Annotated in this window: 36 protein-coding genes and 3 pseudogenes; 28 read left to right on the forward strand and 11 right to left on the reverse strand. The window is 66.6% G+C overall.

Translation table 11 applies throughout. From position 1 onward, the window contains the following. Positions 1–545: 545 nt before the first annotated feature. The 3 genes from ACGF4F_RS25845 to ACGF4F_RS25855 form a co-directional block, all read right to left on the reverse strand. Positions 546–2585 carry an ATP-binding protein gene (locus tag ACGF4F_RS25845; RefSeq protein ID WP_393080985.1) on the reverse strand — a complete coding sequence of 680 codons (2040 nt, stop codon included), beginning with the start codon at positions 2583–2585 and terminating at the stop codon, positions 546–548. A gap of 1002 nt (positions 2586–3587) precedes the next feature. Continuing rightward, complete coding sequence (locus ACGF4F_RS25850; protein WP_393080988.1) at positions 3588–3899, reverse strand: tetratricopeptide repeat protein; 312 nt, start codon at positions 3897–3899, stop codon at positions 3588–3590. Then, on the reverse strand, positions 3890–4027 hold the full coding sequence (locus tag ACGF4F_RS25855) for a hypothetical protein (protein WP_393080991.1): 138 nt from the start codon (positions 4025–4027) through the stop codon (positions 3890–3892). The genes ACGF4F_RS25850 and ACGF4F_RS25855 overlap by 10 nt, the downstream gene beginning before the upstream one ends. Between ACGF4F_RS25855 and ACGF4F_RS25860 the strand changes: the two genes are divergently transcribed. Beyond that, a complete protein-coding gene (locus ACGF4F_RS25860; RefSeq protein ID WP_393080994.1) occupies positions 4020–4301 on the forward strand; it encodes a hypothetical protein in 282 nt (93 codons plus the stop codon). The two genes, ACGF4F_RS25855 and ACGF4F_RS25860, sit on opposite strands and share 8 nt — an antisense overlap. Before the next feature lie 59 nt (positions 4302–4360). Continuing rightward, positions 4361–4684 (forward strand): hypothetical protein, encoded by a 324-nt coding sequence (locus ACGF4F_RS25865; protein ID WP_393080997.1) that lies wholly within the window; start codon positions 4361–4363, stop codon positions 4682–4684. A gap of 1 nt (position 4685) precedes the next feature. Here the strand turns inward: ACGF4F_RS25865 and ACGF4F_RS25870 are convergent. Together ACGF4F_RS25870 and ACGF4F_RS25875 are read right to left on the reverse strand one after the other, a co-directional pair. Further along, positions 4686–5805: pseudogene (locus tag ACGF4F_RS25870) on the reverse strand (IS630 family transposase). A gap of 86 nt (positions 5806–5891) precedes the next feature. After that, positions 5892–6689 carry a DUF4268 domain-containing protein gene (locus ACGF4F_RS25875; RefSeq protein WP_393081000.1) on the reverse strand — a complete coding sequence of 266 codons (798 nt, stop codon included), beginning with the start codon at positions 6687–6689 and terminating at the stop codon, positions 5892–5894. A gap of 93 nt (positions 6690–6782) precedes the next feature. Here ACGF4F_RS25875 and ACGF4F_RS25880 point away from each other — a divergent pair. Next, positions 6783–7602, forward strand: a pseudogene (locus tag ACGF4F_RS25880) (IS5 family transposase). A 237-nt stretch (positions 7603–7839) separates the two neighbouring features. Here ACGF4F_RS25880 and ACGF4F_RS25885 read toward each other — a convergent pair. Further along, on the reverse strand, positions 7840–8520 hold the full coding sequence (locus tag ACGF4F_RS25885; RefSeq protein ID WP_393081003.1) for a hypothetical protein: 681 nt from the start codon (positions 8518–8520) through the stop codon (positions 7840–7842). Positions 8521–8811: 291 nt separating this feature from the next. On the opposite strand from ACGF4F_RS25885, the gene ACGF4F_RS25890 reads away from it, so the two are divergent. Together ACGF4F_RS25890 and ACGF4F_RS25895 are read left to right on the forward strand one after the other, a co-directional pair. Continuing rightward, positions 8812–10164, forward strand: coding sequence for an HNH endonuclease (locus tag ACGF4F_RS25890; protein WP_393081006.1), 1353 nt, complete (start codon positions 8812–8814; stop codon positions 10162–10164). A gap of 287 nt (positions 10165–10451) precedes the next feature. Beyond that, positions 10452–11108, forward strand: coding sequence for an HAD family hydrolase (locus ACGF4F_RS25895; protein WP_393081009.1), 657 nt, complete (start codon positions 10452–10454; stop codon positions 11106–11108). Here ACGF4F_RS25895 and ACGF4F_RS25900 read toward each other — a convergent pair. Beyond that, positions 11105–12340, reverse strand: coding sequence for an XRE family transcriptional regulator (locus tag ACGF4F_RS25900; RefSeq protein ID WP_393081012.1), 1236 nt, complete (start codon positions 12338–12340; stop codon positions 11105–11107). The genes ACGF4F_RS25895 and ACGF4F_RS25900 overlap by 4 nt on opposite strands. Positions 12341–12980: 640 nt before the next feature. On the opposite strand from ACGF4F_RS25900, the gene ACGF4F_RS25905 reads away from it, so the two are divergent. The 9 genes from ACGF4F_RS25905 to fxlM all read left to right on the forward strand — a co-directional run bounded on the left by ACGF4F_RS25905 (position 12981) and on the right by fxlM (position 21573). Continuing rightward, on the forward strand, positions 12981–13718 hold the full coding sequence (locus tag ACGF4F_RS25905) for a hypothetical protein (RefSeq protein ID WP_393081015.1): 738 nt from the start codon (positions 12981–12983) through the stop codon (positions 13716–13718). Between the two features lie 129 nt (positions 13719–13847). Further along, a complete protein-coding gene (locus tag ACGF4F_RS25910) occupies positions 13848–14216 on the forward strand; it encodes a hypothetical protein (RefSeq protein WP_393081018.1) in 369 nt (122 codons plus the stop codon). Positions 14217–14222: 6 nt separating this feature from the next. Next, positions 14223–14912, forward strand: a complete 690-nt coding sequence (locus tag ACGF4F_RS25915; RefSeq protein ID WP_393081021.1) for a class I SAM-dependent methyltransferase — start codon at positions 14223–14225, stop codon at positions 14910–14912. A 167-nt stretch (positions 14913–15079) separates the two neighbouring features. Next, positions 15080–16486: an APC family permease gene (locus ACGF4F_RS25920; RefSeq protein ID WP_393081024.1), complete on the forward strand. Its 1407-nt coding sequence runs from the start codon at positions 15080–15082 to the stop codon at positions 16484–16486. A gap of 65 nt (positions 16487–16551) precedes the next feature. Continuing rightward, positions 16552–17496 carry an acetamidase/formamidase family protein gene (locus ACGF4F_RS25925; protein WP_393081419.1) on the forward strand — a complete coding sequence of 315 codons (945 nt, stop codon included), beginning with the start codon at positions 16552–16554 and terminating at the stop codon, positions 17494–17496. 10 nt (positions 17497–17506) lie between these two features. Continuing rightward, on the forward strand, positions 17507–18181 hold the full coding sequence (locus tag ACGF4F_RS25930) for a GPP34 family phosphoprotein (RefSeq protein ID WP_393081027.1): 675 nt from the start codon (positions 17507–17509) through the stop codon (positions 18179–18181). 34 nt (positions 18182–18215) lie between these two features. Next, positions 18216–18857 (forward strand): GNAT family N-acetyltransferase, encoded by a 642-nt coding sequence (locus ACGF4F_RS25935; protein ID WP_393081030.1) that lies wholly within the window; start codon positions 18216–18218, stop codon positions 18855–18857. A 436-nt stretch (positions 18858–19293) separates the two neighbouring features. Continuing rightward, positions 19294–20055: a hypothetical protein gene (locus tag ACGF4F_RS25940; protein ID WP_393081033.1), complete on the forward strand. Its 762-nt coding sequence runs from the start codon at positions 19294–19296 to the stop codon at positions 20053–20055. A 309-nt stretch (positions 20056–20364) separates the two neighbouring features. After that, complete coding sequence (gene fxlM / locus ACGF4F_RS25945; RefSeq protein ID WP_393081036.1) at positions 20365–21573, forward strand: methyltransferase, FxLD system; 1209 nt, start codon at positions 20365–20367, stop codon at positions 21571–21573. Between the two features lie 144 nt (positions 21574–21717). Here fxlM and ACGF4F_RS25950 read toward each other — a convergent pair whose 3' ends face one another. Next, entirely contained in the window at positions 21718–22656 is a 939-nt protein-coding gene (locus tag ACGF4F_RS25950; RefSeq protein ID WP_393081039.1) for a hypothetical protein, read from the reverse strand. A gap of 273 nt (positions 22657–22929) precedes the next feature. On the opposite strand from ACGF4F_RS25950, the gene ACGF4F_RS25955 reads away from it, so the two are divergent. After that, the gene (locus ACGF4F_RS25955; RefSeq protein WP_393081042.1) at positions 22930–23529 is read left to right on the forward strand and encodes a hypothetical protein; all 600 of its coding nucleotides are present in this window, start codon (positions 22930–22932) and stop codon (positions 23527–23529) included. A 4-nt stretch (positions 23530–23533) separates the two neighbouring features. Next, positions 23534–23686, forward strand: a complete 153-nt coding sequence (locus tag ACGF4F_RS25960; RefSeq protein ID WP_393081045.1) for a hypothetical protein — start codon at positions 23534–23536, stop codon at positions 23684–23686. 581 nt (positions 23687–24267) lie between these two features. Here ACGF4F_RS25960 and ACGF4F_RS25965 read toward each other — a convergent pair. Further along, positions 24268–25773: a hypothetical protein gene (locus ACGF4F_RS25965; protein ID WP_393081048.1), complete on the reverse strand. Its 1506-nt coding sequence runs from the start codon at positions 25771–25773 to the stop codon at positions 24268–24270. A gap of 309 nt (positions 25774–26082) precedes the next feature. Between ACGF4F_RS25965 and ACGF4F_RS25970 the strand changes: the two genes are divergently transcribed. Beyond that, positions 26083–26250 (forward strand): hypothetical protein, encoded by a 168-nt coding sequence (locus ACGF4F_RS25970; protein WP_393081051.1) that lies wholly within the window; start codon positions 26083–26085, stop codon positions 26248–26250. A gap of 211 nt (positions 26251–26461) precedes the next feature. On the opposite strand, the gene ACGF4F_RS25975 is transcribed toward ACGF4F_RS25970, so the two are convergent. After that, positions 26462–27322 carry a GNAT family N-acetyltransferase gene (locus ACGF4F_RS25975; RefSeq protein ID WP_393081054.1) on the reverse strand — a complete coding sequence of 287 codons (861 nt, stop codon included), beginning with the start codon at positions 27320–27322 and terminating at the stop codon, positions 26462–26464. A gap of 875 nt (positions 27323–28197) precedes the next feature. Between ACGF4F_RS25975 and ACGF4F_RS25980 the strand changes: the two genes are divergently transcribed. From ACGF4F_RS25980 to ACGF4F_RS26010, 7 genes are all read left to right on the forward strand, one after another. After that, positions 28198–28932 carry a hypothetical protein gene (locus tag ACGF4F_RS25980; protein ID WP_393081057.1) on the forward strand — a complete coding sequence of 245 codons (735 nt, stop codon included), beginning with the start codon at positions 28198–28200 and terminating at the stop codon, positions 28930–28932. Between the two features lie 685 nt (positions 28933–29617). Beyond that, complete coding sequence (locus tag ACGF4F_RS25985) at positions 29618–30685, forward strand: serine/threonine-protein kinase (protein ID WP_393081060.1); 1068 nt, start codon at positions 29618–29620, stop codon at positions 30683–30685. A 43-nt stretch (positions 30686–30728) separates the two neighbouring features. Further along, positions 30729–33542 carry a DEAD/DEAH box helicase gene (locus tag ACGF4F_RS25990; protein ID WP_393081063.1) on the forward strand — a complete coding sequence of 938 codons (2814 nt, stop codon included), beginning with the start codon at positions 30729–30731 and terminating at the stop codon, positions 33540–33542. Then, positions 33539–38617 carry an Eco57I restriction-modification methylase domain-containing protein gene (locus tag ACGF4F_RS25995; protein ID WP_393081066.1) on the forward strand — a complete coding sequence of 1693 codons (5079 nt, stop codon included), beginning with the start codon at positions 33539–33541 and terminating at the stop codon, positions 38615–38617. The genes ACGF4F_RS25990 and ACGF4F_RS25995 overlap by 4 nt, the downstream gene beginning before the upstream one ends. Further along, on the forward strand, positions 38605–45087 hold the full coding sequence (locus ACGF4F_RS26000) for a DEAD/DEAH box helicase (RefSeq protein WP_393081069.1): 6483 nt from the start codon (positions 38605–38607) through the stop codon (positions 45085–45087). The genes ACGF4F_RS25995 and ACGF4F_RS26000 overlap by 13 nt, the downstream gene beginning before the upstream one ends. After that, the gene (locus tag ACGF4F_RS26005; protein WP_393081072.1) at positions 45084–47294 is read left to right on the forward strand and encodes a UvrD-helicase domain-containing protein; all 2211 of its coding nucleotides are present in this window, start codon (positions 45084–45086) and stop codon (positions 47292–47294) included. Before ACGF4F_RS26000 ends, ACGF4F_RS26005 begins: the two co-directional genes overlap by 4 nt. A 152-nt stretch (positions 47295–47446) precedes the next feature. Continuing rightward, positions 47447–48001 carry a hypothetical protein gene (locus ACGF4F_RS26010; protein ID WP_393081075.1) on the forward strand — a complete coding sequence of 185 codons (555 nt, stop codon included), beginning with the start codon at positions 47447–47449 and terminating at the stop codon, positions 47999–48001. A gap of 437 nt (positions 48002–48438) precedes the next feature. Here the strand turns inward: ACGF4F_RS26010 and ACGF4F_RS26015 are convergent. Beyond that, positions 48439–48585 (reverse strand): annotated as a pseudogene (locus ACGF4F_RS26015) (IS3 family transposase); the annotation flags it as partial. A gap of 254 nt (positions 48586–48839) precedes the next feature. On the opposite strand from ACGF4F_RS26015, the gene ACGF4F_RS26020 reads away from it, so the two are divergent. From ACGF4F_RS26020 to ACGF4F_RS26035, 4 genes are read left to right on the forward strand one after another with little or no spacing between them, the layout of a single operon-like run. Continuing rightward, the gene (locus tag ACGF4F_RS26020; protein ID WP_393081077.1) at positions 48840–50426 is read left to right on the forward strand and encodes a TIGR02677 family protein; all 1587 of its coding nucleotides are present in this window, start codon (positions 48840–48842) and stop codon (positions 50424–50426) included. A gap of 1 nt (position 50427) precedes the next feature. Further along, positions 50428–51666 (forward strand): TIGR02678 family protein, encoded by a 1239-nt coding sequence (locus ACGF4F_RS26025; protein WP_393081080.1) that lies wholly within the window; start codon positions 50428–50430, stop codon positions 51664–51666. Beyond that, the gene (locus ACGF4F_RS26030; protein WP_393081083.1) at positions 51663–55868 is read left to right on the forward strand and encodes a TIGR02680 family protein; all 4206 of its coding nucleotides are present in this window, start codon (positions 51663–51665) and stop codon (positions 55866–55868) included. Before ACGF4F_RS26025 ends, ACGF4F_RS26030 begins: the two co-directional genes overlap by 4 nt. After that, positions 55865–57178, forward strand: a complete 1314-nt coding sequence (locus ACGF4F_RS26035) for a TIGR02679 family protein (RefSeq protein WP_393081086.1) — start codon at positions 55865–55867, stop codon at positions 57176–57178. The genes ACGF4F_RS26030 and ACGF4F_RS26035 overlap by 4 nt, the downstream gene beginning before the upstream one ends. Positions 57179–57671: the final 493 nt, after the last annotated feature.

The following is a 57671-nucleotide window of genomic DNA, read 5'->3' on the forward strand; positions in this document are numbered from 1 at the left end:
CACACAACCGTCCATGATCGACGGTGGCTGCCCTCGTTCCCGCGCCGCATCACGCCACAGCTCAGCCAAGGTCAACATCCCCGGCTGGAGTACTAAAAACCATCGGTTCCCCTCGACGGAATCGTGATCTGCACGCGAGGTCGACTGTAGCGGAGAGATGCAATTGAGAGATAGCGATGGAAGTGCTGTTGGGCCGGTTGTTCCTCTCGGCCTTGACCGCCTAGGGCTTAGTCAGGCACGTTTTGCGTCATTGTGTGCCCGATCGGCTACGTCCTCACACCCGCTGCCGCAACGTCCACCACCATTGGAGCTACTCGAACACACATGCGAACCGGCCAGCTGCCACGGCTCGTAGGCGTTGGGGTGACGGGGCGTGCCTCGCTGACACTGAGCCGTTCGACGACGGATCCCCGACCGAGTGCGGCAGCAACAGCGCCGAGCAGCGAGGCGACCACCCGACCAGAGGAGGCAACGTCCTCGACGCCGATGCACCACGGAGCCGGCCGACTGGGACGTCTGACTCGTCGAAGATCCCGACACAGCTCTTAGACAGGCAGTCCGAGTTTATCGAAGAAGGCCCGGTTCCTTTCGCTTGCGGCGTTGAGGAGTCGATCGAACGAGATGACCTCGATATAGGCCTTGTAGTTCTCGTTGTAGCCAAAAAAGCCGAGCTTGTCTTGCGTCATCCTGAGCCCCATCATCCTGCAATGCTCCACCACAGAGGGAGTCAGATCTGAGATGACGTAACAGAAACCGGGGATTTGGTCAGAAGCAGGGATCGGTCGTCCTTGCGTCGTACGTACTTTCCCCTGGCGAACTTTGTCAAGGTAGCCAAGTGCCTGTGAGATGGGACCGCCGTCTTGCTTAGAGTCTGCCCTCATTGGCCGTTTAATCTCGACGACAATGATCGACGCTAGAGGCAGCTTAGTGCCTTCAGCAACTAGCATGGGAGAGTCGCAGACCTGTAGCGCAAGGAGGTCTGGCTCCTGTCGGGCTGGTGACTCGGTTATTGGGGAGGTGGCCAGCGGCTTATCGGACGCAAGGTAGTTATGAAATGCTAGACGCTCATCGATTATCCACAAGTTGCAGACGTCAAGCGGCACGTCGTCGGATGTCTTCCGCATCGGCATGATCAGGTTGTGGATGACGTCTTCTCGCACATACCTGCCATCTTGGTCCGCTGCGATCGCCTTCGCCAGCATGTCAAGAACGACTCGTCGTTTGGATACGTAGGCAGCTAGGTCTGATTTTTTTACGTCGTCTACCTTTTCAAGGTATTCGCGAAGGCGTTCCTGCTGTTCCACCGAATCGTCCAACAATTCTGCTCTCAAGACCTCTTGGCCTTCCGCCAGCAGCTCTGTCTCAAGATCCCAGAGCTGGCGGTGTAGCAGAAGTTCCAGTTCTCTTTCGGATATCTCGGGGCTAACGCACAGCTTGTCTTGATCGAGGTGACGAAGGATTGGACGATATCGAGGAGCTTTGTGATTGACGAAGTTCTCGACCCGCGCTCTCCCCGCCTGCTTGGACTCGTTAAGCAGATCGCCCAGGTATTCCTCGGCAGTACGCAGAATGGCCGCGCGAATCTCCGACATCCCTAGCTCACCGGCAAGGATCGTGCCCTCCGTATCCTCGGGTATGTCGAATCCAGTTCTCTCGGACCTGACATTTTCGTCTAGGAAATTCGAGGTGGCGTAGCAACAGTAGACAAAGGGGGTGTCGCCATCATTCAACCTGCCGTGCAGGCCTGGGATCTTGTCGGCAATCTTCTCCTCAAGCACTACCCTATTTGCGGCACACCAGTTTATTTGAGGCTCGATCCCTGCTCGTGAACGTACTTTCAGGTGCACTAGGTCGAACTTCTGCTCCTTAACGGTCAACGTTTCAGTCTGCGCGGAAGAGAGCATGTGCTCTGCGAACAAATTAGTTAGGTTGATCTGTTCATCCCCGTCAATGACAATGATGTCGGGGCATCCGCCTGGCCGAACAAAGTACCACAGGCAGTGCTCAAGCAGATTTCGTGCGATCGTCGATAGGTTTTTCGGCGATGTATCCCGATAAACTGCACGAAATCCTGAAAGTGTTACCGTCGCACCGGTTTCCCTAGAGTCAGCGGCGGCCACACTTTCGTCGGTGACCCCCTTGTCCGCAGTGAATGAGAAGGATCGCTCGAAGAAGTGTCCGGTCTTATCCAGAAATACGCTCGATACCTCGACTTTTTGGAAGGCTTTCAACCACAGCAGTCGGCCAACTCCACGACAGCCATATTCCGCCTTGTACTCACTATCGAGCGTTTCGAAAGACAACATGTTTTCGTTATGGAAACCCGCGCCATTGTCTGTCACCTTGAACGAAAGGATGGGTTCCTGGGGAGCTGGTCCGCGCTCGCCCCTGCTACCTGATTCGAAAAGGCTCAGCTGAGGCAGTCGCGTGATCTCGACGGCGATCTTGCCTGAGTCGCCTTCGGGATACGCGGCGTCGATTGACTGAATCGAGTTGACTACCGCTTCGAATAGCGGTAACAGTCCGTGACTCTTGGGCAGGGAGGTGTTGCGGAGGCGACCGGAAAGGGATGTGCTTAGAGTCATCGTTCCCCCTGCGCGACTTAGCTTGATGTCCGACTGTAATCGGTCGATGGCTGAGGGGAAACCCTGGCGCGCCTAACGCTCCCAGTCACTCAAGGCGATGGTTGCGGCCTGTTCGCCAACATGGTGCGGGACGTCCTCGTGCAGAACGCCTGCGCCTTGAGCCTCGCGGACGAGCCGGATGGCCAGCTCGAAGCCGTGTGCCAGTCGCCGCCGTGGTACCAGCAGCAGCCGCGAGCACCGACGCGGTACGAGCTGGCGGGCGAGACGGCGCCACAGAGGTGTGCCGGCCGACATGCAGGCCGCTTCGCGAAGCGGAGCGGGTTTCGGAACCAGAGCAACCCACGCTGGCGCATAGCCCTCCAGTCTGTCCTTTGGCTCAGGCTCGGCCGGCTTGAATCTCGCCCCCGCGGTCGCGGTCGACGCGCTGTCCTAGCAGGGCTTCTATGTCCTCGTCGCGTACTGGCCGCCACACGGGCAGGACAGTTGCCGCGTCTCGGCGTCGACGGTGAAGAAGACAGCAGCGATGCGCGGCGACCCGGACTCCGGCAGGAAGCGCTGGATCCAGATCGGCGGCTCAGCCTCGTCCGGAAATTAATGCTGCCAGACTAACGAAGCACAGGCTTCAGCGGCGTTGATCAGGGAGGCCCCTTCGCCCATCAGCCGGGTTGCGACTGCAACGGGTCGGTGCTGCGGAGCGGCGAACAGTTGAGTCGAGCCGCCCGGTAGCGCGCCCAGGCGGAAGTCGATACATCTAATCATCGACGATGCGCTCCCGATGGCCAGCACCGTCGAGCAACTCGTGAGGAGTCGCGGCCTCGTTGTCCTTCGGCATCTGTCCACTATGTCGCGCTCGCAGTCGGAGCAATCAAGATCCTCGGGCACAAGTTGGGCACAGGTGACTCCGACAAGGACTGTCAAATCCTGTACGGCAGCGAAAGAACCCACCGAGGTCAGGCGGCCGGTCCGCCCGGTCCGAGTGGACTCAAGGCACGCGGGACGGGTTCAGGGTTCAAGCCCCTTGGTCTCACCCTGCCACCGCGAAGGCAACCGTGGGTGCTCTGCGGGATTGGCTTCGGCGAGCCGGTTGCGGATGGCAACGGCTTCCTCGGTCGCGGCCAGTGCCTCGTCGTAGCGGCCCGCCTCACTCAACAAAGCCGCCAGGTTGTTCAGTGACGTGGCGAGGTCGGGCAGGCGGGCGGCGGGGTTGGCGTCGGCGAGCCGGCGGTAGGCGGTGATGGCTTCCTCGATTGCGGCCAGCGCCTCGTCGTGGCGGCCCAGCTCACCCAACGAGAGCCCCAGGCTGTTCAGTGACATGGCAAGGTCGGGCAGTCGTAGGCGGCGGCCACCTCGTCGAAGCTCATGGCCGACACCATCGCCGCGTACCGCAGCGCTTGGAGTTCCATGTGGCCGCCGTCGTCCGTGCGCTTGAGCTCGATGACCACGAGATGCCCGGCCTTGTCTAGGGGCGAGCAGGTCGACCCGGCGCCGGGAGTCCTCCCAGTTGCCGAACTCCTCGGCTACGACCAGAAGATCGGGGCTGAGCACGGCGATGTCGTCGCGGAGGAGTCGTTGCAGGTCCTTGCGCTCGTAGAGCCCGAGGGCGGCGAACCGGACCGCGTCGTGCCGCCGCAGGCGTCCGTCGTTGATCTCGTACAGTGGCACGCCGCCTCCTCGCCGCTTCGCCTCACCGAGAATGGTGCACTGCTAGTGCCCTGACCACTAACGTTCACCGGCCTGGGATCGTTGGCTCGCTTGGGCCTGAGTAGCCTCGGCTCGTGGAAGATCGCGAACAGTACCTGCGATATCAGCAGGACCGGACCGTGCTGGTGGCGATCGGTGCTCGTCTCGATCCCCAAGTCAGTCGGATCAGCGTGCGGTTGCCTCGGTCTCTAGCCGAGTCAGCCGTCGCCGCCTGGAATCGCGAAGAACTGGGCGGAATCGGCGAGGAGAGTCGCGAAGAGTACGAACTGCGTGACGATGCCGCCGAACTGGCCTTGATCGGTCTGGCGATCGGTGAGCGCGGCGTGCGGGATGGTGAGGACGTCGTCGTCGACCTGGATGTCGTCCAGGTCGCGGCGGCGTTGCGGGCCGCGCGATAGGTCAGGCCGCGGCAGCAAGGAGTCGTCCACCCCAGCGGATGCCTTTCTCACTGCGGATGCGGGCACGTTCACGCCCGTTGCGCGGCCAGAGCGGGGTGGCGGGCGTTGGCGTTGCGCCAGCGCAGGTAGGCCTGCAGTTTCCGGGTCAGCGCCGGGTGGTTCGGGTGGTCCGAGCCGGCGATCACGAAGGTGCGTAGCGGCCCGAACTGGGCCTCGATGGGGTTGGCCCAGGAGGCGTAGGTCGGGGTGAAGCAGAGCTCGACCTTGTTCCGGGCCGCCCATGCCCGGGTCTTCCGGCCTTTGTGTGCGGACAGGTTGTCCAGGATCACGTAGATCGGCGCCCCGTCCGGACGCGCGGCGCGGATCGACTTGAGCGCGGCGAGGGTGTTCGCGGCGCTCTTACGGCGCCGCACGACGCCCCAGAGTTGGTCGTCACCGACGGAGTAGCAGCCGTGGAACTGCCGGACCCCGTGCAGCTTGCGATAGTTCGCGGGCAGTCGATCGGGACGTCCGGCCGGCGCCCACCCCGTGCCGGCCTGCGGCCGGATCACCAGGGGACCGAACTCGTCGAACGCGAACACCCGCTGCGGGAAGTGGCTGCTCACGTACTCGATCCGGGCGAGTTTGACCTCGCGGTGCGGGTCGGTGGACTCCTTCCACGTCTTGGTCCGCTGGAAGGTGATCCGGTGCCGGTGCAGGATCTGCCTCAGCCGTTCCCGCCCAATCCGGACCCGGCGGGTGGCGTGAAGGCGCAGGTGGTCGGCGAGCTTGCGGACGCTCCACCGGGTGAACGGCCGCCCCAGCTTCTCCGGGCGGGTGTTGGCCTTCTCGACGATGAACCGCTCTTCGTCAGGACTGATCTGGCGGGGACGGCCACCCGCCCACCGAGGGTCCAGGCTGGCCATCCCCATCTCGTTGAACCGGTGGACGACCTGCCGGATCGTGTCCTCGTCGGCCTGGACCAAGCGGGCGATCGCCGGCACCGTGTTCCGCCGGCCGAGGCGAGCACGACCATCGCCCGCCGTAACCGAATCGGTGAACCGGTTCCCCGGCGGGTGATTCTGAGCAGCTGCTGACCTTCCTGGTCACTCAGCCGCACGCACGCGTACAGGATCTGCCACCTCCACAGCCTGACCGCCGCAACGCCACCCGGCCGACAGGCCAGACGGCGTGTCAGCCAACACCGTGAACGTTCATGGTCACGGCACTAGGGAGTGATGAGCGGGGCCACGCCGCCGGCTTCGGCTATCGCCGTACGAAGGCGGGTCTGAGCGTCGATGAACCATGTCACGTACTCGGGCCAGTCGTCTCCGTTGCCGATGTCACCATTCCGGTACTCCGCGATGCGGCAACCCTTCCTGTCCTGTAGCGGTTCGTACGACAGGGTGTTTCCGAACGTCGGCTCCAGCTTGGCGCGGGCGGCGGCGAAACGCGCGTCGTTGACCGCGGGATCGGGGTCCTGAAAGAAGATCTCGCTCGACAGGCCAGACCGGCCGAACGTGCACGTGTACGAGATGCCGTTCATGCCGGCGGGCAGGGACTGCCAGTTCTGCGGCGAGCCCTTGGTCGACGTCGTCCACCCGAGTTTGCGGTCATGGACCGCCTCCAGGAACCTCGTCCAGAACCCCCGGTAGGCCAATGCTCGGTCGCTTGCCGTGGTGTCACCCTTGGCGATCGCCTTGACCTTCTTGCCCCAGGCGTTCGGCTGCACGACCAGGCGCATGAGGGGCGCCGGCACCGACTCGCCGATGCGTACCGCACTGATCTCAATACCGAAGAACCGCGTGTTCTCGTCCGTACGGGTGTTGAGCCAGTCCAACGCGGCCCGATGCTCCTCGCGAAACTCGGTCGCGATCCACACCACGTTGACCGGATCCGTTCCGCCGGCGTAGGTCAGCAACTGACCCAGGTGGCCGTGGTCCGTCCTCGTCAGCTGGTTTTCGATGATCACCGTCTCGTTCGTCGCCTCATCGACGCCGATCAGGTCCAGCGAGAATCCGCCCACTGGGTGTTCCGCTGACGACAGCACTAAGAGGTCCTAACAAAATGATCTCTGGGTATTTCGTCCCTTGTAGAGGTTGATCTACGATGTTGGGCCGTGAGGCGTGGCGAGCAGCCGCCGTGGATCGTGTCGGACGGGCTGTGGCAGCGCATCGAGCCGTTGCTGCCCAAACGTGAGCGCAATCCACGGCACCCGGGACGCAAGCGGATCCCGGACCGGCAGGTGCTGTGCGGGATCTTGTTCGTGCTGCACACCGGCATCCAGTGGGAGTTCCTGCCCCAGGAGTTGGGGTTCGGGTCCGGGATGACCTGCTGGCGGCGGCTGGAGGAGTGGAACCGGGCCGGAGTGTGGCAGCGGCTGCACGAGCTGCTGCTGGCTGAACTTCAGGCAGCCGGAAAGCTCGACTGGTCCCGCGCAGTGATCGACTCCTCGCATGTACGGGCTGCCCGACGTGGCCCAAAAGCGGCCCGAGCCCGGTCGACCGCGCCCGCCGGGCTCGAAGCACCACGTCCTGACCGAGGGCGCCGGCATCCCCCTGGCCGTGTCGCTGACCGGCGGCAACCGCCACGACGTCACCGAACTGCTCCCGCTGATCGACAAGATCCCGCCCGTACGCGGGCGACGCGGCCGGCCCCGCCGACGCCCCGAACAGGTCTTCGCCGATCGTGCCTACGACCACGACAAGTACCGCCGGGCGGTGCGGGCCAAGGGCATCCGCCCGCGCATCGCCCGCCGCGGTCAACCCCACGGCTCCGGACTGGGCGTGTTCCGGTGGGTGGTTGAGCGCACGATCGCCTGGTATCACGGCATGCGACGGCTACGCATCCGCTGGGAGCGCCGCGACGACATCCACGAAGCCTTCCTCGCCCTCGCCACCTGCATCATCACGTACCGACACGTCGTACGACTTTGTTAGGACCTCTAAGTCCATGCCGAGCAGTTCGCTGAGCACATCCGCGTTCGCCAGCAACCACGGCGTGAAGGTGTGCGCCTCGTGCTTCCAAACTTTCCGCACGTCGAGTAGTTCGAGCTTGCCGAGCGTGGGCAATCCCTCGCCGGCGTCCATAGAGGTCATATCGCCGACCGTATCTGTGTGAGGCCGGTCCTGACGCCTCATGGCCACCTCTCGGCGCTGGCGTCGCAGGGTCGACCGTCACGAGGCCGCTGAAGCCCCTCGGTCCGGCATCCAGGCGAGGATGTCCAGCAGGCGTACGTCCGACAGGCGATCCGCCGCCTCGGCGACCAGTGGATCGTCGTGGTCGCGTGCGGCGGCCCGTAACAACGCGAGGCCCTCGGCGGCCCGCAGCAGATCCGTGCGGTATGCCGCCCAGTAGGCCCGCCGCGGTGGTGCGTGCCGGCTGCCTGCTTGCTGCAGTTCACGCGCCGCGACCTCGGCGGCCCGCCGGTACCGTCGCAGCAGCGCGCTGTCGAGGATGAGGAACAGGCCAGGCCGCACCAGGTGTAAGGCCTTGCTCACCTTCGCGTGCCCGAGCCCTCGCGGACGATCCTGGAAGAAGTGCTGGTACAACCGGAGCGCACAGTCGTAGTGGCCGTCGCTGAGCATCGGGTCGGCGTCGCGGAGGTGGGCGTCGAGCGGGACGTCGTCCCAGGGCGCGGTCTCGCTCAAACGGAGCAGGTGTCGCTCCTGCTCCCGGCTAATTCTGCTGCCCATGTACGGTGCGCGAGTTACCTTGATGAGCTTCGGCGTCAGCACGGGGTGCGTGCCGGCCAGCCAGTCGTAGGCGCGGACCGTGCGGGCATGCCGCTTGCAGTAGTCGACGATGACGCCGAGCGGGTCGTTCACCGGTCGACCGGCGACCTCGATCGGGGCCACTGTGGCACCTGCTTTCTGATCGCTCGGCGGAGTCTCCGCCAGTTCCCAGCCTGCTTCTGTCCAACAAACCGTGGCAACCTCCCAGGCGGCCACCGAGAGGAGCGCTCGGGTGACCACAGCCACCCGAGCGGGTCGTTCCGCGTCGGGTGTTGGTCCCGGTCTGGCCCCGGCTTTCGCCGATGGCAGCGCGCCCGCCCAGCGCATTTACTAGCATCACCATTCCTTCATCGCCCACTTGGGGGGCGCTCGGGTCGTCGGCCTCAAGGCCGGGACGAGGAGTCGACGAAGCGTATGGTGGCCAACGGCAAGAACCAGTTCGAGCGGCTGAGCGGGAGCGGGTACTACTCCGCCGTGGTCGAGGCGAACCGGGCGTACCTGGACGTCGCGGTGCCCAACCCGGCCGGCACGGAGCGGGAGTACTGGACCCTTTCCTGCCTGCCGAACACCAAGAGCAGCCCGCGCCGGCTGTCCGCAGTGTGCATGCGAACGATGGAAACTTTCGTTCTGCACCAACCGCTCGATCCGGAGAACCAGCATATGGCCGAGGGGTTCGTCGTCGTCCGGCGGTCCGTGCTCCGCCGGCACTGGCCGACCGGCCGTGCCCTGGCCCGGGAGTTTCCGGGCCTCACCGAGGAGCTGTCGGACTACCGGGACGCGGGACCGGACCAGGTTCGGGTGTGCGGCCGGTACGACCAGTTGGTTGTGGCGCTCGCCGACGAGCGCTTCGCTGCCGCAGTCCGGCACCTGACCTCCGCCCTCCTCACCGCGCGGACCATGCAGGGCACCGGGCACAGCCACCGGCTTGTCGACGAGGTGCTGGGCCGTGCGCGCCCGGCCGCTGAGTGGATCTATCCGGTGAACGACCGGACCGAGGTGTGGGGCTATGAGCAGGACGTGCTGGAGATGTTTGGGAGTCTGCCGGCCGACGGCGCGTACGACGACTGGCACCTTTCGTCCTGCTTTCATCAGATCCGGGCCGGGGACCGCATCTGGGTCTACGCCAGCACCCCGCACCGGCGGATCGTGGCCGCCGGGACCGCCTGGGCCGACCCGTACCTCCGCGCCGACGGCGACGGTTCGGAGTGGCGGCTGGAGATCCGCTGGGAGGTGCCGCTTACCCGTTTCCTGCTCAGACGCGACGTGGCCGGGACAGACGTATTGGAGAAGGTCGTGCAGGGCGTTCGCGCCGCGCAGCCGGTGGAGTCGGACCGCCTGGCCAAGATCCTGGACGAGGCCTGGGCGCCCGAACCCGAGGGACTGCCGGAGGGCCGCCGTCGGCGGCTGGCGCAGGTGACGGCCCGACAGGGACAGGCCGACTTCCGTCGCCGGCTCATCGAGGCGTACCAGGGCCGCTGTGTAATCAGCGGTTGCGGCGTGGAGGCGGCGCTGCAGGCCGCGCACATCGAGCCGTACGACGGGCCGGCCACCAACCGGGTTTCCAACGGCCTTCTACTCCGAGCGGACCTACACAACCTCTTCGACCAGGGGCTGCTCTGGATCGACGACTCGTACCGAGTCCAGGTTGCGGAAGGCCTCGACCACTACGGCGAGCTCGCCGGGGTCGAACTGCCGCCGACGGCGGATCCCGCGCACCGGCCGGACCGGCGGGCGTTGGCGGCGCACCGCCGCGACCACGGGCGATGAGTGACGATTTCCGCAGCCGACCGTTACCCGGGCGGTGCGGCCGACCGCGGGGGCGATACTTACGAGGGGGCGGGCACAGAGAACCTCCTGGTCAGGCCTGTCAGGCCATGATCGAAAGTCTCCGAGCAACCGGGGGAACCTCACATCCTGCATGCCTGAGCACCACGCACTGGCACCACTCCACAACGAGTGGATCAGAGCCTCTTTCACTGGCCGCCGACAACCCTTCTTCCGGAGATGCACTCACCCGTGTTGATCACTTTGGGCCGAAGCGGCACAATCGCAGGGTGATCGCGAGTGTATTTTTCGACGTGGGAGAGACGATCGTCGACGAGTCCCGGGAGTACGGGACCTGGGCGGACTGGCTGGGTGTACCCCGGCACACCTTCTCGGCCGTCTTCGGGGCGGTGATCGCTCGCGGCTTGGACTACCGGGAAACGTTCCAGGTTTTCCGTCCAGGCTTCGATCTGACCGAGGAGCGGGAGCGCCGCGCAGCGGCTGGTCAGCCGGAGCACTTCTCGGAGGAGAACCTGTACCCGGATGCTCGGCCGTGCCTGGCCGCGCTGCGTGAGTTCGGCGTGCAGGTGGGCCTGGCCGGTAACCAGACGGCACGGGCCGAGACGATTTTGCGCGCCTTGGACCTGCCGGTGGATGTGATCGGCACGTCGGACGGTTGGGGTGTGGAGAAGCCTTCGGCGGCGTTCTTTGAGCGCGTTGTGACGGAGGCGGGCTGTCCAGCCGATCAGGTGCTCTACGTCGGGGACCGGCTGGACAACGACATCAGGCCCGCACAAGACGCCGGGATTGCGACCGCGCTGGTCCGGCGTGGCCCGTGGGGGCACATCCTCGATGACAAGATGGTTAGCGAGCGTTGCCTGTTTCGGCTCGACTCGCTGGCTGAGCTGCCCGAGCTGGTACGCAAGCACAACGAGTCGGCGGCTTAGCGGTCGGGCAGTGCGGCTCGGCTCGCGGTGAGGGCGGCGATCCGTTCATCGAGCTGCCTGCCTTGCTGGCTGTCGCCGAGTGCCGGCCGGACGGCCCGGACACGGTCCAGGCCGGTGCCGTACCAGTCGTTGTGTAGGGCGTCCATCGCCTGGTTGAGGTAGTCGGCGGCGTGGTCTCCGTCGCCGCGGTGTGCGGACGCGAGGTCGGCGAGGATGACGCTGCGCTGCTTGGCTGCCGTGGCGGTCAGGCCGGCGAGAGCCTCGGTGAGCTGCCTGGTGGCCTCGGTGTAGTCGTCGGCCGCTAGGGCCGCGTAGCCGGCGAATGAGCGCAGACGACCGACGTCGTAGAAGTCGAGCCAATCCGGCGGGGTGGGGTTGGCCTCGATCGCGGTTGCGGCGAGGTCGATCTGGTGACGGCTAGCTGCTCCAGCGCCGGCGCGGGCTTCGACCTCTGAGGCGACGCAGTGCAGCCAGGAGCGGACGGCCGGGCTGACGCCGTGCCAGGTGTGCTGAAGCGCCGCGTCGATCAGCGGGCGGGCGGCGGAAGGGTCGTGGCTGAAGGCGGGGATGAAGGCCATGTGACCGAGGACGGCGGCGGCCAGGGCGTGGTCTCCGGCTTCCCTGGTGGCGGCGAGGGCGACGTCGTAGCAGCGCTGAGCGATGGCAGGCTGGTTGAGGTCGAAGAACGCCAGCCGCGCGGTGAGGAGCGCGGATTCTGCGAGGGCTGCAGCGAGGGTGGTGCGGCTGGTGCCGCTCGTCCCGCGGACGAGCCCGGTGCCAAGCTGAGTGTGGGCGTATGCGGCCTCGTAGAGCGACCTCGCCGGGCTGGTCCAGTACAGCGTCCGCTGGCAGCGGACGATCTGGGTGTAGGCGTCCGGGTCGATGGTCTTCGTGTCCGCATGCGCTGTCTGCGGGTCCAGCGACAGCAGCGGAGCGACCAGGGGCAGCATGCTGGCGCCGAACAGTGCGCGTAGGACGGCTGCCCGGTCCCAGCCGGCTTCGTTCTCGTCTCCGGTGAGCATGTCCCACAACCTCCTGAACTCGTGCAGTGTTTCCGCCTGCGGGCACAGCGCCAGCTCATCGGTGGTGAGGAGGCCGAGCTGGCTGGCTGGCTTGTTGAAGATGGCCACTAGGTGTTTGCGGTAGCGCGGGTCCGGCCACCGTTCGCCGGTCTCCCATCGCCGCACGGTGTTGGCGTTGAGCCCGGTGTCGCTCTCTCCAGCGAGTCTCATCCCTGCGCGAATGCGCTCGGCGACCTCCTCATACGACCAGCCCCGCTGGAGCCTCTCCCACGCAAGCCGCCGGTTGGGGGGATAGCGCCTTCCGGCCATCTGAGCACCTCCCGCCTTGCCTGTCCACGGCGGTCACGCTAGTCACCTCCGCTACGGGCCGTCATTACCTGGTCGTGAGCGGACGGCTAGTGGACGGTACCGCCGGCCTCCCGTGAACGGTTCCCTGTTGGCAAGCGTCGAAGACCGCTGCTTTGTGCGGGTCAGCTCACGGACCCATTGTCATCGACATCAGGGAATTCATGGTGGACAGATTGATCGAGTCTGGCAAGGCGGACAGGGAGTTGACCTGGCCGATTGCTGCGGTGTCCGGATGCATGTCCGTGAGGCTGATTCCTCGTCTGCCGTACCGCCAATGGGCTGCGCGGGCGAGTGACCGGCGGGTGCTCCCAGCCGCCGCCTCGCACTGGGCGGCCCCGCCGGAATTCCTGTGGGGCCGCCCAGTGCTGGCAGCCGAGGCACAAGGAGGTGCCACCGCCCTTCCCAGCGTCCCTCATTGCGGCGGTCCTGCCAGCCGGCTAGCTCCGCAGGACCGCCCGACCACCGCAAACGGTCACACCCCATCTTGAGAGGAATTGCCGCTATGACGGTAGCCACCGCCGACGTTATCAAGGTTGACCTGCCCGTGCCGTTCACCAGGACCTGGGAGCGCATCCCCGGCATTACGGTCGACGGACCGACGCTGACGATCAAGCCGGAGGAGTTCTTCTTCCGTTACGAGAACCCGAGCTGGCTGCTATGCGACTGGCAACGGGTTCGCGACGAGCTGCTTCCGGCTGTGGAGACCGGGGACCTGACGATCGAGCAGCTCGTGCTGGACTTCGTCAAGGAACACGGCTACTCCGCCACGGACCCGGCCGAGGTGCTGCGCACCGCACACGACGTGTACGCCTACATGTTCCGAGAGGAGCACCTGCAGGACCCCGGCCTGGACTTCGTGCCCGACGGGACGCTGCTGATGCTGCGCGAGTGCGGGACCCTGATGGCGCTGAACCGGGTCGAGCTGGACGGGCACATCAGCAACGTTTCCCCTGCCTGGATGCTGTGCGCCGCCGCTCAAGTGGTCTACGATCTGGACAAGGCGACCGCTGAAGTGCTCGACGAGCTGTATCACGGCACCTGGTTCAACGAGTCGCGCAGGCGCGAGAGCATCCTCGCGCACGCGGCTCTCGGCGGCAGGCTGGTCCACGCCTGCCAGGGCGCACCCAACATGTCCGGCGGCTGCGTCGTGCCCTTCGGCACCGACGTCGAAACGATGCGCCGCGAGCTGGCCGGCATGCGTGTGCCCTGGATCGAGCGAACCCTTGCCCCGCTGACCTGAGAAGAACCGGTGGCCGCGCGGCGCCTGCGCCGCTGCATCGTGTGCGCGCGGCCACCGTCACCCGAACCGGTGGCCGCGCCCAGCCGTCCGCGCCGTGCGTGGCCACCCCAGGACATCCGAGGAGTGGCAGTGGCGATTGCCAGGGACACCAGCGGCCGGGTCGTGACGGTCCGGGACATGCTCGACGGCATCAGCACCTCGCTGAAGTACACCAACTACCAGCTCGACACCGCCGGCGCCGGCCATGAGCCCCACCCGTGGAACTGGACCGAGTCCGCCGGCCACTTCCGTAGCGTGGTCACCAAGGAGGCCGAACTCGCCGAACACATCGCCCGCACCATCGACCGCTGGGCCAAGGCCAATGCCGACACCGACGCGGCGAACCTGGCAGCGATGCGGGCCGCCTCCAAGGATCTCAAGGCAGCTGCCCGAAGCCTCGTGAACCTGGGCAAGAAGATGCGCAACGTGCAGTCCTGCCTCGACGTCACCCAGTCGTAGCGCGCCATGCATACCAGCATCTCGACGGCGATCAACCGGCACGCGTGGGACCGCCAAGCCCGCCTCGCGCTGCCGGACGACCGACCAATGACTCCCGGCCGCGTCGAGTGGACGCAGTATCCCGGGCACGGTCCGGGAACAGAGCTGTTCGACGACGTCAGCGGGCTGGCTGTGGCAGAACTCGGCTGCGGCAACGGCGACAACCTCGCCCCGCTGGCGGTACGCGGCGCTACCTGCATCGGCGTGGATGTCGCACCGCTACAAATCACCCGAGCGCGCACCCGCTGGGGACACCTGCCGATCCGGTTCCAGTGCGCAGACGCGCGCGTCTTCCTCGCCCGCGCACGTCCGCTAGACATCTGCTTCTCCATCTTCGGCGCCGTGGGACTGTGTCCACCCGAGCAACTCCTGCCGCTCATCTCACGACATCTACGTCCCGGCGGGCGACTGCTGTTCTCCGTACCGGATCCGCGATGGCTCGGCCCCCGGCGGACAAGATTGCGGCTGGCTGACGGAAGCCAGGTGCCCGTAGCCCGCTGGGCGCCTGGGCCGCAGGGCTGGAAAGCCGCCGTCACCGCATCTGGGCTGCGGTGCCTGGGCGTGGACCCCATCCACACTCCCACCGGCGACGGGATCTGCTGCCTACTCGTACGCGCCCACAAGCCCGGCGAGGGGTCCAATGCCTCGCGCCGTTGACCGCAGGACATCGCAGACCCTGCCCGAACCGCCAAAAGCTCCGCTGGCTACCGCCCCGAGCGTAGCTAGCCACGACTCAGAAACCGGCAAGAAGACGTGCCAGTTGGTCCAGACCGACAGCGGCACGCAGCCGATTCTCCACCACCCCTCATCAGGAAGGATCGCAAATGTTCGATCAGGAGGAGCTGGCCCGCTATGGCTACCGGCAGGAGTTGAGCCGGCAGTTGCGGTTCCGGGACCTGTTGGCCTATGGCCTCGTCTACATGGTGCCGATCGCGCCGATGGCGATCTTTGGCAGCGTGTACGCCGGCTCCGGTGGGATGGTCGCCCTGGCCTATGCGATCGGCGTGGTGGTGCTGGTGTTCACCGCGTTCTCGTACGCGCAGATGGTGAAGGCGTTCCCCATGTCCGGCAGCGTCTACAACTACGCCGGCCGAGGCATCAGCCCACCGGTCGGGTTTCTCGCCGGCTGGGTGATCCTCCTCGACTATGTCCTCGTACCCGGGTTGCTGTATTTGGTGGCGTCGGTGGCGATGCACGCGACCGTGCCTGCGGTGCCGGTGTGGGCGTGGCTGCTCGGGTTTGTCGCGGTCAACACCGTCGTCAACTCGGTCGGGATCCGTATGACCGCAGTGGTCACCCGGGTCATGCTGGTCGGCGAGCTGATCGTCCTAGCAATCTTCATCGCCGCCGCTGGCTGGGCCCTCAGCTCGGGGAAGGGCCGGTTCAGTTGGGAGGCTTTCTACAACCCGGACACGTTCACCTGGTCCCTGGTCGCGGGCGCGGTGTCGATCGCCGTGCTTAGCTTTCTGGGCTTCGACGGCATCTCGATGTTGGCTGAGGAGGCCAAAGGTGGGGCTCGGCAGATCGGCCGAGCTATGGCCGCGGTCCTGGTGCTGGCGGGGTTGTTGTTCGTCGCGCAGACGTGGCTGGCCTCGATGCTCGTCCCCAACCCTGGGGCGTTGCTGATCGACGGTGACCCGAACGGCACTGCGTTCTACGACGCCGCCCAGATGGCCGGCGGGGGCTGGCTGGCGACCCTGTGTGCGGTGGCCACCGCGATCGCGTGGGGGTTGCCGAACTCGATGGTCGCCCAGGTCGCCACATCCCGGCTGCTGTACGCGATGGCGCGGGACCGGCAGCTGCCCGCGTTTCTGGCGAAGGTGTCGATCCGCCGCAGCGTGCCGATCAACGCCACCCTGCTCACCGGCGTCGTGTCCCTCGCCCTGGGCCTGTACATGGCGACCCGGGTGGATGGGATCACCTTGTTGTCGTCGTTGATCAACTTCGGGGCGATGGTCGCCTTCCTGGTCCTGCACGTCTCCGTGGTCGTACATCACCTCATCCGTCGGCGTAGCGGGAACTGGCGGGGGCATCTGGTGATGCCCGTGGTCGGGTTCGTGATCCTCGCCTACGTGGTGGTGAACGCGAACATCGCCGCCCAGCGCTTGGGCCTGGCTTGGCTCGCTCTCGGCGTGCTCGTGCTTGCCGGCCTGTACCTGTCGGGACGCCGGCCGGTGCTCTCTGGCTTGGCACCGGCGCAGCCGCAGCAGCGTGACGTGGAGCGGGTGTGACCGCCGTGGAGAAGATCACCTACCGTCCCGCGCGGGACGAACTGGCCTACACCTTTGGCGGGCGGATGCCGGTCGCGCACCTGCGGTCCGGGGATGTGCTTGAGGTGTTCACGGAGGACTGCTTCGGCGGCCTCGTGCGGGGGCCGGGGGACTTGCCGTCGCAGGTGTGCCGCATGCCCTATCTCAACCCTGTGTCGGGGCCGTTCTTCGTCGAGGACGCGGAGCCCGGCGACACCCTCGCCATCCACCTCATCTCGATCACCCCGGCGCGGGACTGGGGTGTGTCATCGACGTTCCCGCACTTCGGCGCGCTCACGTCGACCTCGCACACCGCGACCCTGCAGCCGCCACTGGAGGAGCGGGTGTGGGTGTACAGCATCGACCAGCAGGCCGGGACGGTGCGGTTCCAGGCCACCGAAACCGGCCACACGGTGGACCTGCCCCTGGAGGCGATGATCGGCACGATCGGTGTTGCCCCCGGTGGGTTCGAGGCCCGCCCCACGATCGTTCCGGACGCCCACGGCGGGAACCTCGACACCCCGCAGCTCCGGGCCGGGGCCACCCTGTATCTCGGCGTCAGGGTGCACGGGGCGATGCTCGCCCTCGGCGACGGCCACGCCCGCCAAGGCGACGGCGAAGCCTGCGGCGTCGGTGTCGAGATCGCCACCACCACAATCCTCGCCATCGAGGTCATCAAGGGCGTGCCGACCATGTGGCCACGTCTGGAAACCGACACGTCGATCATGTCGATCGGGTGCGCCCGCCCCCTCGAGGACGCCTACCGCATCGCGCAGCACGACATGGTCGGCTGGGTGCAGGCCCTGACCGGGCTGGAGACGCTCGACGCGTACCAGCTTGTCTCCCAGGCCGGGCGGGCGCCGATCGGCAACGTGTGCGACCCGAACTACACGGTCCTCGCCGCGGTCGACAAGGCGCTACTGCCATCGCCGGAGCCCGCCTACGGCGGGGTGCACAGCCGGCTGCGGCAGCTCGTCCCAGGGCTGGGTTAGGGGCGGCGCCATGACCGTTCCTCGACTGCCGCTGCGGGATGAGCTGTTCCTGCTCGGCCACAACGACGACACCGGCCAGCCGCACATCCACCGGCAAGCATTGGCGCTCGGGCTCGCCGGCGCCGTCCTGATCGACATCTTCCTCGCCGGACGGATCGCCCTCGACCCAAACGACGACCGCCCAGCCGGCGCACGGTGGCTGCGCCTGCACACCGACCAACCGGTCGGCGACCTGATCGCCGACACCGCCATCGCCGCCATCCGCTGCCGGCGCACCGCCCCGCCGGTGAAGGCGTTTCTGCGTGACTTCGCCGACGACCTGTACGAGCGCACCCGCGCAGGTCTCGTCGCCGCCGGGATCCTCCGCCACAGCACACGCCGACGCCTCGGCGGCCTCGCCCGCACCGATATCTACACGGCGACTGACAGCAAGTGGGCGATCATCGCCCGGGCCCGCCTGCGGTACCTCGCGCAAGGCCGCGAGCAACCCGACAACCACACCGCCGCCCTCGCCGGCCTGGTCGCCACCCTCGGCCTGACCAGCCACCTCTACCTCGACGGCGACACGGCCACCCTCACAGAACGGCTGACGGTAATCGCCGCGCAGCACCATCGATCGGTGCGGGACATCACCGCCGCCGTCGACGCCGCGATCGGCGACCTCGCCACCGCCACCTACCGATGACCCAACCCGAGGTACCCATCCGATGGAGACTGCCGTGCGTATCCGCGCCGCCCGCTGGACAGACAAGGACCTGGTCGCCGCGCTGATCGCCGACGCCCTGCACTCCAGCCCGCTCGCCGCGTGGCTGGTGCCCGACCCGCAACAGCGGCACCAGGTGCTGACCGACGTGGTTGGGATCTGGGTGGAGCACGCGATGTTCTTCGGCGACATCCACCTCACCGACGAGGTCACCGCTGCCACCGTCGGCTTCCACCGCTACCGGCCCATCCCACCACCGGCCAACTACCGTATCCGCCTCACCGACGCCGCCGGGAGCCATGTCGACCGGTTCGACCTGCTGGACAGCCTGCTGTCCACGAAACAGCCCACCGAACCGCATTACCACCTCGCGTTCCTCGCCGTGCGTCCTGATGCTCAGGGGGCCGGTTACGGCACAGCGCTGCTTACCCATCACCGCAGCCGACTCGACAGCATTGGCCTACCGTCCTGGGCTGCCGTCCTTGCAGAAAGGGAGCACCTGTTCGCGCGCTACGGCTACACACCGCGACCACCGATCACCCTGCCCAACGGCCCGACCTTGCGTCCGGTACGTCGCAACGCTCACCGCAGCAGCAGCGGCCTACCGATCAACACCAGCCGCCCGGTCGACAACCGCTGGCAGGGCTTTCATGCGTAGCCCCAGCGCCCTCGTCACCACACGGACCAAGCCGGTGACACCAACGGCGGCCGAACACACTCGTCCCCAACCGATACCGCGGATCATGGCCTTCCCTCGTAGATACCCTCCGGAACTCATCGACGCCGTCGTCCAGCGTGTCGCGGATGCCCGCGCAATCAAGGCATACGGCGCCGTCACCACGGTCGCCCGCCAAATGGGCCTCGACCCACGCCTGGTCCAAAAATGGGTAACCAAAGCCACCGCCCCAGTCCCACTCCAGCCGAGCAGGTCGGCCGCCGACTCGCGAGATATGTACCTGCCGCCGGGACTGCTGCACTGCAGGTTCTGTCACCAACCGATGGCCTACACGCAACTGCACGACTCTGGCCACGGCTACCAGTGCCAGCAGGACTGCCGGCCGCGGCCAATTGATGCAGCGGCCATCGCCCACACCGTGGGTCGAACCATCCTGCGACACGCGGCTCGGATCATCCCCTCCACCAGTGCGTCGACACCCCCGCAGCTGGCCGCCGCCCACGCCCACCGGGTCCTCGCCCGCATCACCGTCGGCGCCACTCCCGGCGGTATCGCCCTTACCTGGCGAGCCACCCCTGCTACCGGACCCGGCCGGTTCGAGGCCGAACGTGGACAGCGGATCGCGGCAGCCCGCAACCTGGCCCACACCGAGCCGCTGCGCGCCCGGCAGCTCCTGCACGACAGCCTCACCGGCGTCGACCCCGCCACCGCGCCCGCCGACCCCCTACACGCCGAAGCCGCCAACCTTCTGGCCGAACTGCAACTCCGCCTCGGCCACCCCGCCGACGCCATCGCCTGGGCCACCTACGCCCACCACAGCACGATCCACCTCCACGGGCCCGGCCACCCGCGGAGCGCTCACGCCCTCCACCTCCAGGCCATCGTGCATCGGCACGCCGGACACCACCAACGCGCCTACCACCTCTATCGGCAACTCGGCGAACACTTCGCCGCTACCGCCGGGCCGCACGCCCATCGAACCCTCGCCACCCACGCCACCACCGCTCTCGTCCTACACGCCCTCGGCCACTGCCAGGCGGCGCGCACCCTGCTCGCCGACACCATCGCCACCCACCGGCGCGAACACCCCGACCATCCCGCCGCGGCCCGCATGACACAACACCTGACACACATATGGCAGGACTGCGCCGCCAAGGGGCACAAGCACCAAGACGCCTGACTACCCGCCCCGCCAATTCCAGGAGATCCCGACCGTGTCCGCACACGCAAGCAAGACCGGTGCCCTCAGCGTCACGGCATCGTCACCATCTCCTGGCCCATGACCAGCTGAGCTTCGCTCTCAACCCTGCTCGCCGGACCAGGTGACAACAACCCGCTATCCCACCCGGAAGGAGAGTGATGTCGGCGCCGCCGCACAACGCGGGACTCCATTGCGCCGAGCGAATACCGCATCAATTCAAACCAACACGACGCCCCATGGGCGAAGTAGGGCTTGTACAGCCGACGAATTCCCACCACAAGGACTGCGATGACATTGCGAGTTGACGACGCTGCCAGCCTTCGTCAGGCCATGGTGGCCACACTGCGTGACGAGGGTCTGATCACCACCGACAGCGTAGCCGCGGCCATGCACACTGTGCCCCGCCATGACTTCGCGCCCGGCGAGCCGCTGGAAAAGGTGTATCAGACGAACACCACCTTGGTTCCCAAGATCGACGCTACTGGGCGTCAGACCAGCGTGGTCTCGGCCTCGCACATTCAGGCCATCCAGCTCGAACAGGCCGACGTACGACCGGGCATGAACGTGCTGGAGATCGGATCAAGCGGATACAACGCCGCCCTGATCGCCGAGGTGGTCGGGCCGACCGGCTCGGTGACGACCGTGGACATCGATGCCGACATCATTGAGCGCGCCCGCGCCGGCCTGCGCCGGGCCAGGTACGAGCAGGTCAACGTCGTGCTCGCCGACGCCGAGCACGGCGTGGCACAGAACGCCCCGTATGAACGGATCATCGTCACGGTCGGGGCGTGGGACATCCCGCCCGCCTGGCTCGATCAGCTCACCCCGGACGGCCGGATCGTCGTGCCGCTGCGCTTCGCCGGGATCACCCGGCTCATCGCCTTCGACCGCACCCCCGGCATGTCGGTGCTGAAGGCCAGCAACTACCGGCTCGGCTCGTTCGTGCCGATCCAGGGCCACGGCGCCGCCAGCGAGCAGCTGATCCCGGTCACCCCCGACGTCGGACTGCGCCTCGATCAGAACAGCAGTCTCACCTCCGACGTGCCGGCGCTGCGCAAGGCGCTCCACACCAAGCCGATGCAGAGCTGGTCGGGCACGCCGTTCGACATGCCCGACGAGCTGGAACTGTACCTGCTGACCAGCGGGCCGGAACTGCCGATGCTGCACGCCGCGCAGGCCGCGATCGACCAGGGCGTGGTCAACCCCACGGTACGCAACGGCACCCCGACGCTGGTGCGCGGCGGCAGCTTCGCCTATCGCATCAAGCGGGAGAATCCGCAGACCGTCAGCGGCTACGAGACCGGTGTCATCGCCCACGGGCCGGAAGCCGAGCAGGTCGGCGGCGAGCTGCTCGCCATGATCCGCACCTGGGCGGACTGCTACTACCGGCGCGGCGCGGCCCACATCACCTACCACCCGAACACCGCCGACACCAGCGACCTGACCGGGTGGCACAGCACCAAGCGACACGGCGTCCTCGCCGTCGCCTGGCCGTAGAAGACTTCGGCGCTCACCTCAGCGACCACGGTGGGGGAGTGCCGAGGAACCCCTATCACCCCAATCAGGGAGGTTGTCATGGCCCAGCTCGCCACGGTCCAGCCCGACATCGAGGGCGGCACCCTCGACGGCGCTGCGCCTGTTCTAGACATGCGTACTCAGCAGCTCGCGGAAGGCCGCACGTTCCTCCTTGAGGTCGACGGGCCGGCCTGCCAGCTCGGCCAGGAGTTCCGGCAGGCGCCAGGCCGCCAGGTGCGCATAGCGGGCGTTGTAGACACCGACGGCGTCGATGGCGAACTCGTCGGAGAAGTCGAGCAGTACGTAGCCGAGCAGCTGCATGATGGTTGGCGCCTCCAGCGATGATCGTCGCGTTCCATCGCGGCGCTTGCTGCCGAGGCTCGTCTTGAGTTCGAGCAGTAGGCCGGCGGCGATCAGATCGTCAGCGTTCATCAGGGACGATCCAGCGAAGGTTGGTCCGACCGCCCAAGCGCCACGTCGCGCCGTCAGGGCCGGCAGGAGGGCTCGCTCTGCGGAGGCGCGCAGAGCCCGGAGCTCCTCGACGGCTTCGGGCGATGCGAGATCAAGTAGCTTCTCGGCCGTGATGGACCTTGGAGCAAGGGCCATCAAGGGGGACCCCGGTGTGGGACCGACCCGGTACAGGTCGGTCAGCAGGGCAAGCGCCCAGCAAGCGCGGGCGAGGAGCTGATGGTCGGCTACACTGCCTGCGACCGGCCCGCTGAACCGGGCGTTCCCCACGCCGCCGCTGCCGTCGCTGTCCGGGTAGTTAAGCATGAGCGCCAATTCGTGGACCGCCTGCCGAACAGGGGGTATGCGCACGCCGATCAGCGCCAGGCGCAGGTCTGGGCAGGGATGCACCATAAAGCGCACCATCCAGTCGAACGCGGAGCCGATGGTTGCGGGGTTCGCCTGACCGCCGGGTACGGCAAGGGGGGCGATGGCTTCCCGATACCGTGCCTGGAGGTCCTGCCACCGGCCGAACCGTTCCTGGATGAACGACCTCGTCGGCGAGTTTCTGTCGCTCAACGCGGCGGTCAGAGATGGCCATCCACCGACGACAGTCATGCGCCGACGGCCTCGGCTACCGGCATTGCCTTCCGGCCGACGTCCACCATGTATGGAGGATAAGCAACCGCGCGGCATCTGGGGGTACGGATTGGACCGCCGGTCAAGGCGGGACGTGACCCATCCATGCTGGTTGAGGGGGTTCAAGTCCCCCCTCGGACACTCCCGCGTATTGCGACGTTGGACGTTCAGGTGGTCAAGCATGCTTGACCACCTGATTTCACTCTCTGTTACTGCCGTTGGTCGCAGCCTCGTCGTTCGGCGAGGTGGGTCATGACAGACCGGCAGATCGATTTGGTGATCCCGGCGGTGGTTCCGTCAGGCGGGCTCAAGATCGCCGGTGACTCGCGTGCCGCGATGAAGCGACCGCCTCTGCCGCTGGCGCGACTGGCTCCTACTCGTGACGGCAGCACGGTGTATGGGCTGGCGACTCTTGATGTGCATGGCCGCGTCGCTGATCGGGCGGTGATGATCGCTCTCGGCTGGGCTCCCGGCCTCAGGCTGGGCATCCGGGAAAGCGGCGGCCTGATCATCGTCGACCCTGACCCGCGCGGGGTGTTCCGAGTGACGAAAGAGGGCCATGTGTGGCTGCCGGCGGTGGTCCGGCAGTGGTGTGGCCTGACGGCCGGCGACCGGGTACTGCTGGCTGCCGACACGGCTGCGGGGGTCTGGTGCTTCACCCGCCGGCTTCGCTGGATGCGGTGGTCGCCCGGGTACATGCCGAAGCGCTCGGTGGTGATGAGGCGTGAGCGGCACTGCTGCGGGCAAAGCGGAGTTGGATGCGGCTCGCCTGTTGCTGGCGCGGATGGGGGTTACGCCGGCGGACCTTATCGAGGCGGCGTCGCCTCGCCCTCCGGCACCGACCTTCGCTGAGTACGTGCCGGTGGTGGCGGCAGCGGTCAGTGCCGGCACCCGCCGAGCGTACGGGTCGTACTGGAAGCGCGTTGTCGAGCAGTGGGGGCAGCGGCGGCTGGACGAGCCGACACCGTCGGAGATCGAGCGGCTTGCGGAGTACGTCAAGTCGCAGTAGTAGCCCGCCGCAACGCGCGGGGTGGGCGCAGCGCGGCAGAGCATCTGATCGCGTCGTTGCGGTGCCTATACCGGCGGGCAGTCGCCGACGGGCTTCTGTCGGAGGCGGACAACCCGGCGTTAAAGGTGGCGAAGCCGCGACGGTTGCCGAGTCCAGCGGAAGGAGCTCGCCGGGCTGCTACCTCCGCTACGGCCTCGGCAACACTACGGCGCTCCCGTGGTGCACCCGTGGCCGGAGCCGTTACCCGCATCCTGGTCCGGGCAGCTGGACCGGCCGGAGCCGCTGCGGTACATGCAGATCGAGCCCACCGTGGTGGCAGAGATTGAGGCCGACGTCGCGCCTCTAGCCGATGAGAGTGCAACCGTTCGCTGAACGTGTGGCTGCTGCTCGGACGTGTTGACGTCATCAGTCGGGAGCCCACGGATGGGCCGGCTGCCTTTGTGTGCGATTATCGGGAAATGTTGCGCGCTCAATTCGATACGCGAAGCCCAATGCACGGTGCCGCGCCCACCCGTGGCGAGCGATCAGCCTGGACCTTCCCTGATATATTGAGCAACACGGCCTGATCGACCGTCATATGATTATTTCGCCAGTTCAGCTGCAAGTGCATGCATTGCGTTTACTGCGAGCTTAGCCTTGTGTTCATCAATTGCGACATTCAGTCGTAACTGTCGCCCGGGGTGGATCAAGTTGCGCCACCCTCGCATCGCTTGATCGACAATGCTCAGTACGCCTTCGTCTAAACCCAGGTTCTCGGCGCGCGCATGTGCAATGTATTGAGACAAGGACTGGGATAGCAGCGTCTGCTGGTTAAGGGATGTGCGATTCATTAAAGCATCGAGCAGCATAGCCTCAACCGCGGCACCTGCCATAACCGTTGCCGACTTGTAACTCTTCGCAGTCAAAGAACGTCCCGCCTCGCGGATATCTGCCAAAACGGCCGAGCGGAGCTGCTTGTCAGTCAGGAAGGCGAGTTCCTGAGCGTCGGGCGAGCGGCTTGAGCTGGCGAAGGCGTTAGCGTAGTCGGGATCGGCCCACCACGTGGGCCCCAAAGTTGCAAAGAATTTCGATTGCTGCTCCAGCTTTCCGGCGATCCAAGGGTTATCCGCCTCCACCATGTTCACGAGTTCCGTCAGGCCGAACTCGCGAATCAAGTGTTCCCAAAGGTACCTATTTGACACACTTTCGGCAAATATTGCCCTGTAATTGCGGATCCACGAGCGAATTCTCCAGTATACGTAATCGCTAAACTCTTCGACGCCGACGCGGCTTCCAGGGTAGTGCTGTAGGAAGGTCCTGAAGGCGAGCGCGACCTCTACCAGGTCGACGGAGCGCTCGAATCGATCGCCGATACCTGGCTGTGGTTCCAGGTCGGACGTCAGAAGTAGGAGGCTTTGCTTATTCAGCAGCAGCAGCTCATCAGTGCTCTTTTTGTTGAATTCCGAGTTGAGCTCCTGGATCCGCGCGACGATGTCATCGGACATTAAGTCGAACGTCCTGTTGCCGATCAATAGGCCAATCAGCTGCTTCTTGTCGCGAGGGCTCCAGCTGTTGAATTCGCGAAGGTTGTTTCGCAGCATCCGAAATGCTGGGTAGGCTTGGATCGGAATCTCTGATTGTGCTCGATGGTCTCCCGAGTTGATCAATGCAAGCGAAGTTCGAGCGATCCGACTTAGCGTCGCGTCTACTTCGACGGTCCGGAACGCAAAGAGCTGCTCCACGTCGACGCCGGTGCTTGCGTCGAAGCTAAACGTCGCAATCGCAGTCGCGGGTGGATAAAGCCGAAACTTTGCCCGTAGTTTGCCAGATCCTAAGACGGGGAGATGCAGCGCAAAAGGAAACTTCTTCCCCGTCGGTTCGTGATGAATGTCGGCGAGGCTCCGTTTGATGGCCTGATAAAACGGAGGTGTTGGCGTCAAGCTGAGCGGCGTGTAGGCGTACTCCAGCGGCACGCCAAATTTTCGGAACACGCCTGGGCTTGGTGTTGAATTGAAGGATGTCCCAACTTCTCCGGGCGTCAAAATGTTGCGACTAAGGCGTGCTGCGACCTTCCAGATAACCGTGGTCGATGTCGACATCTTGATCATTCCCGTTCGTCTTCTTTGGGGGGGAGGAGGGTTCGAACCTCACATGCCGTGCACGTCCACCCACTGCGGCACCCCCGCCGCGAATCCTAGCAATGACTCCACTGTGCGAAGTAGTTTGCGCCGGTTCTACCATGAAAGCTGACTATTGGCCTTCAATAACAAAAATATTAGCAAAGCGGAAATCTACCCCAAAGACGCGAGTCGGGGCGGCGCGCGTCTCGACGAAGCCACGTCGAAGGGCGATCACGGCCCACGGGCTTTGCGGCACAGGCCCGCCGCACATACACCGTCGGTACCAGGGGAAGGTCGATGAGCATGCGGCTGGTCACTTCGGTCGGGCATACCTACAGCGAGATGCCGTGCACAGCCACGGTCGCCGAAGAAGTCTTCGACGAAGCCAGAACGGTCCACGAGTACGAGCGACCGACGCCAGAGCTGGTTGGCGCGCACCCGACGCCGCCTCCGGTCATCGGTTGAGGGTCGGACGCCCGCGCGTGGACCGAGATCAGGCGCGCGCTCATGCCGCCGAGCGCGCTTTCGATCTTGCTGGTCTGGCCACCAGATCTGCCGATGAACGGGACACTCGGAGGGGCCTTCTACCGAGGGTCGGCCCGCGTCCCGGTTTGATGAACCTTCCTGCGGGCGCTGGACCTGGACCTGGATTAGCTCAGGTCCAGCGCCCAGGTGATCATCGCCAGGTCATGTCGATCTGGCGCTGGATGGTGACGTAGCCGGCCCGGGCGAAGGCTGCCGCCATCGGCGTGTTGCCGACGTCGGTGGCTGCCCGGATCCGCGGTACGTTCTGCGCCGCGAGCAGACTGGTACCCATGGCCAGGATGTCGTGGATGTAGCCGTGGCCGCGATGCGCGGGCACCACGGCGAGGTACGCGATGATCGGGTTGTAGCCGTTGTGCGCGGGGATGACGAACCCGACCGGTTCTCCGTCCGGAAGCGTCGCGATCCGCCACCAATCGTGCGGGCTGGCGTAGCGCTCGAGCTCGTTCTGGTACTGCTCCTGAGCGGCCTGGCGGGCGGTCATGCGGGTCAGTTCCTCGCGACTGTGCGCGTCGAGGGTGCCGTCCAGCACAAGCGTCATCAGCTCGATGAGCTCGCCCGCGTTGCGAACCGGCCGGAAGGCGAGCCGCCCGCTGAGCTCAGGGATGCCCGTGCCGGGTCGCCATTCCAGACGCAGCCGTTCGACGAACAGCTTGGCTCCGACACGTTCGAGTGCGCCCATCCGGTCGTTGACGGCCTGACGGGTGTGTTGGTGGTGGCGCCAGTCCGCCGGGAGGAACCGGCCGTACTCTGGGGGTGTCGCGCCGATGGGGACCACGGCGGGCAGTGCGGCCTTCAGCAACCGCACGCCGTCGTCGATGTCACTGTCGATGTCGAAGACGTCCATCAACAGGGCGTGCTCGTCCCCGGGGCGCGACCACCATCCGGCCCGGGCCACCACGCGATCACCGCGCAGCGCGAGCCACAGCCATTCCGGGCGGCGGCGACCGGCCGCCAAGTCACTGCCGAGCTCATCGTTGAGGACGTACGGCAAGCTGTTGAACAGGTCTAGCTCATCGGGCCCGGTGATCGGGCGCAGGGTCAGATCATGCTGGTGCAAAGTCAAGGCAATCTCCGTGTGGAGGCGCCCCGCCCGCTCCGGGATCAGCTCAGCTGGTCACCCGGGAGGGCACGGGCGCGGTGTGCGTGGCGTACATGGCTCAGCCCTCCTTCCTTGTAGGTTCGGCTGCCAGTTCTAATCAGGGCGTCCTATGCCCGCAACCCATTAACCAAACCAACTGGACAAGCTGCGTGTCTCTGGAGCGGCTTCCGTACCTGCGCCCAGAGCCCCTCATGTTGGGCTGGCGGATACGGCAGGTGACGAATGCCGCGCACCGCCAGGCGCTCGGCCGGACATGTCCGTGTACGACGTGCCGCTGCTGCTCGGCGAGGAGGAGAGCTACTTCGGTGAGGCGTGAGGGTAAGCAGTTGTCGGTCCCGTGTGCCACGATCGGCCGCTGCGAGCAGGCCACGACGTACCTGGGACTGGCGAGGCTGGACGCAGGCCGCGGCCGACGTCGCCGGCTTCGAGGGGCCCACGCAGATGGGCTATTGCCTTGAGCTGCTTGGTTCCTGGTCAGGGCCAGGTCGGTGGCTTGGAGTCCTGCTGTCGCCCCCTCGGGCGGTCTCCTCCACTCGCAGAAGGTTGTCGATGATCACGGCGATGCCGTCTTGGGCGGCGGGTGAGAGCTTGGTGATGGATCGTGCCATCACGCGGACGCGCCGGCTGTGTTCTTCAGGCTCTTCTTGGTCGCCGAGTAGGTAGCCGGCGGGTACGTCGAAGAACTGGGCGAGTGCACGGAGCGTGGATGCTTTGGGGTTGATTCGGGGTGCGCGCAGCAAATTGCGGATGCCCTCGGCGGTGATGCGGTGGCCGGCCTTGGTGAGATCCCGGGCAACCTCGGCCTCTGTGTAAGGTGGCCGACCTTCGGTGCCGGCCTCGAAGAGGGTTCGGAGCCTCGTTTGGAGGCGGCTGAGGGCGCTGCGAAGGTCGCCCACCTGCTTGACACGGCTACGGACTACGAGACTCGGCTGCTGCGCATCGCGGTGCTGGTGCGCGACGACGCCGCCGAGCACGTAAAGGCCGCACGTGCCCTGCCCGCGTCGGTACCGGTGATGCCAGATGCGCTTATGTGGGCCGAGCGGGGCCAGGCCGCGGTCCGCGACCGGATCACTCGAGCGGGGATCGTGGAGGTGGCCGGCAAGACCGGTCAGCCGACGTGGCTAGAGATACCTGGGCACGGACGGGTGCCCCTAAAGCTGCAGCTGAGCAGCCTGGTCGAGAAATGGTTCCCGGACCTCACCAACGTGTACTGGCACACCTCCGGCGTGGTGCACAGCGCCCCGTGGATGCTCACCGACGCGATTACGTCCAGTCCACTTGACCGCGACCTGCGGTTGAGCCCCGACCTTCTTGACATTGGCGCGACCGCGCTGATCGGCGTTGAAGCAGCCGGACTACTGGCGACAACATACGGCGTGTATTACGGCCACGACCCAGCGACTGCTGCAGCGGCGCGCAACACTCGCCGCCGGGCGATGGACTTGGCCATGGCGGGGGTGTTTGGGCGTCGTTTCAGGCAGGTGGACTACGGTAGCTGTTGATCAGCCCGTCCCTTGTCGGCAGGTTGGCCAGAGTCCCCTGTCGATCCTGCTGACCGCCGGGCAGCGTGGCGACAGCAAGCCGTTCATCCCGGTCCTGGCCGGCATCCGCGTGCCCCGCCTGAACGGAGGCGCCCGAGGACCCGGCCCGACCGGGTCCTCGCGGACAAGGTGTACACCTGGAAGGTCAGCCGGAAGTACCTGTGTTGGCGGGGGATCAAGGCGACCATTCGGAGCAAGGCGGACCAGGGTCCAACCGGCGTGCCAAGGGGTCCAAGGGCGCCGGTCACCGAGCTTTGCCCCCCGCCTCTACCAGGAGCGCCACGCTGTCGAGTACGGCATCAGCAGGCTCAATCGCAACCGGGCCGTCGCCACCCGCTTCGACAAGCTCGTCGTGCGCTACGAGGCCACCGTGCAAATCGCCGCCATCAACGAATGGCTCTGACCGAGTTCGACACAGACCCTAACGTTCGGCCGCGCCCCGCTGATCGGCCAAACTCTTTCCCCACGAACCCGAAGGCTGAACGCCAACAAGTCCGGAAAGCAATCCGGTCAACAGGACCGTAAGGGAAATAAGCGCCCACACTGCGTACATTGCTGCGAACCGGGGCAAAGAATCCGCAGTGACCGTCCGTGATGGTCCATGATACGTTTCGGCTTCCGGTGAGCGTGGACTCGGGGCGGTGGCATGGAAGCGTTGCTGGCTGCGGATCCGAAGCAGGTCGGCCCGTACCGGATTGTGGGCCGGCTGGGATCCGGCGGCATGGGGCAGGTCTTTCTTGGTCTCTCACCGACGGCGGACCGGGTGGCTGTGAAGGTGATCAAGAGCCCGTTGCTCGACGACGCGGACTTCCGGGAGCGTTTCGCTCTGGAGGTCGTCAACCTCAAGACCGTGTACGGCGCCCGAGTTGCTCGGTTCGAGGGCGCTGGGCTGGACGATGAGCCGCCCTGGTTGGCGGTGGAGTACATCGAAGGACCGACACTGCGGCAGCACGTGGAGCGATTCGGGCCGCTGGAAGTCGCTCTGGCCGCTGTGCTCGGCGCCCAGTTGGCTGACGGGCTGAGCAAGATCCACGAGGCTGGTGTGCTGCACCGGGATCTCAAGCCGCAGAACATCCTGCTGAGCAAGGACGGGCCGAAGGTCATCGACTTCGGGCTTGCAAAGGTACTACTGGACCGCGACCATCAGGTTACCGAACCTGGCCGTATGGTCGGCACGTTGGCGTACATGGCTCCGGAGCAGGTACGGGCCGAGCGGGACCTGCAGGCGTCCACGGATGTGTATGCCTTGGGTGCGACGCTCGCGTATGCGGTCACCGGTCGACCGCTGTATCCGGGACCGGGCGGTATCGTGCTGGCTCATCGCATCAGCGACCCCGTGGTCCAGCCTGACCTGACCGGCGCACCGAAGGAACTACTGACGCTGCTGGGTCTGATGCTTGCTCACGAGCCGACCGCGCGGCCTGGCGTGAAGGTGGTTTACGACCAGCTCATCGCACTGGCCAAGGGGACCGGGCAGACCATCGCCACCATCCGCCGACGACTGATCAAGGCGACCTTCGACCCTCCGCCACCGATCGCTGTGCCGCCCGAGTTGGCGGATCCTCTCGCCGACCCGGAGAACGTTGAAGATCGACCCGATCCGGTTCCGGAAGCATCGAAGTCGGCTCCTGCTTCCGCCGTGCCGCCGGAGCTGGACGTGCGCTGGCTAGCGGACGAACTGCGAACCAAGTACGCCCGGGACGCCGGCTTCTGACGAGCCCGACGGACGCCAACCAGAGATCACGGATGCGAGAGTTATGAGCACGGAACACCGGTCACCGTTTCCGCCGGGGGCGCGGATCCTCGTACGGGACGAGGAGTGGCTGGTCAAGCGAGCGGTACCCACAGACACCGACGGGGCGAAGATCGAGGCGATCGGGGTCTCCGAATACGTCCGGGACATGCCCGCCACATTCTTCACGGAGATCGACACCGTCGAGGTTCTCCGCCCGGAGGACACCGTGCTGGTGACCGACAACTCGCCACGGTTCCGGCGGAGCCGTCTCTTCCTGGAGGCGGTCCTGCGCCGGACGCCACTGCCGCGGTCGGAGACCGGCCTAGCGTTGTCCGGAGGGTTCGTCGCCGATCCGCTGGTCTACCAGCAGCGGCCGGCCGAGTTGGCGCTGTCCGGGTTGCGGCCGCGGATCCTGCTCGCGGACGTGGTGGGTCTGGGCAAGACGCTGGAGATCGGCATGATCCTGGCCGAGCTGGTGCGCCGCGGCCGGGGCGAGCGCATGCTGGTGGTCACCCCGCAGCACATCCTGGACCAGTTCCAGCGGGAAATGTGGACGCGGTTCTCAATCCCGCTGGTGCGGCTCGACTCCACCGGCCTAGAGCGGATCCAGCGCGAGATCCCGGCCGGCCGGAATCCCTTCACGTACTTCCGGCGGATCATCATCTCGATCGACACCTTGAAACGGGTCGCCGAGTACGAGCACCACCTGAAGAAAGTCTATTGGGACGCGGTCGTCATCGACGAGTCGCACAATCTGATCGGTGGAACCAGCCTGCGTAGTCGGCTGGCCCGGCTGCTCGCCTCTCGCAGTGACGCTCTGCTGCTGGCCAGCGCGACACCGCACAACGGCGACAAGCGTTCGTTTGCTGACCTCATCCGACTGCTCGACCCCGCCGCCATCGCGGACAAAGACAACTACACCGCTGCCGACATCGCCCACGTTTACCTGCGCCGAACGAAAATCAGCCCGGAAGTTCGGGACCAGATCGGCGGGCAGTGGGCGGACCGGGGTCCATCGGTGCCGACGCGCTGCACGGCTACCCCGGCGGAGGAAGCGATCTTCCAGGAGTTGACGACTACATGGCTGACCAGGGACGGGGTGAGTACAGGGGCTGGACGGCGACTGCTGCCGTACACGCTGATCAAGTCGTTCCTGTCCTCGCACCGAGCCTTGGCCGATACCGTTCGTAACCGGCTCGGCTCGCAGCACTGCACCGATCCCGGCGAGCGCGCCGCGCTGACCCGTCTGCGGGACCTGGCCGGCGTCATGTCGAACGGTGACTCGGCGAAGCTGGCCGCTCTGATCACTTTGCTTACCGGCATCGGCGTTGGGGCCAGGAGCGACAGGCGAGTGGTCGTCTTCTCGGAGCGGGTGTCCACGCTTGAATGGCTTGCCGAGGTTGTTCCCGGGCGACTCGGGCTGTCCCAGGCCGCCGTGCGCGTCATGCACGGCGGCCGTACGGACAAAGAGCAGCAGAAGATCGTCGAGGAGTTCTCGTTGGCTGGCAGCGACGTACGGTTGCTGCTGACCGGTGATATCGCCTCCGAGGGCGTCAACCTGCATACGCAGTGTCACCACCTGATCCACTACGATCTGCCGTGGAGCCTGATCCGCATCGAGCAGCGCAACGGCCGGATTGACCGGTACGGGCAGCAACACCAGCCGCAGTTCGACGCACTGATCCTTACCTCGTCGGTCGACGGCGCGCTGGACGACCGGTCCGTCGCCGAGCACCTGCTCAAGCGAGAAGAGGAGGCTCACCGCAGCCTCGGCAGCGCCGAAGCGATCACTGGGGAGTATCTGCCGGAACGGGAAGAGCGTCGCCTCATCCAAGACCTGCTCGCTGGCAAGACCGTCGAGCAGTCACTGGACGCGGCCGAGGAACGTGACGTGTTGGCCGACTTGCTGGGCGGCGTGGGTGAAACACCCGGCAACCCGATGCCGGCCAAAGCGACCGTCCCGACGCTGTTCGAGAGCACAGAGGCTTTCGTCGACCAAGCGCTGACCGAGGTCTTCGACGCCGCAGAGGACGCCATCGCGTTGCACCGAGAACCGGGTCTGCTCAGTTTCGACGTGCCGCCGGACCTCACGCCGCGGCTGTCCGACCTGCCGCGTTCCTACCTGGCGGCGCAGCGCACCGAGCGCGGGCTGCGGCTACGAATGACCTTCGACCGCGACGTGGCACAGGCGAAGCTGGCGCAGGCGCGTCGGCTGAGCAAGACCGCGTGGCCCGATGTCACCTTCGTCAGCGACGTGCACCCCGTGGTCGAGTGGTTGGTCGACAAGGTTCTGCTTCGGCTCGGCCGCCAGCAGGCGCCGGTGCTGCTCGCTGACGTGAAGGAGCCGACCTATCTGGTGCAAGGCGTCTACTGCAACCGCCTCGGCCAGCCGACCGTCGTCGACTGGATGGCCGTGAGCGGCCTGGCCGAACAGCCCACGGTCACGCCGTTGCCCGAGGCGCTCGTGGCGGCGCGGGTCGGCCCGAACATGACCAATCCACTGACACCCCTCGACTTGGAGCCGCTGCAGAAGTGGGTTCCAGCCGCGATCGACATCGCGCGCATCCATCTGGCCGCAGAACGGCAGCACTGGGACGAAGTCGTGGAGCAGCCGATCCGCGACTACCGCCGGCAACTTCATCAGTGGGTGCAGGCCAGCCTGTTCGACGATGACCAGACCAGTGCGGGTCAGCGCACTCGTCGCCAGCGTGCGGTCGAGGCGACGGTTGCCGAGCAGGAGGATCTCGTCGGCCGGCTCGCGACCGACGGGGAACCACTGCTTCGGTTGCTGGCTGTGCTCGTCGCCCCTACCGACGAAGGGGTCGAGGGACGATGACGTTCGACGCGATCGCCAACCGCGGCGAATATCTGTCCGCGTACTACCTCGCCGAGGTGCTGCCGCGCGACCTGAAGAAGAAGGACGAGGGACTGCTCGCCAGATGGGCGCGGGAGGAATCCGACGGACGGTTGACTCCTCGCGTCGGCATCCGGGCGCTGCGCCGTGACTACCTCGACGCGAAGACGGACCTGGCCGACCTCGGCGACGCGGAGAAACGGCGCGCCGTCCTGCACGACCTGCACACGACCGTCCTCACCCGTCTCGGCTATCTGGAAGCCGGCACGACGCACCGCGAACCGCAGCCGATCACCGTGGAACGCGCCAACCACCAATTCGAGCTCGTCGTCGCGCACGCTGAGCCCGGCATCGTGGTCATCGAGTGCGGCTGGGCCATCGACCCGGACGAGGTCGTTGACCCCGACGAGGCCGCCGGTCGGCTCCGCTACCCGGTAGAGTTGGACCGCCGGGACCGCATCGAGGCCGGATTCGCCCTGGCGGGTTGGCTGTTCGGCGCGGAACAGGATCCACCCCGCTACGTGCTGATCCTCTGCGGCGGCGTGCTGGTCCTCACCGACCGGCTCACCTGGGGCGAAGGCCGATACCTGGCCGCCGCGCTGGACACCGCGTACGCCCGCAACGACACCCGGGCCGCCGGTGAACTCGACGTCATCGCCGCCCTGTTCAGCGCTGACGCCCTCCGCCCTCCGCCCGAGGGCGGCATCGAACCGCTTGCCGGTCTGGTCGCCGGCTCCCGCCAGAACGCCGTCGGCGTCTCCGCGGAACTGCGTGAAGGCATTCGACTGTCCGTCGAGCACATCGCCAACGAGGTCCTGGCTCGGATCGCCGAGGCCGGTGTCCGCCCCGAACAGCTCATGGATCCTGCCGAGCTCGGCCGGTCCCTGGCCAGACAATCCCTGCGATACCTCTACCGCATCCTGTTCCTTCTGTATGCCGAGGCCCGCCCCGAGCTGGGCGTGCTGCCGGTCGACTACCCCGAGTACATGGAGGGATACAGCCTGGCCCGGCTCGGTGACCTGGTGACCCGGCCGCTCGTCGGCGAGTCCGCCGCCAACGGCTTTCACCTGTACGAGTCGCTCGACCTGCTGTTCCACAAAGTCAACGACGGCTACCGGGAACGTGGCACCGCCGAGATCACCGACACCACGAGCGAAGGCGAAAGCATCCGGTTCGAGCCGCTGCAGTCCAACCTCTTCCTGGACGGCTCGATCAAACATATTGGACTCAAGGCATTCGTCCATCCCGACGACGACCCCGACGAGCCCGACGCGCGGACGATCGACACCAGGCTGCGCAACGCCACCCTGCACACCGTCCTGCGGCTGCTCATGCTCACCCGCGGCAACAAGAAGGAACGCGGCGGCTTCATCTCGTACGCACAACTCGGCATTAACCAGCTCGGCGCCGTCTATGAGGGCTTGATGTCCTACACCGGCTTCATCGCCGACGAGGACCTATACGAGGTTGCCAAGGGTGGCGACGCGAGCGACGGCAGTTGGATGATCCGCGCCTCCACCGTTCACACATTCCCGGACGACGTATTCGTCACCCGCGTCGACGAGGACGGCCGCCGTGACCGCGTCTACTACAAGGCCGGAAAGTTCGTCTACCGGCTAGCCGGTCGCGACCGGCAGACCAGCGCCTCGTACTACACGCCACCATCACTGACCGAGGTCACCGTCAGACTCGCCCTCAAACAACTCATCGAGGAACGCCCACCGCAACGTCCCGAAGACGTGCTCACCTGGACCATCTGCGAACCGGCTCTCGGCTCCGGCGCATTCCTCAACGAGGCGATCAACCAGGTCGCCGCCGAGTACCTACGCCGCGCGCAGGAGCAGAAGGAACAGACCCTCGACCCAGAGCAGTACACCACCGAGCTGCAGAAAACCAAGGCGTACATCGCGCTGCACAACTGCTACGGCGTCGACCTCAACCCCACCGCGGTCGAGCTGGCCGACGTGTCCATCTGGCTCAACGTCATGCACGCCGGGCTCCAGGCACCGTGGTTCGGCCTGCACCTGCGCCACGGCAACTCGCTCATCGGAGCCTGCCGCCGTACGTACCCGAAGAAGGCCCTGGCCAAGCGTGCCTGGCTCACCGCCGCGCCGCAGGACCGACCCCTTCGCGACGGCGCGCTGCCCGCCGACGAGATCCACCACTTCCTGCTCCCGGCGGACGGCTGGGGAACCGTAGCTAAGGAGAGGGAAGCCCGCACGTGGGCTCCCGAGGACGCCGCGCGGCTGCGCGATTGGCGCAAGGGCATCCTGCGCCAACCGGACACCAAGTCGTCCCGGGTTCGCCGGCTTCAGAACCTCGCCGGCCGAGTCGAAATGCTGTGGGACCTGGTCCGGCAACGAGTCAAACTCTCCGAGGACAAGATCCGCCGGCATATCGACGTGTGGGGTGCGACCGGCCTGCCGGCTGCTGACGATTCGGCCAGCCGTGAGGAGATCCTCGCCGCCCTCGAAGCCGTAGGCGCACCGTACTGGCGGCTCAAGACCCTGATGGACGCTTGGTGCGCCCTGTGGTTCTGGCCGTTGGACCGTGCCGCCCTGCTCGACGGAACAGCACCCGAATACGAACAGGCTGCGAAGTCGGTCTCCCGCGTCGAGGAGCGGCTTGTTCCCGAGGAAGCTACCGCAGTCAGCGAGTGGGGCGATGGGGTCCTGTTCGGCCTCAGTGAGATGGGGTTGCCTGAGCAGCTCGCCCTTCCTACCCCCAACAAGCCGCAGACCACGCGGATCAGCAGGGAGAGGATCACTGTTCGGCTCGCCCGAAAGGTCCCGCTCGCCAGCCTGGACGACTGGCTGGACTTCTGCGAAGCCCTCCTCGGCACGAGCGACATCCCCGAAGATTCCTTCGTCGCCACGTTCCACGACCTCAAGACCCTCGAACAGTACGAAGACAAGTTGCTCCACTGGACCGGCATGGAGAGGCCCACCCGGATCGCGGAGCGATTCCCCTGGCTGGCCACCGTCGAGGAGATCGCCGACCAACAGGGCTTCTTTCACTGGGAGCTGCAATTCGCCCAGGTCTTCGCCAACGGCGGATTCGACCTGCAAGTCGGTAACCCGCCGTGGGTCCGCCCCCGCTGGGACGAGGCAGGCGTCATGGCCGAACGAGACCCGTGGTTCAAGCTCGAAGCCTCCCCGCCCGCCGAGATCTGGCGCGAGCGCAAGGAGGCCCACCTCAACGACACGCGACAGCGGCGTGAGTTCTTAGTCGAACTGGCGGTGAACGCCGGCATGGTCGCCTTCCTCGGCACCACCCCGACATATCCGCTGCTCGCCGGCACTCAACCCGACCTCTACAAGGCGTTTATGTGCCGGGCATGGGGCAACCTGGGCCGCAACGGGATCGTCAGTCTCATCCATCAAGACGGCCACCTTGTCGGCACCCACGACGGGAAGTTGCGGGCTGCTGCCTTCACTCATCTCCGGCTGCACGCTCACTTCCAGAACCGGCGCCTCATCTTCCCGGACATCGACTGGAACCGGCCTTTCTCCGTCAACATCTACGGGGTGTCGAAGACCATCGATTTCGATCATGCTTGCTGGCTCTTCGACCCCACAACGCTCGCGGGCTCGATTGACCACGACGGCTCCGGCGACGCTCCCGTGATGAAGTACAAGGGCCACTGGGATCTGCGGCCACACCGGTCTCGCCTGGTCCACGTCGATGCCGACGTGCTGTCCCTCTGGCGTGGACTCGCCGGGGATACCGACGTTCCGCTGGCAGAGACCAAACTCCTGTACCCGGTGACCACCGTGGAACAGACGGCTATCGCGGCGCTGGCGGCCTGGGACCATCGCCTCGGCTCGCTAAACCCTGCGATCACTCGCGGTTATGACGAGTCCGGCGCGAAGACTGCGGGTCTCATCCGAGCCCGCTTCGCCGAGCCGGACGACTGGCGAGAAGTGGTCCTCCGTGGGCCGCAGTTCGCTGTTGCGACGCCGGTGGCGAAGCAACCGCCGCACACCCTTCATACCGACAAGCCTATCGACCTAGTCTCACTACCTGGCGATGCGGTTGCCACGACTGATTACGTACGTGCCTGCGAACCTGACCGCTATATTGCCGCACAGGACCGGTGGACGGACTTCGACCGCCTCCGGGATCTGCACGGGTCTGCTCCCGCGATGGAGGCCGCGCGGGACGAACTGTCGGCGCTCCTGGGTTCAACCCCCAATGCTGAGCAGGTCGAGGCTTACCTTCGCCAGATAGCTAGCAGGCCCTACACCGACTTCTCGCGGCTGATCTGGCGGCGGCGGATTCCCTTCAGCACCGAGCGGTCGTTGTTCGCGTCGCTTTTTCCGCCAGGACCCGCCCACATCCACGCGGTTCACTCGTTGGCCATGCCCACCGAGAAGGCCACCGCGCTTGTCGCGGGGTTCTGGGCTTCCCTTCCGCTCGACTACTTCCTCCGAATCACCGGTCGCGCCGATCTCCAGGTCGCCGAGGCCAACGCGATGCCCGCGCCTTCAGACGATCATCCCCTCGTCTCGTCGCTGCTGCTCCGGACGATGCGCCTGAACTGTTTAGTTGATGCGTATGCGGACCTCTGGAAGAACCTGTATCAGGAATCCTGGGCCGCGGACGAGGCATGGGCCGCCGACTGGCATGGGCTGCCGCCGCTGAACGATGTTGGTCCGACGTGGACGCCGGCTACGCCGTTGCGGACCGAGCGGGAGCGGCGTGCCGCGCTGGTGGAAATCGATGCCTTGGTAGCAACATGGTTGGGCATCGGGGCCGAGGAACTCGTCGCGATCTACCTGGCAAGGTTCCCGCAGTTGGTCGATTACGAGGCCGAGATGTGGTTCGACGTGAGCGGCAGAAGGCTTGCCGCGAACTTCAACCAGTACGGGAACGGGCAGACCAAGGAGCACTTCGTGCAGTTGATGGCCCACCTGGAAGACCCTGAGCAGGTGCCGCCACCGGAGGGATATTCGGGACCGTTCTTCAAGGCGGATCGGCCGGCGGAGATGCGGCAGGCTCACGCGGTGTTCAATGCGCGGCTCCAGGCGGCGAAGGATGCGGGGTGGCGGCCGTGAGGCCGACGCTGGCTGCGGAGAGTCTCCGGCACACGCTGACGCAGTACCTGACGACGACGTTCGCGCTCGCCGACACCGGGGTTCGGGAGGCGCTCGCAGGGTTCCTCAATCATCCGGAGCAGGGCATTTTCCGAGGCCCGTATCTGCGGGTCCGGATGCCGTTCCGGCGGGTGAGCAAGAAGTGGCGGTCACCGCTGGGCTGGCTTCCGGCCGGGTTCTCGCCGTACGAGCATCAGGCGAAGGCGTTCGCTCGGCTGAGCACGGTAGGCGGGCCGGCGCGCCCGACTCTGGTCACCACCGGCACGGGGTCGGGCAAGACCGAGTCGTTTCTCTACCCGATCCTGGACCACTGCCGCCGCGCCCGGCAGCAAGGAAGGACCGGAGTCAAGGCCGTCCTCCTGTATCCCATGAATGCCCTGGCCACTGACCAGACCCTGCGATTGAGGAACGTTCTCGCCGGTGAGTCTGCACTGTCGGCGGTGACCGCCGGGTTGTACATCGGTGACGTCGCCGAGGTGCCACAAACGCCGGTCATGACCAGCCGACAGGAGATCCGCGACAATCCGCCCGACATCCTCATCACGAACTACAAGATGCTCGACCTGCTGTTGCAGCGCTCCGAGGACAAGAGGTTGTGGGACGGCGCCGACTTGGCGTTCGTGGTGCTCGACGAGTTCCACACCTACGACGGTGCGCAGGGCACGGACGTGGCCATGCTGCTGCGGCGGTTGGCTGCGGTGACCGGGCAGGCTCGGCCGGGAAGTCCGCTGGGGGAAATATGCCCGGTCGCGACGTCGGCGACGCTGGGACACGGCGGGCCGGGCGACGTGACCGAGGATCTGCGTGATGTCGCCGCGCAGGTCTTCGGCACCGAGTTCGACGAGGAAGCGGTGATCGGCGAATCCCGGGCAGCGGCGGACGACGTCTTGAAGGAGATCGAGTTTGCGTTCCCGCTGCCGGAGCCCGCGGAGCTGGCGGCGCTCCCGGATCCTTCGCGGGACCCGGACGCGATGCGGGCGATCGCGCTGGCGGTGCTCGGCAGCGACGACCTGACGCCGGTCGCGCTCGGTGCCGGCCTGCGGAAGCACATCCTGACCCAGGCGGTGTTGAGAGTGCTGGGCGACCGGCCGCAGACGTTCGCGGAGGTCCTGGAGTTGGTGCCGCGGGAGGGCGCCTACTCGTGGGGCCGGGCGTTCCGGGTCGAGCCGGAGGTGGCGGCGACCGCGCTGGCTCGCTTCGTGGCGTTGCTGTCGATGGCGCGGCTTCCCGAGGAGCCGGATCTGCCGCTTTTGGCGGTCGAGACCCACATGTGGGTACGCGTGGTGTCGCGGTTGCTGCGTGCGGTTGCGGCGGCACCAGCGTTCGGGTGGTCCGGTGAGCTTCCGCGTGGTGCCGAGGTGGAGACCTCGGACGTGGACTCGGTGGTGGCTGACCGTCGACATGCTCTGTTGCCGGCGATCTACTGCCGGCACTGCGGTCGGTCGGGCTGGTCCGCGATCTCGCCGGAGCGCGACCCCGAGGAGCTGATCGGTGAGCCGGAGAAGATCTACCGGGCCAGCGTGGGGCGGGACAAGCGGCGAGTACGGTCCTTGATCGCGGCGACGGGCGAGGAGATCCATGGTGGTACCGGTGCCGGGCTGCTGGTTCTCGAAGCGTCCGGCACTCACATCCGTCCCTTCAACCCTGGCGTCGACCGCGCCGGTGTGGCCAACGGTGGGGTCGTGGTTCTCGGTGACCTGTACCGGGATCGGGACGCCGAGACTGACCGGTGCCCGGCGTGTGGACTCGATGACGGCATCCGGTTCCTCGGCGCGGGACTGGCGAGCCTCGCGTCGGTCGCGGTGACTCAGTTGTTCATCGGTGGTGAGCTGGTCGGCAACGAGCGTAAGACGCTGTTGTTCAACGACTCGGTGCAAGATGCCGCCCACCGCGCGGGTTTCGTCGCCAACCGGTCGTACAGTTTCTCGCTCCGGGCGTTGCTAGCCAATCAGTTGAGTCCGGGCATCCCGGCACGCCTCAACGAGGTCATCGCCGACGTGATCCAGGCCGCGAGTGACCCAGCGACGCTGGCCGCGGTGGTCCCGCCCGATCTGCACGACGACCCCGGAGTCGACGCGCTGCTCTCCGGTGGAATGGCGAACCGGGACACCTGGCGGCTGATCGGGGAGCGGCTGGCGTTCGCCACGGTGATGGAGGTCGGCCTGCGGTCCCGGCAGGGCCGGACGCTGGAGCTGACCCGCACCGCCGCCGTCGAGGTCGTGATCGACGATCTGCCCAGGGTCGTCGCGCTGTGCCGCGACGTGCTATTGAACGGACCGCAGCCCACGCTGAATTCGCTGCCCGACGACGCTGCGTTCGCCACCATGGTTCGCGGGTTGCTGGAACGGCTTCGGATCCGTGGCGGCGTTCGGCACGCCTGGCTGGAGCCGTACGTGCAGCAGGGTGGCCGCCGCTGGCAGGTGTGGGGCGGCCGACCGGACGGTATGCCCGCCTTTCCGCACGGCCTGTCGGCACCGTCGTTCGCGATGACCGCGCCGAAGAGCCGTACCGAGTTTGATGTCCTGTCCGCGGCGAACAACTGGTACCAGGACTGGGTGATGCGTTGCCTCGGTCTGTCTCGCACCGAGGCCGACCGCTATCTGCCGCAGTTGCTCGCGGTGCTGGCCCGGGAAGGAGTGCTCACGTCGCGAACGATCGTGGACGGCTCGACGGTCGTCTACGGGTTGCAGCCAGGGCATATCAACGTGGTCCGGCTCAGCGACGACGAGGCTGCCGAGGCCGGGGTGCGGTGCGACTCGTGTGCGTGGGAGCAGACGGTGCCGCCCACCCGCGTACCCGATTGGGTCGGGCAGCGGTGCCTGCGATACCGGTGCGGCGGACGGTTCGTCGCGGCGCAGGATGCGACTGCGGCCGGTGACTACTACCGGCGTCTCTATCTGGACGGTGGTGTCTTCCGGGTGGTGACCGCCGAGCACACCGGCATGCTCACTCGCGGGCAGCGCGAGAGCGTCGAGGAGGCCTTCCGCAAGGGCGAGCGGTACACCGATCCGAACGTGCTCGCCTGCACCCCGACGCTGGAGTTGGGCATCAACATCGGTGACCTGTCCGCGGTGATCCTCGGCTCGTTGCCGCGCGGGCCGGCCAACTACGTGCAGCGTGCCGGCCGGGCGGGCCGAACCAGCGGCAACTCGCTGGTGCTCACCTTCGTCGGCCGCCGCGAACGCGACCGCTACTACCTCAGCGAGCCGCGCGACATGATCGCCGGCCAGATCCGCCCACCGGGCTGCTACCTGTCCGCTGTCGCGATTCTGCGTCGGCAGTATCTGGCGTACTTGATCGACCTCGCCGCCCGGGATCGGCTGACGGACGTCGCCCCGATGCCGCGATTGGCGTCCGTGCTGTTCGGCGACAGCGGCTGGCTCAATGACCTGGTGACCACAGCCCTCGCCGAAGGCGAGCGGCTGGTCGCGGACTTCCTCAACCTCTTTGCTGGAGCCGTCGACGACGGCGCGGCCAAGGAATTAGCCACCTTCGCCACCGACGGGATCGCCGCGGCGATCGCCGAGTTCGTCGAGAGCTGGGAAGACCGGCTCGCTGGCCTGCGCCGGCGCAAGGAGGCCATCAACGCCGCGATGGCCGGCCTCATCGCCTCCGATCCCTCCCAGGCGCGGGAGCTGCGTGCACTCAGGGCCGAGCGCAAGGCGGTCGGCGACCGGCTCGCCGACATCGGCGGCGCGAGCGCGCACGCCACGATGGTCGAGTTCGGCCTGCTGCCCAACTACTCGCTGATCGACTCACGGACAGTGTTGGATGCCACCCTGACCTGGGAGGAGTCGACCGACGACGGAGACCGCCGGTTCGGGGGTGAGCTGCGCGAATACTCGCGGCCTGCCCGTACCGCACTGGTCGAGCTGGCACCGGGCAACACCTATTACGTACGCGGTTACCGGCACACCATCGACGGCCTGGAGATCGGACGGCCGGATCGGCCCTTGTACGAGCGGTGGCGGATCTGCCCGTCCTGCGGTTACGTGCGTACGACCAACGCGGTGGCCGACACCAGCAACTGCCTGCGGTGCAAGACCCCGGCCATCGCGGATGCCGGCTGCCTGCACCACGTCCTGCGCCCGACTGTCGTACGTTCCCGGGATCGCCGCGAGGACGCTCGCATCCGCGACGACACCGATGAGCGGACGCAACGCCGGTACACCACGACGTTTGCCGTGGACATCGCTGAGATCGAGAACCCGTGGCGCCACAAGAAGGTCACGTTCGGCGTCGACTACACCAGGCACGCGAAGATCCGCGAGTTCAACTTGGGTGCGGCCCGCTTCGACCGGCCGGCAACTGATCCTTTCGCCGGGTCGTTGGTGCGGCTCAACCCGTTCTACACCTGCGTGGACTGCGGAGGGACCACCGCGGACGGCCCGCCGCCGACCGCCACGAGCATCCCCGGTAGCGATCCGGTCTCGGGCGCCAGTCCTGCGCTCGGCAGCCATGCGCCCGGGACCGAACACCACCAGCCCTGGTGCCGGCACCGCCGCTCGCCCTACACGGCCACCCACACACCACTCCTGCTCGTGCACGAGTTGGAAACAGAGGCGCTGCGAATTCTCATCCCGGCGGCGACCGCCCTCGTCGACGAGCGCGTGGTGTCTTTCGCCGCGGCGCTCATGCTGGGTATCACGGTCAAGTACGGCGGCGAGCCCGACCATCTGCGGGTGGTCCGGGCGCCGATGGCCGACCGTGACAGCGACAACGTCCGCCAGTTCCTGGTCGTGTACGACATCCAGCCCTCTGGGACCGGGTATCTACACCGGCTATCGGCCGACCGAGAGTTCCACCAGGTACTGCAGACGGCCGTTGAGACGATCACCGGGTGCGAGTGCAACCGGGAAGGCCGCAAAGCATGCCACCGCTGCCTGCTGCGGTTCGCCCGCGACGAGGACTTCCCATTGATGAGCCGGGACGAGGCACTGGAGATCCTGCGCCAGCTCCTCAACGACTGGCAGATCTCCACCGACGCGGGGCCCGCCGACCAGATCTCGCTGACACCCCTGGTCGAGAGCGAGTTGGAGCGTAAGTTCCTGCACAAACTCATCGCCTGGGCCGAGCAGGACCCCACCGTACGGCTGACCCGGCGGGCCGACACGGACGGCGCGCGCTTCGCCGACCTGCGCCTGGAAGCGCCCGACGGGCGCGTGGTGCACTGGCGGATGAAACTACAGAACACCATCACCGGCACCCGGCCGGACGTTCACTTCAAGCGGCTTGACGCCGCCGCGCAGGAGGTCGCCGTCTACCTCGACGGCTACCAGTACCACGCGAGCCCGCCACCCGGAGTGAACCGGCTGGCCGACGACACCGTCAAACGCACCCGGCTCCGCGCTCACGACCTGCACGTTTTCGCAATCACCTGGGACGACGTTCAATCCTGGCGCAACGGCGGCACCCGCCACGACCCGGTGTGGCCGCCCTACCAGGGCCTCGCTCAGCAAGCCGCCCGTGACCTCTACCGACAGCAGACCGGCAACGACCCGCAGCAGCTCAACGATCTCGTCTGGGGAAACCCGATCGACCTGCTGCTGCAGTTCCTGCGCGACCCCGACCTGGACCTGTGGCGCAACCGCGCCGAAGCCACCCTGGCCGGCCTGCTGCGCCAGCCGGACAACCAGCGTGTCATCACCGACTCGACCGGCGTCGTCGCCCGAGTGGGTGCGGCGGTCCACGGCGAACCGTTGCCGCCTCCGGTGGCCGGCGGCCGGATCACCGTTGTCCGTGCTGACGATGCCAACGGTTGCCCGCTCGTACTCATACTCGACCAGCGAACCGACCCCCGACGCCCGGTGTGGTCCGCGTTCACCGTCGTCGACGACCGTGCTGCGACGGTAGGTACCGACTCACAGCACAAGCGCCGGTGGGCGGCGTGGCTCTGGTGGGGCAACGTCATCCAGTTCCTGGCCGATGGCGACGGCGATGCCGCGCAACTGGCCCGGACCATCCTCGATTCGTTCGATCCGACGCTGCTGTACGCGGCGGAGGGCACCGGCCTCATCGCGGCCCACCGCCCTGAACCGCTGGATGAGCAGACCGCCACGTGGCTCGGTCGCAGCGCCGAACCAGCCCCACCCGCGATGGCACCCACCGACGAGGTTGATTCCGCCTGGCAACGTGTCGTCGAACTGGCAGACCTGGAGGAATCCGGCGTGGAAACGCTGCTACATGGCCTGATCAGCCGTCACGTACCGGCCCCCGTGGCTGGATACGAACTAAATGAGGACGGCTGGCAGGCCGACTTCGCCTGGCCCAACCTGCGGATAGCCGTCGTCCAACGGCTTCACGGCCCAGCGGCCGAGATCGAAGAGCAGGACCGCGACGCGGCCTTCGCTGCCGCGGGCTGGCACGTTCGCCCGGCCAAGGAATGGGATGTCGACGAACTCGCCGCCCTGGTCACCGGAGGAGACGCATGACTGACACCAGCCAACGCCCGGTCATCCTGCAGATCCTGGACCGCGCGGACAAGGAGATCCTCGCGCTGTCCAGGGCTGACGCCGGCGCCGTCTACAACTTTCAGTCGAAGTTTCGGCAGAACCCCCAAGCCCACGGCCTGCGGCTCAAGCAACTCAAAGGCTCACGTCTGTACTCCGCGCGCGTCACCGACGCCTACCGCGCCATCCTGCTCAACGTCGGTGAGCGGCACTTTCTGCTCGTGTCGGTCCGGCATCGCAGCGACGTCTACGACGATCTTGACCGGTATTCGTACCAGATCAACCGGGTCACCGGGGGCATCGAGGTCATCGACCTCGCCGCGGTCGGTGACAGCATCGTCGGCCGGCTCCTGCCTGCCGGCGACCCGGCGGCTGTTCCCGAAAAGCCCGTCAAGGCTCCTGCTCTGTTCGACTCATACACCGATCAGCAACTGACCGATCTGGGTGTGGCGGAGCCCCTGCTGCCCAGCATCCGCCGCCTGCGCACCGACGACGACCTGCTGCGCTTCGTCGACTGTGTGCCCGCCCTCACCGCCGACGTCCTGCTCGCACTGCACGACGAGAAGACCTATGACGAGGTGCTCGACCTCGTCACCACCCCGGTCAAGGCCGACGATCCCGTCGACACCGACGACTGGGCGGCAGCCTCGGCCAACCCGGCCACACAGGTCACCACCGACGACTCCGCGCTGCAGGCGATCCTGGCCGAATCCTTCGCCCGCTGGCAGGTGTTCCTGCACCCCACCCAACGCAAGGTCGTCAACCACCCCTACCCGGGGTCCGCGCGGGTCAGCGGCGGACCCGGCACGGGCAAGACCATCGTCGCCCTGCACCGCGTCAAATACCTTGCCGAGCGCCTCGAACCCGGCAAGGACAAACCGATCCTGCTGACCACCTTCAACCGGAACCTCGCCGCCGACCTCCGCTCCCGCCTACTCGACCTAGCTGGAGCCGACCTCAGCGCCCGCGTCGACATCGTGAATATCGACAAACTCGCCAGCCGCATCGTCAACGAGGCCGGCACTGACACCAAACGCCGCGTCATCGACGAGGCCGCCGCCCTCAAACGTTGGAACACCTTCCTGCTCGAACTGGGCGAACGCCGCTTCGACGCCGAGTTCCTCAACGCGGAGTGGGCGCACGTCATCCTCGGCCAGGCCGCCACCACCCGCGACGAATACTTCCGCGCTCGGCGCGTCGGCCGCGGCAAGCCGATCACCCGCGACGACCGAGACGCCATCTGGCAGATCACCGAGCGATTCACCAAGGAACTCGACAGCGAAGGCGTCTGGACCTGGCGCCAGATCGCCGCCCGCGCTGCCCGACTCGAACTCGACCGCGAAGCCCGCATCCAAGCCGCCGGGGACACGGCGGGCCAGACCTTGCGCTACCGCTACCAGCACATCGTCGTGGACGAAGCCCAGGATCTGAGCCCCACCCACTGGCGCCTCCTGCGCGCCATGACCCCTATCGGCCCGGACGACATATTCATCGCAGGCGACACCCACCAGCGGCTCTACGACAACCAGGTCGCGCTGTCGACCGTCGGTATCAATATCCGAGGCCGCCGATCCTCCCGGCTCACCATCAGTTACCGCACCACCCGCGAGATCCTAAAGGTCGCAACCCAACTCCTCACTGGGGAAACCTACGACGACCTGGACGGCGGAACCGACACCCTCAACGGCTACCGCTCCCTGCTGCACGGCGCACCCCCGACCTTCCGCGGCGCTCCGACCTGGGCTCAGGAACGCGACTTGATCATCGGGCAGCTCCGGGCCTGGGCCAACACATCCGACGGCTCGGCCGCCGTCTGCGTCCCAACAAGGGAGTACGTCAGCGACGTTATCCAGTGGCTCACCGATGACGGCATCCAAGCCGTCGAAATCGGCCCCGACGGCCCGGTCCGCCCTGACGGCGTACACGTGGGGACCATGCACCGCTTCAAGGGCCTCGAATACCAGCGCGTCATCATCGCCGGTGCCAGCGACGGCCTCGTTCCGCGGCGTGCGATCGACCATTACCGGGACGCTGACCCCAAGCGCTATCAGCAAGAACGTGCCCGAGATCGATCCCGCCTGTTTGTCGCGGCCACTCGAGCGCGCGACGACCTCGCCGTCTTCTGGCATGGGCCAAGAAGCCCATTCCTCCCAGCAAGCCTCGTGCAGCAAGATGCTGCGCGGTCTTGATTGCTGGCCGATCCCGATGGCGGCCAGTTCTGCGTTGAGCGCAGCACCGCCGACGGCGGATCGGTCGGCAGCTCAGAGGGAAACTTCTATCTTCGGCGTCCCGCCGATCTGACATTCATCGGTGGATCGAGGCCAAGTGAGGAGTAGTCAACGTGGGCGCGGGTAGGGGCCGGATCGAAGACATGCTGCAGGATGCTGTCCAGGCGGCATATATGCGCGAACGCGAACTCTTTGTGGAGCGGGCGCACGAACGATCGATCGTCTTTCACATCGCACGGCACCTGGCTGGAACCATCGAGGCCGCGCTGCCAGAGTGGTCTGTCGACGTCGACTACGACCGGTGGCATCCGCAGCACATCGACGGGGTCAAGAAGCGGCTGCGCCGGCGCCGGGTCGCACTCGCCGCTCAAGTCTCCGAGCAGCAACCGGCTACCGCTGGTCAGCGGGACACGGCCGCCGCCCTCGATAGCAACGACGAGGAACATGACGTCTACCCAGACATCATCGTCCACCGCCGTTCTGGATTGTCGGCCGACGACGACTTGCTCGTCGTCGAGGTCAAGAAGGAGGAGAACGGCGGACACGAAGACGACCGGGAAAAGCTGCGCGCGTTCATGGCGAGCCCGTTCTACTACCAGCACGCCGTGTTCATCATACTTCCGAGAGATGGCGGGTTTCCTCGTTGGGAGTGGATCGCCGCTTCCTGACTGGGGCGAGCCGATTGTGATAGTCGAGTGCCAGGTCTGCAGCAGGTTCCCACGTCGACGCCGTTGATGGACACGTGGATTGGGCTGGGTCGTGTGCAACGAGGAGTCACCGCGTCTTGCCGACTTAGCGAGGCACCTATGTGCATCAGGCAACCGGGATTCGTACCTACTGCGCAGGCAATGGCCCTCCTCGGTGTCCTGCATCCAGCTGTCGGGGCCGACCGACAGCGGCGTCGGTGGTCGAGGGCCTGCAAGCTGACCCGCCGGTTCACCGGCATGTCCGGGTCCGCCTACGAGAGGCGGGTGCCCTTGCAGGACTTCGGGACCACAGCCGGGCGCCTTGCGAACCGCCCACTTGGTGGTCAGCGCAATTAGCGCGGCCGTCACCGGCGATTGGGACTGCCTCGGGTTGGGTTGACTCGCGGGGGTTGAGTGGTTCAGGCCGCGCATACGGGCCTGTTGATCGATTCAAACTCGATGGGGGTGAGCCGTCCGAGGCGTCGTTGCCGGCGGCGGCGGTGGTAGGTGCGTTCGATCGAGGTCACGATCGTCAGGCGCAAGTAGTGGCGGGTGTGCCAGTGCTGCGCGTGATGAGCTTTTGATCGACGCGCCGATCCCGTCGAAGGGCGGACGTCCATCATCGGACGGACGAAACCTCCGGCTACCCCACCTCGGCAAGCCGATCTCACCGCTGATGACGCCCGATCATCGCGTCGAGTGTCGGCGGAGGAGCATCCCGGGCTACGGTAATGAATCGAGTACCCTCAGTGCCGATCGGGAGTGTCAGAGGCTCGTCGTAGTGTTCGCGGGCAGCGACGCGGTGGCATCAGGGAGTGTGATGGGCGACGAGCTTGGCGCGGACGATCGCGTCGGCGTGGGGGACCGCTCAGATCTCGATCGCCTCGATCTGTACCGGTATGCGACCGCGGACGACCCGGCCGTGCGTGGGCAGTACATCGCGATCATGGGATTGTTCGCCGACACCCTGCTTACCGACCTGTCGGCCGCCGAGGTTGCCGCGCAACTCGCTGAACGGGGCGTCGGTCTCGCTCTCGACGACGTGGAGACCAGGTGCCGGCAGCTGGAAGGCTGGGGCAACCTTGTTCGGTCGGTACGCGACAGCCGGGTAGCTACGGTAGCCGATTTTCTACGGTCTCGTTCTCGATATCAGGTATCCAAGCTGGGCGGCCGGGTGCACCGCCAGGTCGCGGACCTGCTGCGTGCCACCACCGGAGTGCGGGACGTCGCTCGTGAGCTGCTCGGCGGCATGGTGGAGACGCTCGACCGCATCCAGACGCGGCTTTCTGACGCGACCGGATCTGTGGATGCCGAAGCGCTCGCCGCCGACGTCACCACTTTGTTCACCAGCCAGCAGTTGTTCACCGACAGCGTCCGCGACTTCTACGCCTACTTGCATCAGGTCCTCTCCCGTTATGACCTGGTCGGCGACGAATATGCGGCGTTCAAGGAGCTCCTCCTGTCGTACGTCGATCTGATCACTGCCGACGTGGCGCGGCACTCACCGGCGGTCGCAGCTCGCGCGGCAGCCCTGATCGACCACCTCGACACCCTGCTCGAAGTCCTCGCGACGCTACCGACGATGACTAGCCCGGACGGCTCGCCGGCCGAGCGGCTACCCGGCCGGACCCGGGCCGACTGGGAAGAGTTCGCCGCCTGGTACGGCGGGCACGATGGCCGGTCCGGCCCGCAGCAGCTGCGCGCCGCAGCCGAACAGGCCCTCGGTCAACTGCTGGCCAATGCCAAACGAATGCTGGCGGCCGCAGGCACTGGTGTGTCGCGCCGCGGAGATCTACTGCGACTGGCTCGCTGGTTCGCCGATGCCGACACCACTGCGGAGACAGAGAAAGCCCACCGGCTGTTCGCCGCGGCGTTCGGTGTCTATCCTGCCCGGCATTTGCTGCTCGGCCCGGACGAGGTCAGCCCGCGTGCCAGCGCCTCGACTTCGTGGTGGGACGCCGACCCGGTCGACGTGCCGGTGTCACTGCGCGAGCGAGGCGATCGCGCAGCCCGAGGGAGGACCGCCCGGGTTCCCGACGTGGCGATGGAGCGCGAAATCCAGCTCGCCGAGGCACGCGCCGAGCGTGAGCGCGACGAGGCCGCAGCGGCGGAACTCATCGCAGCCGGCGTCCTCGACCGGGTGCGGATCGCGCCCGCCGCCCGCGACATGGCCCTCGACCGGCTTGGCGAGCTGCTCGCCATGGGCCAGGACGACAGCGACGCGCTCGAATGGGCCGACACCGACCTCGGATTCATCCTGCACGCCCGACGCGCACCCGCCCGGTCCAGCGTGATACACGCCCTCGACGGCGATCTGACGATCGACGGCCTGATCCTCGAGGTCACCGCCATCGACAGCGTCGCATCGGGAAGCGCTCCCGGTGCGGCAACCGGAACGGACGGCTGAAGTGGCGGTATCGATTGTTGCCCATGAGGTCACCCAGCGCAGAGACGCCGCACGGGCGCTGCTGCGCACACCGCTGCTGACCGCGGCAACCGACCCGGACGCCCTCGCGCTGATTCGCCACCACGCCGCAGCGCTCAAGAGCAGCTTTGCGACCGCGCTTGGCTACATCCTGGTCGTTGACCCGACTTTCGCCCGCCTCGTCAAGGCTCCGCTACCGGCCGCCGCGGCACCTGTCCGGCCGGCCCGCCGCAACAGCGGCGGAGAGTTCACGGCTCGCACCTACACATACCTGGCATTGATATGTGCCGCGGTACTCGCCCCCGACACCGGCGAGCAGGTGCTCGCCTCTGCCTTGGTCGAACAGCTGCGCGCCGACGCCGCCACGGTGGGCATCGACCTCGACGACTCACGCACCGAACAACGGCATCTCGTCGCCGCGCTACGCCAGTTGATCGCCTGGGGCGTGATCGAGGAGACGGACGGCAGCGTCAGCGGCTGGGGAGAGCGTCAGGAAGAAGCCCTGTTGACCGTTCATCGGCAGATGCTTCCGCACTTGCTGGCTCGGCCTCTTGCCGCGCTCGACGGCCCAGAGGCGCTGGTCAGTTCGAGCCCCGATGTCACGGAGCAACCTCGACGCAGCCTGCGCCGCAAATTGGTTGAGAACCCCCTGGTGCGCCGTGAAGATCTCACCGACGCCGAGCGCGACGTGTTGTCTCGGGAACGCACTGACCTGACCCGCACGCTCGACGACCTGTTTGGCCTGGTGCTCGAGGTCCGCGCCGAGGGAGCACTCGCCTACGACCCCGACCGGCACCTGTCCGATGTCGAATTCCCCGGTCCCGGCAAGGTGAAGCAGGCCGCGCTGTTACTCGTTGACGAGCTGCTGCGGGTCCACAAGCCGACCGCAGGCAAGACCGCAGAACTGCACGGCCGCCAGGTACCCGGGTTGCTGTGCCCGTGGCCGCAGGTGACTGAGATTGTCGGAGATCTCGCGGTTCGCCACGAGAAGATGTGGGGCCCAGAGCACGTTTCCGACCCCAGCGTGCTGTGCAGGGATGCCATATCCGTCCTCACCTCGCTCAGCCTCGCCGACCCCACCGAAGACGGCCTGGTCCTGCACCCGGCCGCCGCTCGTCACCGTCCTGACGTGCAGCTCGCGCCCTCCCAGACCCGCGCCCACGAGCGTCTGGAACCCGACGCCCCCGTCGCACCGTCCCTGTTTGACTTGGGGAGTCTGTGACCCCCGCCGCCCCGACCATGGCCGCCGAGGACCTCGACCAAACTCCCCCCAAGCACCACCCGTCGCGATGGCGCGTCAACCGTGGCGGCATCGTCAACGTGTGGTACTACTACGACTCCGAGTTCACCTGCTCCGGCGGGCGGATCATTTGGCGCGGCACGAATGGCGCCGGTAAGAGCCGTGCCCTGGAGATGCTTCTCCCTTACCTGCTGGACGCCGATCGACGCAACATCGACGCTTCCGGGGCGAAGAAGGTTCGCCTTGAAGACCTCATGGCTGCTGGCGCAGGTGAAAAGGCTGGCGGTAATCGCGTCGGATACCTGTGGCTGGAACTCATCGGCGAGTCCGATGACTCGGAAACCGAGTACCTTACGCTCGGCGCCTTCATCCGGTTCTCGAAAGCCACCGCCGAGGCGAAACCTTGGTACTTCATCACACCCCTGCGGGTGGGAGTCGATCTCCACCTGCTGGACGACAGCCGCGAACCGCTATCGCGTGACCGGCTTGCCGAAAAGATCGGCTCTGACCGGGTCACCGACACCGCAGAGACACACCGCGAGCGAGTGCGCACCCAGGTGTTCGCCCTTACCGGTGACTCCGGTCGCGAACGTTACGCCGGATTGCTGCAATTGCTGCACGTACTGCGCAACCCCGACGTCGGCAACCGCATCGAAGCGGGCCTGCTCCCGGCGATCGTCTCTGACGCGCTGCCGCCGCTGTCCGAGGCCGCGTTGGCCGCCGCCGGACAGCAACTCGATGCGCTGTCAGACACACGCGATGCCCAGCAGCGGCTGGAGAAGGCGGCCAACGATGTGGGCACCTTCCTGGCGACCTACCGTCGATACGCCGCTGGGGTGCTGCTGGCCGCCAACGACCAAGCGAAAACCACAGCCGCGAGTGCGCGCCGGAGCGCGCGGGACTCAGACGACGCCCACAGCCAACACGAGCATCTGCAGGCGCAGCATAAGCAGACTGCCGACACGCTGAACCAGCTGGCGGACCGTGCCGGTGAACTCGACGCGACGATCCGCGGCATCAAGGCATCCCGTGAGTACACAGACGCCCAGCAGCTCATCGAAACCGAGCGACGTATTGCGGCACTTCACCAGACCGCCGAACGGGCACTGGCCAACGCTCGAACATCACGGGATGCCGAAGCTGCTCTGGTCGCCACCTCCGACGAACGCGCCGGTGAAGTGATCGCCGCCGCCGACGCCGCTGCGCAGACCCTCACCGAAACGCGTGACCTGCTCACGAAGGCGGGGCTGACCGCCGACCTCCTGCCCGCCGCAGCCAGCGCCACCATCGACGACGAACCCGCCACCACCGAAAGCGTCCGCACCGACTGCGAGAGCGCGCCCAGCCCGTTCGAACGTCCCACGCCCAGAACTCTCACCTTCGCCCCTGACGAGCCGAGACGGGCAGCCGAAACCGCTCGTCACGTCGCGCGCGCCGCCAAGGACCGAGCCGGTCAGGCGCTCAACCGACATGCAACCGCGGTGGCGCTGCGGGACCAGATGCGCAAGGTCGAGGCCGCGGAGGACCGTGCCGGCGACGCCAGAGACGAAGCGGACACCGCCGCCGAGGAAGCCGGTCAAGCAGCTGCCCGGCGCGACGACGCCGCAGCCAGCCTCGCGGTGAACTGGCGAAATTGGGTCGCCGATCCCGCCACCGAAGAACTCCTCGGACCAGTCGACTGGCACACAACCGCACTCGCTCGGGTCTTGGCTGACATCGACGCCCTCGCCGGTGACGACGGTCTGCCGCTCGACGGCTTCGACCGGGCAGCCGACGAGGCTGCCCGGCCGGCCCGGCAGCGGATATCTGAAGACCGCGCCGACCTCAAGCGGCGGAAGAAGGACGTCAGCGACCGCCGTGAAGCGCTGAACGCCGAGGCAGCCGACCTCCGCCGGGAACGGGACCCCGAACCGGCACGGGCGCCGTGGCAAGCTTCTACTCCCACCGGGGGTGTGCCGCTGTGGCGTGCCGTCGACTTCACGGACCCGAAGCTCAGTGACGACGACAAGGCCGGAATCGAAGGAGCGCTGCACGCCGCCGGACTCCTCACCGCCGACCTCACTCCCGACGGGGCCGTCACCGCCGCCGATGGCCAGATCCTGCTCACCGCCACCGGTCCGACCGTCAACCGACCGCTGAGCAACGTGCTCGCACCGGACCCAACCTGCCCGATCGAGCCCGGACTCTCCGCTAGCGTCCTCGCTCGGATCGCCCTGGACGACCACGACGCCCCTGTCTGGGTCGCCCGCGACGGCAGCTGGGGCAGCGGCCCGCTGACGGGACGGCATCGCGTACCCGCCGCCTCGCACATCGGTGCCCAGGCCCGCGCCGCCGCACGCGCTGCCCGCCTCGACGAGATCGCCACCGAACTCGGCGCACTGGCTGGCATCGACAGCCAACACAAGGCCGAAGGGGACGCGCTGGGCGCTCGGGAACAACAGCTCGACTCCCACCTCCGCACCGCACCCCGCACGCGACAGCTGACTCAGGCACGAGCGGACGCTGCCGCCCAGGCTCAGCACGCCCGCAACACCACCGGCAAGGCCGCGCGTCTGCATGCAGAGGCCGAGGGGATGCGCCGCGATCTCGACGCCCGCCGTCGACAACACGCTGAAATGTGCCGCGCGTCCGGCCTGCCGACCGGCGTCGAGAAACTTGCTACAGCGCGGCAAGCCGCCGAATCCGCTGCGGGCTCCTGCACGCGGCTCGCCGACGGCTTCACCCACCTTGGCGAATGCATCGACCGACACATCCGCGGGGTCAGCGAAGTGCAGAAGGCCACAGCAAACCGGATGAAGGCCGAGTCGACCGCTGACGAGGATTGGGCGCTATGGCACCACGAGGCAGCAGAGTTGAGTGCTCTACGCGAAACCATCGGCGCTGACCCCGAAGCGGTCTTCACCCGACTGAAGACCGCCGAAGAGGAAGCCCGCCGGACCAAGCGCACACTCTCAGACACCCGGAAGGTTGAAGGTGAACTGGGACGTCAAGTCGCCGCCGCAGCGGTGACTGCCAAGCACAAGAAGGATGAGGCCAGCGCTGCGCGGAGGGCATTAGCGGACGAGGTAGCGCGGCTGCACCGTGTCGCCACCCTGCCCGGCATCACCGAAGCCGCCCTGAACACAAGCCAGTCCCTCCCGCACCTCCCGGCCGCAGACCCTGTCTCCATCGACCCGGCGACGGTGGAGACCGCGGCCCGACAACTTGCCGACGCCGTCGACCGCAGTGGCCCAACCGTTGACGAAACCGCCGTCGTACGCGCACAACAACGCCTCGAACAGGACCTCACTGGCACATTCGACGTGCAACCCACCGTGACCGACGGAGTACGGCTGGTCGACCTCGTCGACGCCGCCGACACCCACACCATCGCCGCCGCACACACCACATTGCAGCGCAAAGTCGACGAAGGCCGGACGGCTCTGTCTGACCGGGAACGTCAAGTGTTCACCAAGTTCATCCTCGACGGCGTCGCCGACGAACTTCAGCGACGACTGGGCCAAGCTCATAACCTGATCAAGGCAATGAACGCCAGCCTGCGAGCCATCCACACCTCGCACGGCATCGGCGTCCGGGTGCAGTGGGCGCTCAAATCCGACGCCACATCAGCCCTGGCCCGGATCAGCGAACTCGTCGCCGTTGCCAACGACGTTCGCTCCGAGGCTGACAACGCCGAACTCATCGACCTGCTCAAAGCCCGCGTTGACGGACAGATGAACGTCGACGCGAACGCCGGGTACACCGCTCACCTCAAATCCGCCCTCGACTACCGGTCCTGGCATGATGTCGAAGTCATCATTCGCGGCCCCGCGGCAGGACAAGAGCGGCGCATCAGCAAGCGGTCGAAGCTCTCACAGGGCGAGACCCGCTTCGTGTCCTACGTGACCCTGTTCGCGGCCGTCGACGCCTACCTCTCCGGCCTGCCCGACACCTCACGAGCACTACGGCTCATCGTCTTGGACGACGCGTTCGCCAAAGTCGACAACCGCACCATCGGCGTACTGATGGGTCTACTGGTACGCCTCGACATCGACTTCGCCATGACCGGCCACGCCCTCTGGGGCTGCTACCCACAGGTGCCGTCGCTCGACGTGTACGAGGTCCGCCGCCGTGAAGGAAGCGCGGCAATCACCACCCACGTGCACTGGGACGGACACGCCCGGCACCTACGGTCAGTGGCATGACCGAAGCCCCGTTGCCCGACCGCCTGCGCGACTACCTCGGACACCAGTCACTGACCCCGGTATGGGAACGCGCCCGGCAGCGACTGGAACGCAACCGGCTCCAGCTCACCGGAACAATCAGCGTTGACCTCAATGAAGAGGCAGCGACCCGGCTCGGCGGTCTGCTCCGCCGGCCATATGCCGCAGGCTCGGCAAGACTACAGTTGGCAGCACTCGACGAGGCGCTACGCCGCAGCGCCGCCGCAGCCGGGCTCGTCGCTGTCCTCGGCGCCCTCACCGGACCGCTCGTCGACCGTGCCGCTGCCCGCGACCAGAAGGCGGCGGCCTGGTCGCAGGTATGGTCCGCACTCGACACCGGCCTCGCTGCGGCAGGCCTCGCCAACGCGTCATGGGCGCCCGCGTTCGCCGACAGTGTGCGGCGCTCCGGGCTGCTCACCCGGGCCGGCGCACCGGCCGCGCACGCAGCCGTCAATGCAGCCGTCGCCGTCCTGGTCGAAATCGCCGACGGCACCGTGCTCTCGGGAGGCGAGAAGTTGGTCGAATCCCGGTGGGAGCTCGGCGAACTCGCCAGCACAACCACCGGAAACGCGCACGGGCTCGACGACGGCACCCTCACAGCCGCCCTGGTGTTACGCGCAATCGCCGAGGCCGCACGCGAACCCGCACCCACTTCACCGAGCGAGCGCCGCGCTCTGTGGGAGACGGTCGGCGTAACAAAAGATCAGGTATCGGGCACCGTCATGGTCTGGGCGCTGCGCCCGCCAGGTACACATCGATGGTCGACCATGATGACCGACCGCGCCGACCTCGGGCTGGTCACCCATCTCACCCTGCACGAGCTGCGCGCCATGGCCGACCTTCCTCTCGCCAAACCAGGCCAGCGGGTGTACGCGTGCGAGAACCCCCAAGTGCTGCAGGCCGCCATCCGCGCCAGTGCCCCGGAACCTCTGTTGTGCTTCGCAGGTAACCCGGCCTCGGCCGGCCTCGTACTGCTATCTCGCCTGATCGCAGACGGCGCGACCGTGAGCTACCACGGGGACTTCGACTGGCCCGGAGTTCGCATCGCCGCTCGGTTGTTTGACCGCGGCGCAACGCCGTGGCGGATGGGAGCACAGGACTACGTAGACGCAGTAAGCAGGCTGAACGCCAACGCCCGCCTCGCTCTGTCCGGGGCCGGGGCAGCCACACCGTGGGAGCCTGGACTCTCTGCGGCAATGGAGCACGAAGGCATTGCCATCCACGAGGAAGCACTTCTGCCCACATTGCTTCCCGACCTCGCCGGGCGCGCCAACTCGCCTGTGCAAAGCTGAACCGCACCGCCGACCAGATGCAGGCCGCGACGACAGCATGCGAGGCCGACCCGGCGCCCAACACCGCCAAAACGGGAAGCCTGGTCCCGGAAACCTTGGATACGGCGTGCTCGCCAGCTTCGGCGCATCCGCTGGCGACCTCCCGATCGTCCTGGCCGCGCTGACACGATGGGCGATCCACCCGGACGACGACCACGTCGTGACCCGTCACGCACGACGAGGCGCTCGACAACCTCCTCGACTACACCGATCTCGGCGAGTCGCCTGACGTGCATGCCCGCGCCGCCGCCCTCACGATGATCACGAGCACCGTGACCAAGTGCCGACCATGACGAATGACGTGTGGGGGTGAGCGGGTCAAGGATCGTCTGGTGATCGGCGGCGAGTTGTAGGCGGCCGGCACCAAGTGCAGGAGAAACCTCTGCCGGTCTTTTATCGATATCGGAATCGATGACCGGCCGACGAGGCACACCGGACCTACCAGACTTCTGGC

The sequence above is a fragment of the Micromonospora sp. NPDC047740 genome, assembly GCF_043204735.1.
GTDB lineage: Bacteria > Actinomycetota > Actinomycetes > Mycobacteriales > Micromonosporaceae > Micromonospora.

Bases quoted from the DNA above. Each gene is read 5' to 3' on its own strand.
- ACGF4F_RS25845 (WP_393080985.1), bottom strand. From the start codon at position 2,585: ATGACTCTAAGCACATCCCTTTCCGGTCGCCTCCGCAACACCTCCCTG.
- ACGF4F_RS25925 (WP_393081419.1), top strand. From the start codon at position 16,552: ATGCCGGTCGCGCACCTGCGGTCCGGGGATGTGCTTGAGGTGTTCACG.
- ACGF4F_RS26035 (WP_393081086.1), top strand. From the start codon at position 55,865: ATGACCGAAGCCCCGTTGCCCGACCGCCTGCGCGACTACCTCGGACAC.
- ACGF4F_RS26005 (WP_393081072.1), top strand. From the start codon at position 45,084: ATGACTGACACCAGCCAACGCCCGGTCATCCTGCAGATCCTGGACCGC.
- ACGF4F_RS25850 (WP_393080988.1), bottom strand. From the start codon at position 3,899: ATGTCACTGAACAGCCTGGGGCTCTCGTTGGGTGAGCTGGGCCGCCAC.
- ACGF4F_RS25965 (WP_393081048.1), bottom strand. From the start codon at position 25,773: ATGATCAAGATGTCGACATCGACCACGGTTATCTGGAAGGTCGCAGCA.
- ACGF4F_RS25900 (WP_393081012.1), bottom strand. From the start codon at position 12,340: ATGAGACTCGCTGGAGAGAGCGACACCGGGCTCAACGCCAACACCGTG.
- ACGF4F_RS25955 (WP_393081042.1), top strand. From the start codon at position 22,930: ATGACAGACCGGCAGATCGATTTGGTGATCCCGGCGGTGGTTCCGTCA.
- ACGF4F_RS25995 (WP_393081066.1), top strand. From the start codon at position 33,539: ATGACGTTCGACGCGATCGCCAACCGCGGCGAATATCTGTCCGCGTAC.
- ACGF4F_RS25950 (WP_393081039.1), bottom strand. From the start codon at position 22,656: ATGACTGTCGTCGGTGGATGGCCATCTCTGACCGCCGCGTTGAGCGAC.
- ACGF4F_RS25890 (WP_393081006.1), top strand. From the start codon at position 8,812: ATGGTGGCCAACGGCAAGAACCAGTTCGAGCGGCTGAGCGGGAGCGGG.
- ACGF4F_RS25990 (WP_393081063.1), top strand. From the start codon at position 30,729: ATGAGCACGGAACACCGGTCACCGTTTCCGCCGGGGGCGCGGATCCTC.
- ACGF4F_RS25970 (WP_393081051.1), top strand. From the start codon at position 26,083: ATGAGCATGCGGCTGGTCACTTCGGTCGGGCATACCTACAGCGAGATG.
- ACGF4F_RS26020 (WP_393081077.1), top strand. From the start codon at position 48,840: ATGGGCGACGAGCTTGGCGCGGACGATCGCGTCGGCGTGGGGGACCGC.
- ACGF4F_RS25860 (WP_393080994.1), top strand. From the start codon at position 4,020: ATGACCACGAGATGCCCGGCCTTGTCTAGGGGCGAGCAGGTCGACCCG.
- ACGF4F_RS25930 (WP_393081027.1), top strand. From the start codon at position 17,507: ATGACCGTTCCTCGACTGCCGCTGCGGGATGAGCTGTTCCTGCTCGGC.
- ACGF4F_RS25985 (WP_393081060.1), top strand. From the start codon at position 29,618: ATGGAAGCGTTGCTGGCTGCGGATCCGAAGCAGGTCGGCCCGTACCGG.
- ACGF4F_RS25915 (WP_393081021.1), top strand. From the start codon at position 14,223: ATGCATACCAGCATCTCGACGGCGATCAACCGGCACGCGTGGGACCGC.
- ACGF4F_RS25920 (WP_393081024.1), top strand. From the start codon at position 15,080: ATGTTCGATCAGGAGGAGCTGGCCCGCTATGGCTACCGGCAGGAGTTG.
- fxlM (WP_393081036.1), top strand. From the start codon at position 20,365: ATGACATTGCGAGTTGACGACGCTGCCAGCCTTCGTCAGGCCATGGTG.
- ACGF4F_RS25905 (WP_393081015.1), top strand. From the start codon at position 12,981: ATGACGGTAGCCACCGCCGACGTTATCAAGGTTGACCTGCCCGTGCCG.